This is a genomic window from Bacillus sp. UNC41MFS5 (assembly GCF_000686805.1).
The window spans coordinates 173,649-231,319 of sequence record NZ_JMLP01000005.1 but is presented as its reverse complement, the minus strand read 5'-3'; the positions used below and the strand labels follow the sequence as shown (position 1 = coordinate 231,319).

Here is a 57,671-nt window from a genome sequence, read left to right as displayed (position 1 = left end):
CCTTCTAGTACTTCACCGCCAGCGTATTTTGCCATCAGGTAGGCAGCCCGATTTCCAGCAGCACGAACACGATTAGGATCGACACCTTTTTCAAAACGAGCGCTCGCTTCACTTCTTAAACCATGGTCTTTCGATGCTTTTCTAACAGTAGCCCCGTTAAAATAAGCGGATTCAAGTAGTACAGTTGTTGTATCTGTAGTAACCTCTGAATTTGCTCCTCCCATGACACCAGCAAGGGCAACAGGTTCTGTTCCATTTGTAATGACCAGATGATCGGAAGTAAGTGTCCGTTCTGCATCATCCAGAGTGATAAATTTCTCACCGTCAGCTGCACGGCGGACAAGGATTTCTTTTGAACCTAAGCGGTCATAGTCGAACGCATGAAGCGGTTGACCATACTCAAGAAGAATGTAGTTGGTAATATCGACGACATTATTATGTGGACGAATTCCAGCAGACATTAAGCGTGTTTGCATCCAGAGCGGAGATGGTCCGATTTTTACATTTTTAATGATTTGCGCCACATATAATGGATTATCCTCTTTTGCTTCGACCGTAATTTTTACATAGTCAGATGCTTTTTCAGTTGAAGCTTGCAGGTTCGTTTCTGGAAGTTTAACGTCTCTGCCAAGAATTGCTGCTACTTCATAGGCAACACCCAGCATGCTTAAACAATCCGCACGGTTTGGCGTCAAGCTAAGTTCAAGAATCTCATCATCGCGATTTAACTCGGCCAGTGCATCGACGCCTACTTCTGCATCCGCTGGAAAAACAAAGATCCCCTCTGAATACTCTTTCGGAACTACCTTTCCTTCCATGCCTAGCTCTGTCAGCGAACAGATCATTCCGTTCGATTCTTCACCGCGAAGTTTCGCGCGTTTTATTTTAAAATCACCTGGTAATACTGCACCTACTGTTGCTACCGCAACCTTTTGCCCTTGTGCCACATTTGGCGCTCCGCAAATGATTTGAACCGGTTGTTCTCCGCCTACATCGACAAGACACTTGCTTAATTTATCCGCATTTGGGTGCTGTTCACGTTCAAGAACATGACCAACAACTACGCCTTGAATGCCGTCGTTAAGGATTTCGACTCCCTCAACCTCAATACCGCTTTTTGTAATTTTTTCTGCTAATTCAGTAGCAGTTACTCCAGTTAAATCGATATAATCTTGGAGCCATTTATATGAAACGAACATGTCGTCATCCTCCTTTATTTATTCAACTTCAACGGATTGAAGCCTTCCAATTTACTCGTGTTTTGAAAATTGTTTTAAGAAACGAACATCATTGGTATAGAAATGTCTGATATCATCGACACCGTACTTTAACATTGCAATTCGCTCAGGTCCCATACCGAAGGCGAAGCCAGTGTACTTTTTAGAATCGTATCCGGCCATCTCAAGGACATTAGGATGGACCATACCTGCTCCGAGAATTTCGATCCAGCCTGTGCGCTTACAAACGCTGCAACCTGAACCGCCGCAAATTTTACAAGAAATGTCCATTTCAACAGATGGTTCTGTGAAGGGGAAAAAGCTTGGGCGTAGACGGATTTCACGATCTTCCCCGAACATTTTTTTCGCAAACACTTCTAATGTTCCTTTCAGGTCGCTCATCCGGATGTTTTCACCGACAACAAGACCTTCGATTTGCATAAATTGGTGGGAGTGTGTCGCGTCATCATTATCACGGCGGTACACTTTACCAGGGCAAATAATTTTAATTGGGCCTTTGCCTTGGTGCTTCTCCATCGTCCGGGCTTGAACTGGAGATGTATGGGTACGGAGAAGGATGTCTTCAGTAATATAGAAAGAGTCCTGCATATCGCGGGCTGGGTGGCCCTTCGGTAAATTAAGAGCTTCAAAGTTATAATAATCCTGCTCAACTTCCGGACCTTCGGCGACCTGGTATCCCATACCAATAAATAAGTCCTCAATTTCTTCGATAATTCTAGTCAGCGGATGATGATTTCCAACCTTCACAGGGCGGCCTGGAAGAGTAACATCGATACTTTCTGAAGCTAGCTTTTCTAGGACAGCTGCTTCTTCTAACCCCTTCTGTTTGGCTTCAATTTTTTCGGCAATCGCTTCACGAACTTCGTTTGCTAAAGCCCCCATAACTGGACGCTCTTCAGCTGAAAGTTTCCCCATGCCGCGCAACACTTCCGTAATTGGCCCCTTTTTTCCTAAGTAGGCAACACGGATGTCATTTAATTCTTTTAAGCTTCCGGACTGTTCAATCTTTTGAATAGCCTCTTCCTGCAATTCCTTTAAACGTTCTTGCATGTCAATTCCTCCTTAATAATAATTGGTGTCAGGCACCAGAAAAAACAAAAAAACCCCATCCCTGGAAAGGGACGAGGTTAAAGTTTCGCGGTACCACCCTTGTAAACACGTTATGTAAAACACATTGTGTTCGCTTCATTCGGATAACGGCATATGCCGGCGCATCTTTACACGGAAAGCGGAAGTAGCTGGACAAGTAATCTACTCTCAAGCTATTGCTTTTAATCGTGGTCCCGATGCCAACTCAGGAGGTGAACTTCTCTTATCCCTGCCATAAAAGTGCTTTCAGTCGCGGCACTTTCTCCCTAAATGGTTTTAAATAAGATACTTTTCTCCGTCATCGTCATTTAATATTCCATATTGTTCATTATTATATAATAATTCTCCACGCAAGGTCAAACTAGTTTACGCCTATTTTTTCAAATAATAAAGCAGGATTCCCGTTGCAACGGCTACATTTAATGACTCACTCTTCCCATAAATCGGGATATAAAGGTTGGCTGTTGTACTCGCAAGTATATCTTTACCAACACCATTTCCTTCATTTCCAACAATCAAGGCAAACGAATCACCTGTGGAAATATCAGTATATGCAGATGCCCCTTCAAGTGCTGTACCATAAACAGGAATATTTTTTTCGTTCAGCTTGTCGATCCATTCATGAAGGTCCCCTCTAATTATCGGCAAGTGATAATGACTTCCCTGTGCGGACCTAAGTACTTTAGAATTATAAATATCCACACTTCCACGTCCAACCACAACAGCGTCAATCCCTGCTGCATCTGCGGTGCGAATCATAGTGCCGAGATTCCCTGGGTCCTGAACTGCGTCAATGAACAGATAGGTTTTTGCATCATTCACTTCCTCAGCTGCAATCCGGCACACGGCATAAATTCCTTGCGGTGCTTCTGTATCTGATAGTGAATTCGATATCTCTTCCGTAACTTGTGTAACTGGCGTGGAACCAGCATCCCATCGTGAAGGTAAATCCACTTTTTCAGAGACAATGATTTCTAAAATTTGTTCTCCTTGTTTTAGGGCTTCCTCTACTAAATGGAAGCCTTCCACTAAAAATGTTCCTGACCTATCCCGTTCTTTTTTGGTCAACAGTTTTTTCCATTGTTTAACTTTTGGATTATTTATTGATTCTATATGCTTCAAAACCCGCTCTCCTTTTACAATAACGATGATTTTTATATTATAGCCTAACAAAAATACATAATAAAACCAAAAATAGAAAACATATAAAAGTAATACAGGATAAAAAGGAGTGCATATACATGAATTTAAATTTACGTAATGCGATTGTTCACAATGTTGCTGGGAATACACAAGATCAATTAGAAGATACGATTGTTGATGCGATTCAAAACGGGGAAGAAAAAATGCTCCCGGGTCTCGGCGTATTATTTGAAATTATTTGGAAAAATTCATCCGAAGAAGAGAAGAAAGAAATGCTCACAACCCTTGAAAGTGGGTTAAAGTAGTCAAATATTCATTCAGATGCTGTCGATCGGTTAGATTGACAGCTTTTTTCTGTTCAAAATAATTTTTTTTGAGCAAATTCTGAATTAATTTGTGCAAATTCATCCCAATCTGAATATTTATCAATGAAAATTCACGGCTATCATTGAGTTTATGTCGTCTATCAGCGAATTTTGATATTCAATCAGCGAATTTCACACTTCTATCGACGAATTTTAATAATCAATCGGCGAATTTCTGCATTCTATCAGCGAATTCAAGAACACTACCAAAGCAGTTAAATGAGCAGAAGAAATCCCCGGTAAAGTTCTACCAGGGACCCCACAATAAGTTATTCAAACGTAATTTTATTAACCGTCTCACGGTCTAAACGTTTGATGACTTCCACAATCAATTTTACCGCATTTTCGTAATCATCACGATGGAGCATCGCGGCATGGGAATGGATATACCTTGTTGCAATAGTAATTGGTATCGCTGGAACCCCATTATGGGTCAAATGGATCGACCCAGCATCCGTACCGCCGCCAGGAATCGATTCGAACTGATAGGGAATGCCCAGTTCATCAGCTGTGTCGGTCACTAAATCGCGGAGGCCTTTATGAGCTACAAGTGAGGCATCATAGATGACAACTTGTGGCCCCTTACCCATTTTACTCATGGCTTCTCTTTCAGAAACTCCCGGTGTATCCCCGGCAATACCTACATCAACGGCAAAGCCGATATCCGGATTAATTTTGGCCGCTGCCGTCTTGGCACCGCGCAAACCAACCTCTTCTTGAACATTTCCGACACCATACACAACATTAGGATGGTCTACACCTTTCAGCTGCTTCAACACATCAATAGCAATGGCACAGCCAATCCGGTTATCCCAGGCTTTAGCTAATAACATCTTTTCATTGTTCATAACGGTAAATTCAAAATAAGGGACAACCATATCACCCGGACGAACGCCCCACTCCGTGACTTCCTCACGGCTTGAAGCACCTACATCAATAAACATGTCCTTAATTTCAACAGGTTTCTTGCGTGCTTCTGGTGATAAAATATGCGGAGGCTTAGAACCGATAATTCCGGTTACATCTCCCTTTCTCGACACAATCGTTACACGCTGGGCGAGCATAACCTGGCCCCACCAGCCGCCAACTGGTTGAAAACGAAGGAAACCTTTGTCATCGATTTGGGTAATCATGAAGCCAACTTCATCTAAATGACCTGCGACCATAATTTTAGGGCCGCCTTCTTTACCTACCTTTTTGGCAATTAGACTGCCGAGTCCATCCGTTGTAAGTTCATCAGCAAATGGTTCTATGTATTTTTTCATGACTTCCCGAACTTCACTCTCATTACCAGGAATTCCTTTGGCATCCGTTAATTCTTTTAACATCGTCAAAGTTTCATCAAGTTTCGCCATTGATAAGCCCCCTTAACTGTTGGTTTGACCTTCATTATACAGAAAACAGGAATAAATCGGCAATTTTTCTGCTAATAGTTATTCTGCTGTCTTTGATAATTTACTTCGTTTTTGTGGAAATATGCTCTTTCTATTTCTTCATTTATAAAACCGAGTAATGACGCTAACCCCAAGTAGGATACAAATAGATTTATGTAATCATCCAAACTTCTGCTCTTTTGAAAAATAATGATCCTATCGTACACATATAGAAACTGCTCGGTCACAGTCAAGGATGATTCCCCACCGTTCAAATTCATTCGCTCCGTGTCATATCCACATTCAATTCCAAGCGATAAAATAAAATGAACACCATCAACAAATTCTTCAAGAATTACTTCTTTGGCTGATGATGGCTTAATACTCCAAAATTTAAAACTGCGTGTTTCATTTGCTAATTCACCAATTTCTACAAGCAGTGCGAGTACCTTCCTGTCAAATAGATCTTCGTTCTGCAGGTTGTGCTTTTCTTCAATATGAGAATCCAAACCTTTTTGCATCTGAAACAGCCTTTCTAAATTCATGACTACCATCACTCCCTATAATAAATATTTAATTAAAAGAATTAGTTCAATTATGGCAAGGACCGGAAAACCAATCTTAAATGAAGTATGCTTCGTTTTATGTCGATACAATTGCATGCCTGCGGTCGCACCTACAGCACCGCCAAATAATGCTACCAGCCATAATGTTCTCTCAGAGATGCGATATTCATGCTTTTTAGCACGCTTCTTATCCTCCCACATAATCACGAGTCCCGCTATATTCATGATAAAATAGACCACTAACCATATTTTCATCCCCCGTATCCTCCTCTATAGAAAAAGCCATCCTCATAAGAGAATGGCTGATATTTCAAATTACTTGTTGATGTTTTGTTTTGCAACGTTTGCTAATTCAGCAAATGCGTTTGCATCGCTTACTGCTAATTCAGCAAGCATCTTGCGGTTTACTTCGATACCAGCAAGCTTTAAGCCATGCATTAAACGGCTGTAAGAAAGACCGTTCATACGAGCTGCTGCATTGATACGAGTAATCCAAAGTTTGCGGAAGTCGCGTTTTTTCTGGCGACGATCGCGGAAAGCATACATTAAAGATTTCATAACTTGTTGGTTAGCTACTTTATATAATGTATGTTTTGAACCGAAATAACCTTTTGCTAATTTAAGAACTTTTTTACGACGTTTGCGCGTAACTGTACCGCCTTTTACACGTGGCATTTAATTTCCCTCCAATATATAAATCGATCACTTAATTTTTACTTCATGTAAGTTAATAATTGACGAATGCGTTTGAAATCACCTTTAGAAACAAGTGATGCTTTGCGAAGCTTACGCTTTGCTTTAGTAGATTTGTTAGCAAATAAGTGGCTTGTATAAGCGTGGTCACGTTTTAATTTACCTGAACCAGTCTTTTTAAAACGCTTTGCAGCGCCACGGTGAGTTTTCATTTTTGGCATTGGGATATCCTCCTTATTACTTTTCGGTTTTAGGTGCTAAAACTAGGAACATGCTTCGACCATCCATTTTTGGATGTGATTCAATCGTTGCAACTTCCTTGCACGCCTCTGAAAAACGGTCTAACACACGTTGACCAATTTCTTTATGGGTAATCGCCCGGCCCTTGAAACGGATGGAAGCTTTTACCTTGTCGCCTTTTTCTAAGAACTTAATTGCATTGCGTAACTTTGTATTAAAGTCATGCTCATCAATTGTCGGGCTGAGACGAACTTCTTTAGTGGTGATGATTTTTTGATTCTTACGAGCTTCTTTTTCTTTCTTTTGCTGCTCGAATTTAAATTTGCCATAGTCCATAATTCTGCCGACTGGAGGCTTTGCATTTGGTGCTACAAGTACCAAATCAAGGTTCACTCTTCCGGCAATCTCTAAGGCTTCAGTTTTGGTTTTAATCCCCAACTGCTCGCCATTTTGATCAATTAGGCGAATTTCGCGAGCGCGAATGCCCTCATTTAACAACATGTCTTTGCTAATAATTAGCCACCTCCAAGGTTTATCACGAATACAACGTCTTGGTCAAGAAAATCATAACAAGCCCTTTCAAACCATAACGTAAAACGCTACACAAGAATCAACAGGTATAAAACTTTTTAGCAGTGCTATTATTGCACAAACAAAAAAGTGCGGATGAATGCACCCACACTTTACAGAACAAAAGTAATGAAACCAAAAAGTTCAAGTAAAACCTGCCAACTGCTAATTGCGTCAATCAGGTGAGAAGCGGGTGCTTCTTCTTTTCCCAAAAACAGTATTCAATTTTTCACCTTAGTTAATATAACATAAGCAAAGATACAATGTCAAACGAACTATTTTCTTTGACAACGAAATTTATTTTAGCAAGAAATAAATAATTATTCAATAGTTTTTTTCAAACAAAAAGAGAGGCGAACCTCTCTTTCTACTGTTTATCCTCTTTTCACTTCAGCGATTAATGAAGTTAAAAACTCTGAGAATGGCTTTGTTTCTGAGTTTTGCTCGCCATATTTGCGGACATTAACAGCCTGATTTTCGACTTCTTTATCCCCAACAACAAGCATATATGGTATTTTTTGCATTTGTGCTTCACGGATTTTATATCCGATTTTTTCATCACGGCCATCCAATTCGACACGAATACCTTCATTTTGAAGCTGTTCTTGAACTTGCTTCGCATAATCATAATGCACACCAGGAGAAACTGGAATGACCTGCACCTGTACTGGAGCGAGCCAAGTAGGGAAAGCACCTTTATATTCTTCAATTAAGAAGGCAACGAAACGTTCCATTGTGGATACCACACCACGGTGGATTACGACTGGACGATGCGGTTTGCCGTCCTCACCCACATATGTTAAATCAAAACGTTCTGGTAGTAAGAAGTCCAATTGAACAGTGGAAAGTGTTTCTTCCTTCCCTAAAGCTGTCTTCACTTGAACGTCAAGCTTAGGACCGTAGAAGGCGGCTTCTCCTTCTGCCTCATAGTAGTTAAGACCAAGATCATCCATGGCATCCTTTAACATACTTTGTGCTTTTTCCCACATTGCATCATCGTCAAAATACTTTTCAGTATCTTGCGGGTCACGGTAAGAAAGACGGAAGGAATAGTCATTAATATCAAAGTCTTTGTATACTGCTAAAACCAGGTTCACAACCCGTTTGAATTCATCTTTAATTTGGTCGGGACGAACAAAGATATGTGCATCATTTAAAGTCATTCCACGGACACGCTGTAGTCCTGAAAGTGCACCAGACATTTCATAACGATGCATAGTTCCTAGTTCTGCGATTCGAATCGGCAGCTCACGATAGCTGTGGATGCTGTTTTTGTACACCATCATATGATGCGGACAGTTCATTGGACGGAGAACTAATTGCTCGTTATCCATGTCCATTACTGGGAACATATCTTCTTGGTAATGATCCCAGTGACCTGAAGTCTTATATAAATCGACACTGCCCATTATTGGAGTGTAAACATGGTCATAGCCTAGGCGCTGTTCTTTATCAACAATGTATCGTTCCACTACCCGGCGAATGGTTGCACCTTTTGGAAGCCATAACGGTAACCCTTGACCTACCAATTGATTACTAGTGAAAAGGTTTAACTCTTTACCAATTTTACGATGGTCACGCTCTTTTGCTTCTTCAAGTAAGCGAAGGTGTTCTGCTAAGTCTTCTTTCTTGAAGAAGGCTGTTCCATAAACGCGCTGCAGCATTTTATTTTTGCTGTCGCCGCGCCAATAAGCACCTGCAATACTTAATAGCTTAAATTCTTTGATTTTACCTGTTGATGGGACATGGACTCCGCGGCAAAGGTCAAAGAAATCACCTTGTTCGTAAATTGTCACTGTTTCATCATCAGGAATGGCTTCAATTAGTTCCAGCTTGTATGGGTCACCGGCTTCTTTAAAAAGCTGAACAGCCTCAGCACGGCTTACTTCTTTGCGAACAATTTCAATATTTTCATTAACGATTCTGGCCATTTCCTTTTCAATCTTTGGCAGATCTTCTGGAGTTAATGATTCTTCAAGGTCCATATCATAATAAAATCCACCTTCGATAACAGGTCCAACACCTAAATTCACACCTGGATAAAGTCTTCTAACAGCCTGTGCCATCAAATGCGCAGTACTATGGCGTAAAATTTCTAACGCATCATTGGAATCTGGGACGACGATTTCTATTGAACCGTCTTCATTAATTGGACGGCGAAGATCAAACAACTGACCGTTCCATTTGCCGGCAATCGCTTTTTTCTTTAGGCCTGGGCTGATGGATGCGGCAATATCTTCCGTTGTTGTTCCTTGTGGGAACTCCTTTACTGCCCCATCTGGAAACGAAATCTTAACAACGTCTGACATGGTAATTCCTCCTTTGAATTAAGCGTTTCGGGCCATTTTTGCCCAAAATCCGCTTTTTGAAAAATAAAAAAACCCATCCCTGGAAAAGGGACGAGTTTTGATAAACACGTGGTTCCACCCAATTTTTCATTTTCAAATAATGACAGCTTAAAAATGACTTTGGTCTGTTAACGGTCGAGAGCCGTCAGTCAATTACTAACCGCATGAAGACATGAAGCGTTCACTGCTGAAGTTTAAAGGTGGTAAGTATTATTTTCGTGTTAGGAGGCTTTCAGCCATGTCCTCCCTCTCTAGAAACCGTAAAAAATACTGTTATCCTTATCATTACTTTTGCTATGACAATACTATGTATGCAATTATAATGATTATTTTTTGAAAAATCAAGGGACATCAACCTAATAAGACAAATTTTCACACAATTCCTTTTCTCAAGCCTGGTTTTCAGAAGATTGATGATTCTCTGCCCATTTATTCACATCTCTTAGTGAAGCATATGATTTAATGGTTACTCTTTCTTCAAAAATATTTTTGATGGTTCTTACTAAGGGCTCATCTGGGTCCTTTGTATACAAAAAAATGGTTATAGGCGCAAGTGATAATAATGGGGCAATTGATGCAGAGTCGACATAGACAGGATGATTAACCAGTAATTTACGGTCAATCAATCTTGTTAATTCAGCACGTTTCATTTCGACAAACTGCTCATTATAAAAGGTGATTTCCTCGTCAAACAATAAATGGAGCACCTCCATTTTTGGTTCACGATTTACCAGGAACTCACGGAGCATCTGCACAAATATTTGATATTCTTGCTCCATTTTATATTCATCAATCGCAATCTCGACATACCCTTCCAACGACTGAAGGTACGGACGCAATCTAAATTTGAGAAACGAGTCAAACGAAAAAGAGATATTATCCAGAAAAATATGCTCAATTGCAGATTTAATCTGTGTCTCTTCATTTGCATCATTCAAAAAAACAGACAGGTCTTCTCGTTGACCTTCGAGAATGGAATCAATAATCTCGATAATTTGCTGCTGTTCTTCATATTCATCGTAGAAATAATGGCTTTTTAATATTTCCCTAAACCAATCATCACGCTTTATGTTCGTAATGAATTCATAAAAAGCATGTTTAACAATTCTAGAAATTTCAACCGATATCATACTGCCAAAAAATTTTACTATATGTCGATCTTCAATTAGAAGAATAGTTTCTTTGTCTTGATTATTTGGTAAGTACTTCAGCAAGTGGTCATAAAATTTTTCAGCATCCAACTTGCTTTGGAAGATGATTTCCGCCAACCAAATCCCCCCTTTAAGCCAACTTTGTATTAATATATATGGGGGACTTGGCTAAAATAGAAGTTAGCTGGTACATGCTTTTGTTATTTACAGAAAAAAAGTAAGAACAAGAGGTGGAAGCGCCCGTTTAGCGGCGTATGGACTGGAGCGCTCCAACCGAGATAAAGGAAACACGGAGAGCGTTAGCGATTCGATGTTGACTTATCGTAGGGCGGAGAGCGAAGTACACTAGCCGCTGGGCGCTGGAGCTGGATTCAGAGAACTCATTCAATTATCATAACATTTTAATTTTATAATCTCCTTAACGAGAAAAAGGACTGCCGACTTGTTTACGACAATCCCTAAACTACTTTCTTTGATTTGTATTACCTTCTGTTTGGACCCTCGACCATCACAGGCGCACTCAAGGAACGAATTCGCTCCATGATTCGTCTTGCTTTCATCTTCTCTTCTTCGCCCCTCTGACTGTAAGTTAAATGATGCTCAAGCCCTTTAAAGTCAAAATTTGATGTGAAAAATGTAGGAAGACTCTCAAGCATTCTAAATTGTAGAATGGGGCCAAGCACCTCGTCCCTCGTCCAACTTGATACTGCTTCAGCGCCGATATCATCAAGCATGAGGATGGGTTCTTTTTTTAATGCTTCTATTTTTTCATTCAATGTGGAATCCGCAATCGACCCTTTCATCTCTCGCAACAATTCCGGCACATAGACAATCATCGAAGAAATTTGTTTCTTCGCCAATTCATTGGCAATTGCCCCTAATAAATAAGATTTTCCCACACCGAACTTTCCATAAAGATAAAGGCCTTTTGGTTTATTTCCTGCCTCATAATTCATTAAGAACGTTGCCGCCTGATCGCCGGCATCGAGTCGGCCAGTGTCCGCTTCAAATTCCTCAAAGGAGGCTTCCAAGATATCTCTAGGGACATATAAACTCTTAATCAACTTCTCATTTTTCTTCTTTTCGTCAGCCATAATTTTCCTTGGACATTGTTTATACACAACATCGATAGAATTTCGAGCTAATACCAAATCAGGGTGATACCCCTTCATAAAATTAATGCAGCCATCAAGGGAATCACATTTATTGCAATCCTTGCTCTGATTGATGTACTCATACAGTTTACTCATACTTTTATCAATCATCAAAGCATCAATAGCCTCTTGATGCTTTGATAGAAATGCTTTAACATCAGGATTTTGCAGGACTTGCATTCGCTGTTGTTCATAGCGTTTTTGAAAACTTTCATTTGAAGCCAATCTATTTAAGGTTTTATTGATTTTCTCCAACTACGGCACCCCCTATTTGCGGAACGCTTTTAATTTTTCTTCAATTGCCCGTTTCTTTGCTTCGACCTCATTGTTAGTTCCCTGTGCAGGCTCCTTGCTTGCATCCTTAGTGCCCTCATCAAACCAATCTGGAATTAACTCTGTCCGAATCGGCTTTTTACTAACTGATTTCCCCGTTTTTTTACTTTCGGCTGCCTTGTGTTCTTCATTTTTCGCGAGTTCCATTGCTTCCTTCACCGTTTTAACTTGCTTCCTTGCCCAATGACTAGCAATGGATTCCACAAAGCCCTTGGTAAATTTCATGTCCGTCTTTCTCATTGCCACTTCAATTAAAACATTGACAACACCCGGCGGCAGTTTATATTTAATCATAATTTCTTCTAATGTTTTCAAATTGGCATTCGAAGGCTCTACTCCGCCTGAGAATTCTTTAAAAACGATAAGCGGCGGCGTTGTTTCGTAAGAACGGATTAATTTCTCCTCCGGGGTTTTCGGTTCAGTGATTTGCGTTTGGTGGACAATAGGCTGGGTTCGGTTAATAAGACTCGGTAACTGGTCGTAATTAACAAACTGATACCAATCACGAGCACCTTTTCTTAAGTCTTCAATATCTATTTCATCATGTTCGTTAATAGCACCTAAGATGAAATTTTTCATTTCTAATGGGGCGATTTGATACAGAAATGCAAGATTACTAATCACAGCTTTTACTTTTGGTGTTAATGCTTTTTTCGGAACGAGTGATTCATTCAGCCCATCAGCTAACATTTCAAAATCAAACGAGTCCACACCAATTTGAATCGGAGTTGAATCCACTCGACCGATAAACTGCTGATTTTCTTCCTCATGTAATTCTTCAGAAATCCCTTGTATATATTGCATACTGCCTGGGGCCGCTGAAGCAAACACCTCCTGAAAGGCTTTTGTAACATCGACATACTCATCTTCGCTCGGCTTTTGTTGGTCACTAAAAAAGCGTTTTAACCGCGAAAAATGGTTTTTTCCGATCTTTCGGTAAAGATAAATATTTAGCATCCCATCTAAAAAGAATTGTTCTGGATTCAGAGGAGGACGAAGTTCATATAAAAAAGACCGTCCTCCTTCATCCGTTTTGACACGGGTCTTTAATAAACCTATACCTTCTAGCTTTAATCTTGCTTCGAAAATGTCCTTTAAGTTCATCTCTAAGAGATTCATTAACAGATGGTGTGTGGAGGACTCTGACCAAATCCGGTTTTCCTCTACCTCTGCCCAGAGAGTCATATATAAACTAAAGCAAGTTGAACCAATCAAGGGCTGATATAAAAACGTCAGCACTTTCCGGTCATAATCATGCAGTAGCCCATCAGCAGTTACGATATAACGGTCAATAGGAAGAATTTCCTGCCAATGCTGCGCCATAATACTACAACCTTCCCCTGTTATAAAGTCAAAAAGAGCCAAAAACCTCTTTAGCTCTTAAGATTTTTCTTTTTTTATTAATTCTTTTAATTCATCAATAAAAACATTGATATCTTTAAATTGTCGATAGACAGATGCGAATCTGACATAGGCAACTTCGTCCACGTGTGCTAGCCTGTCCATAACCATTTCACCTATGGCTTCACTTTTTATTTCAGAAATTCCCTGACTGCGCAGGTCTTTTTCAACACCGTGGGTTATATCTTCTAGTTCCTTTAAAGCCACAGGCCGCTTCTCACAAGCTTTTATCAAGCCTCGTAAGATTTTATCACGACTGAACTCTTCTCTGGTACCTTCTTTTTTGACTACAATTAACGGGATCTCTTCAATCTTCTCAAACGTAGTAAAACGATACCCACATTCTTCACATTCGCGTCTTCTCCGTGTGGCCCGGCCTTCATCAACAGGCCTGGAATCAAGGACACGTGTACCATAATTTTGACAAGAAGGGCATTTCATTGTAATCAACTCCAAATCTACACTGTATAACCCGAACTAAACGCTTACTTTCATCTTATAAAAAAGAATATCTTTATACAAGTAAGTATTAGGAGTTTTTTATTCCTACGAAGTTATGTAATTGATTAATTCGCTCGTAATAAGAATTAATCCGCTTTTTTAAAGCAGGATAGGAACCGAGTATCGAAAATTTTTCAGATGATATATTAAAGTCCACAGCTGTTTCCATTGGTTTTACAGACACAATGGTAACAATCAGAAAGCATTGAATTGGTTTATTGATTTCAACAGCAATTTCTCCATGATCTTTAGAAACGGTTGTTACTTGGCAATCAGCATCTTCATGAAATAACTTTTCAACTGAATCGAAAACTTGATTAAACTTCGCCTTATAATAATGCGTTTTTAAAGAATCATCAGCAATTCGGTCTGAAGTTTCAATTTGCTGCTTAAATCGAACAAATAAGTTACCTAACATAGCCATACTTTTCCTCCCCAATTGTCTTTTGTCTTATTGTACAACATTTTCGCTCAAAATATAGCCTCTGTTAAAGTTGCCTGTTGATTTCCGCTCCAGGCACTTCGCTTTCCGCGGGCGGTCCGGGGAGCCTCCTCGTCGCTGCTCTCCTGCGGGGTCTCCCCTGCCCCGTCCTCCAGCAGGAGTCTTCGTGCCTTCCTCTCCAATCAACAGGGTGCCAAAATCAGCAATATGCATTAACACAGACAAAATATAAAAAGAGGTGTATGTTTAGATACACCTCTTCACTAATTATTTTTATAAGGATTATAGAACTTTTGCCTGTTTCACATGGACAGGACCCATGCCACGTGGAATTTCAATATTTTCACGTGTTTCTGCATTTAATGCCTCAGCAATATAATCTGCTGCAACATTAGGATTTAAATCGCCGCAAGTGAAGACATCAATGCTGGCGTATCCATGCTCAGGGAAGCTGTGAATAGTTAGATGTGATTCGGAAATAATGACGACACCGCTCACACCTTGTGGAGCAAATTTATGAAATGCTACTTCACGGATTTCCGCTCCTGATTTAAGAGCTGCTTCAACAAAAGTCGTTTCAATAAAATTCATATCGTTTAATTTTTCAAAGTCGCATCCCCATAGCTCAGAGATCACGTGACGTCCCATTGTTTCCATATTCATTTTCCCCCTCTAACCTTTTTGTTCTTTCTTGAAATCATGTATTGACGGTATCTTATAACTACCACGGGGGAAAGTTAGTCCAGAGAGGTCCTAACCCTTTAAGTAATTAATCGCTACCTAATTTCAAGAAGTTCACGATGACTAGTATACTTTGTTTATATTTTTTTTGCAACCTATCAATATGAAAAACTTTATTAGGACGGGCTTTTTTCATTGTTTTATAAATAAATTCAACAAAGCTATTTTATGCCTATTACACCAAAATGTCACAAGATAGGACAAAAAAAAAAGGCTGTCAATCGACAGCTTTTTTTGTGCTTACCCAACCTTTAACTCGGTGGATTCTGCTATTTTCTGAGCAACTAACAGCGTGAGATCTACCACACGTGAAGAATAACCCCACTCATTATCATACCAAGCCAAAACCTTTACTTTTCTTGTCCCCATCACCATTGTTGATAAACCATCAATGATGGCAGAATGCTCATTCGTATTAAAATCAACAGATACTAACGGTTCCATCGTTAAATCCAATATGCCCTTCAATGGACCATCGGATACTTCAATAAAGGCATTATTGACTTCATCGACCGTTACATCTTGCTTAAGATCAACGACTAAATCAACAAGTGATACGTTTGGTGTAGGTACACGAAGTGACATGCCATGTAATTTCCCTTTTAGGTGCGGTAATACTAAAGAAATTGCTTTAGCTGCTCCTGTTGTCGTTGGAATGATAGACTGTCCACATGCACGAGCCCTCCGTAAATCTTTGTGAGGATTATCAATATTTTTTTGATCATTGGTATATGCATGAATCGTTGTCATTAATCCGCTTTCAATTCCAAATTTCTCGTCTAATACCTTTGCAACAGGTGCCAGGCAGTTAGTTGTACATGATGCATTGGAGATAATGTCATGATAATTAACATCAAGCATTTCCTCATTAACACCCATTACAATGGTAACATCCTCATTTTTCCCTGGTGCTGTTAAGATTACTTTCTTTGCTCCTGCCTCTAAGTGCAGTGCTGCCGCTTCACGGGCATTAAATTTTCCTGTTGCTTCTATAACAATCTCAACCCCGAGTGCTCTCCATGGTAGTTCCTCTGGATTGCGGCTACTTAATAATTTAATCCTTTTTCCATTTACAAGCAGCTCATCATCTAATGGGATAACTTCTCCATGGAATGGTCCATGATTTGTATCATATTTAAGTAAATGTGCTAATGTTTCTGCAGGATAACTTGCGTTTATAGCCACAACATCCAATTTATTTTCAAGGATCGCTTTCCTAAAAACCATCCTTCCAATTCTCCCAAATCCATTAATTGCAACTTTTGTCTTCATTTTGCAACCCCTTCCGCATTAATGTCATACTTAATACTCGTACTGATGTAATTAGTATAACATATTTAGGTGCAATTGTGCTGAATAAAATGCGGATTTTTTAAATGTTTTATAATTTAGATAACTTATTAACATAAAAAAAGAGAAGGTGGCTCCTTCTCCCTAATTATTTCATCTTATTTTTATTGATGCCAAACTGCGCTAAGATTTCAAGAAGCTGTTGTTTTGTGTCTTCGACCGAACCATTATTATTAATTACTGCGTCCGCGAGCCTAAATTTATCAGACAATGGCATTTGCGAATGGATCCTTGCCTCTGCATCCTTGACTGATAGGTTATTTCTCGCGATTAATCTTTTTAATTGCGTTTCATTGTCGACAAATACTAGTAATGTTTTATCCACCATATAGGTAAGCTTACTCTCAAATAGTAACGGTACATCGAGAACAATCACTTCTTCGCCGTTCTTTTTCGCCGTTTCGACTTGGTCTGTCATTCTTTTTCTAACTTCCGGGTGGACGATATCGTTTAATAATTGCCGTTTTTCGACTTGATGAAAAATAATCGAGCCCAGTTTAGGCCGGTCGATTTCTCCATCGGCTAATAATATATCTTCGCCAAACTCAGCAATAATCTTAAAATAAGCCGTTTCACCTTTCATTACCGCAAGGCGTGCTTCAATATCTGCATCAACTACAGTGATATTCATTTCTTTGAAAAAGTTAGAGACTGTGCTTTTTCCACTGGCAATTCCGCCTGTTAACCCGATAACTAATGACATCCCCATATCCTCTTTCTGGTTCTTATAATTTCCAAATCCCAATAATGATTAATAATATCCCTGGCAAAAAGGTGAACTTTTGAATCCATTCAAATTTATGAAAAAAAGTTCCACTTTTTATTCCTAAAAGTACAAACAAAGAGCTCATAATCGCGACAGTAAAAGCTAAATAATAAGGAGAGAAGCCAAGCATCGCTGCACCAATCCCAGCTCCAAAGGCATCCAGCGACAAGGCAAACCCCAACATTAACGCCTCAATCCCAGTAATCGTACCAGATTGATCGAAATCAGCCGACATCGGCTTCTTCAAAATATTAATAGCTAATCCAAGGGACTTGATCTCAAAATTCACGATTGTCTTTTCTTGATCTAGTACATCCTTTTCTTTTTCTGGCCGAAAAAATTGATACAAAACCCAAGCACCAAGACCAATTAGGATAATTCCCCCTAGGCTTGCCGTAATTCTTGGTGATAAAACTTTCTCAAGTCCGTGTCCAATTGACACAGCGATCATTAAGGAAATAGCAGAGCAACTTGCAATAATAATTATTGACCTAAGCGGCATGATCATTTTCCTTAGTCCATAGGTAAATCCTACGCTAAAGCTGTCAAGGCTAAGTGCAAAAGCGAGGATGAGAAGTGATAACAACTGAACCATGATGTCTAGGGCTCCTTCCACCAAAATCATTACGATAGTATATGGCAGGAGCCTATCCATGGTTAATGTTATTCTATTTTCACTTTTTTACTTTTTCTGTTCCGCTTCGATTTTTTGGCATTGGGGGCAGTAATGGGTTCCTCTGCCTCCAACAGTTGTTTTTTCTAAAGGTGTCCCGCACCGTTTACACTCTTCACCTTTTCGACCGTAAGCATATAATTCAAGCTGGAACATTCCTATTTCACCTTGAGAGTTTACATACGAACGGATTGTACTTCCTCCCTTTTTGACTGCTTCACTCAAGGTTGCAACAATTTCACGATGAAGAAGGGTGACTTCGCTTTTATCCAGCGTGTTAGCCATACGTTCTGGATGGATTCCGGCCCTAAAAAGTGCTTCATCCACATAGATATTACCAAGGCCAACAAAGACTTTTTGGTCTAATAAAACTGTTTTAATTTTCCGATTCGTTTTTACCAGCTTTTCAGCTAAATACTCGGTGGTGAATTCCTCTGAAAATGGTTCAGGGCCAAGTCCGATTAGGGGCTCCGTTAAAAATTCATCCCCTTTTTTATAGAGGTGCATGGTTCCAAACTTCCGAACGTCCCGATACCTTAACTCGGTCCCATCTGTAAAATGAAAGAGAACATGTGTATGTTTATCATAGGGCTCATCCTTGGGATATAGACCATACTTTCCTTCCATTCTTAAATGGGAAACTAAAGCGAAATTTCCTGTATAGATAATTAGAAATTTCCCTCTTCTGCCTACATCCATAATAGTCTCCCCAATTAAGGCATCGACAAATTGTTCCACTTCAAGTGGATTTTTTATGATTTTCGGCCAATAGACCGTTATATCTTTGATTGTTTTATTAACCACTAATTTTTTTAATGTTTTTCGAACGGTTTCTACTTCCGGAAGTTCTGGCAAGATAGCCGCCTCCTTTTATTTCGCATCAAACCACGTTGGTCCGAAGGCATAATCCACTTTCAAGGGCACCTTTAATTCAAGGGCATTTTCCATCACATCTGGGACTACCTTCTTCAAAATTTCCACTTCATCCTCTGGTGCTTCAAAAATTAATTCATCATGTACCTGAAGTAAAAGCCGTGTCTTTAACCCCATGTCCTTTAATGCCTCGTCCATATCTATCATTGCTTTTTTTATGATATCAGCAGCACTGCCTTGGATTGGCGTGTTCATAGCCGTTCTTTCTGCAAAGCTTCGGATATTAAAATTACGTGCAGTAATTTCAGGAATATATCTTCTTCTTTGCATAAGGGTTGAAACATACCCTTTCTGCTTGGCTGAGTGTATAATATCATCCATATATTCTTTGACACCTGGGTATGTATCTAAATAGCGTTCAATGAATTGACCGGCTTCCTTCCTGGTTATTCCTAAGGATTGGGATAGTCCATAATCACTGATTCCGTAGACAATTCCAAAGTTAACGGCTTTTGCCTGACGTCTCATATTCGAGGTTACCTCATCTTTATTGACATGGAAAACCTCCATCGCGGTCTTCGTATGAATATCCATATCTTCTTTAAATGCCTGAATCAGCTTTTCATCACCAGCAATATCTGCGAGAACGCGAAGTTCAATCTGAGAATAGTCAGCAGCAAAAATGATCCACCCCTCTTCAGATGGAACAAAGGCTTGACGAATTTTCCGACCTTCTTCCAAACGAATCGGGATATTTTGCAAATTGGGATCAATTGAACTTAACCGACCTGTGGCTGTTAAGGTTTGTTGATATCTTGTATGGACTTTTCCTGTTTTAGGATTAATCACCTTTAACAATCCTTCTATATAGGTAGATTGGAGCTTACCTAATTGCCTGTATAGAAGGATGTATTCAATAATTTCATGATCCTCCGCTAATTTTTCCAATACATCGGCCGAAGTGGAATAACCTGTTTTCGTTTTCTTTAATGTAGGCAGGTTTAATTTTTCGAATAAAATAACGCCAAGCTGTTTCGGTGAGTTGATATTAAATTTTTCCCCAGCTATTTCACATATCTTCTCTTCAATTTCAATCAGTCTTTCATTTAGCTCTTTTCCCATTGTCTGGAGGCGTTCCTGTTCCACTTTGATTCCGCATGATTCCATATCGGCTAATATAAGCGATAATGGCATTTCAAGTTCATTAAATAACTCATATTGTTCATTTTTCCTTAATTCATCTTCAAGTTTTCCTCTTAAATCAAACATGGCAAGACTTTTACGGACAAGATGTTCCGCAAGCTTCGTTGGATCAGGGACTTTTCGTTTTGCCCCTTTCCCATAAAAGGATTCATCTGTTTGAATTGTATGTACATCAAATCGTTTCGTAATCGCGGCGAGATCTTCTATGTTTTCTGAAGGATTTATGATATAGGACGCCATCAGAATATCAAAATCGACCCCTTTTAAATGAATATCGTATCTTCTTAAAGAGACTTCAGAACGCTTGGCATCATAGACCGTCTTCTTCTTACTCTCATCCTCTGCCCATTTTTTGAAGGCCTCTGATTGTAATACCTGTTCAGTAGGAAAGTAGAAATGACCGTTTTCGTTGACGAGGGAAAAACCAATAATCTCCGCATAATGATAATTATCATCTAACATTTCAACGTAAAAATAATTGTCGTCTGCGAATAACTCTTCCGTGATTTCTGCCGGAGTTTGAAACTCAATCTCTTCCAGTTCTGGCTCATCAGCCATGTCCGGACCTTCTCCCAGCTTGTCCAATAACGAATGAAAGCCTAATTCTTTAAAGAGAGCAACTAATTTATCGCGCGTAAAACCCTCATAAGCGATTGTGTCTAAATTTACTTCGATAGGTGCTTGCCTTTCAATTGTTGCCAGCTCTTTACTCATTATTGCTTGATCTTTAAATTCTTCCAGCTTCTCTTTTAGCTTATTACCATTAACCTGGTCAATGGAGGCTAATAAATTTTCAAGCGTAGTAAACTCCTTTAAAAGTTTGATAGCCGTTTTTTCACCCACACCCGGTACACCAGGAATATTATCGGAAGGGTCACCCATCAGCCCCTTCATATCAATGATTTGATCTGGTGTAAGTCCATATTTTTCAGCGACATGTTCAGGGGTATATTCCTCAATATCTGTAATACCTTTCCGTGTAATTCCAACGGTAGTCGTCGGTGAAGAAAGTTGCGTTAAATCTTTATCTCCAGAAATCACCTTTACTTCATACCCATCATGTTCAGCACTTAATGACAAGGTACCAATGATATCATCTGCCTCATAATTCTCAAGTTCGTACCTTGAGATTCCATAGGCATCTAGAAGGTCACGGATGAATGGAAATTGTTCCGATAGCTCAGGCGGAGTTTTTTGTCTGCCACCTTTATATTCACTAAAGGTCTTATGTCGAAAGGTCGTTTTTCCCGCATCAAATGCAACAAGGATATGGCTAGGCTTTTCATCCTCAAGTATTTTCATCAGCATCATCGTAAAGCCATATACGGCATTCGTGTGAATTCCTTTATCGTTATTAAGCAAGGGTAGTGCAAAGAATGCCCGGTAAGCAATACTATTCCCATCGATAAGGACAAGTTTCTTCTTTTCCATTTATATCCACCTTCCGAAATTACCTTAAATATTTATATAGTTCGATTATAAACTCGCTTCCTTCACCCAATTCACTTCTAACACTTATATTTCCATGATGGGCTTCAATTAAATGCTTAACAATCGCTAGTCCAAGGCCAGTCCCACCAGAGTTCCGGCTTCTGTCTCGGTCGACACGGTAAAATCGTTCGAAAATACGAGGGATTTCTTCTTTACTAATTCCGATCCCCGTGTCTTTAACATGAACGCGTACCTTTTCACCGTGTTCAAGGAGGATAATTTCCACATTCCCTTCAGGCGGAGTGTAGGCCGTGGCATTGGCAATCAAGTTAATAAACACTTGTTTTAAACGGTCTAAATCACCCTGGATTATCACTTGATCTTGCTTACAAAGAAGGTTAATTCGGATATTCTTTGCTTGGGCTTTTCCACTAAGAATCGTAATCACTTCTTTTAATAGCTCGTATAAATCTATGTCCTGAATATTTAATCTGAAGCCCTGTTGTTCTATTTTTGAAAGATCCAACAGTTCTTGGATAAGGGTTTGCAGACGGTCACTTTCTTTTAGAATAATGGAAAGAAACGTTTCCAATGTTTCTTTATTATTCATGGCACCATCCATCAGTGTTTCAGTAAATCCTTTAATAGAAGTGACCGGGGTTTTTAATTCATGGGAAACGTTGGCCACAAAATCCTTCCGCATTTGCTCGAGTTTTTTAATTTCAGTTATATCATGAAATACGAGCAATACGCCTTTCCAAACATTATTTGTTCCAAGAATCGGGACACCATAAACAACAAAGTATCTTCGTTCAATGAATAGTGGAACAAGTATTTGTTTGCTAACCTTCTTTTCCGTCCGAAAAACTTCAGCTACTAACTGACAAATTTCCTCATAATCAATAACTTCATAATAAACTTTATTTAAATAATCACTAGAATTGACGTGGAAAATATCAATAAATCCTTTATTGATTAGGTTGATGTACCCTCGACTATCAATTAACACCAAACCAGCGCCCATATTTTCAATTAGTGCACTGAGCCGATCCTGCTGCATTTCTTGCGCTTTAGTGAGCTCTTGCAGGTTTTCGGCAAGCATATTAATTGATGACCCAAGCATGCCCGTTTCATCTAATTTACCTACTTTAGTTCGAGCACGGTAATTTCCTTTAGCCAGTTCAATGGCAACATTAGTTGCAGCCTCAATTGGTTTTGTATACTTTGAGGTAATTCTCACACATAAAAAAATAATAATAATGATGGCAATCCCAAGACAAATGGAAAGAACCCATAAGACTTCTATTTTAAGATGTTGAGTTAGTGACTCTAGGTAATAGCTTTTAAATAATTGACCTAACAAAACTCCTACCCCAACTAATACAATAATAATTAATATGATTAGTGAAATAAGCAGTCCTTTACGGAATTTGGTCATTCTCCCTTCGGCTCCTCCAGTTTATAGCCCAAGCCCCGAATTGTTTTGATATAGGCTGGCTTTTTTGTGTCCACTTCAACTTTTTCTCTTAAATGTGAGATATGTACATCGACTATTCTAGTATCGCCAGCAAAGTCATAATTCCAAACAGCGCTTAATAATTGATCACGAGTCATGACACGCCCTTTATTTTGAGCGAGATAAAGAAGCAATTCAAATTCTTTTAAGGTTAACTCCAACAGATTGTCGTTAAAATAAGCCTCATATTTGTCAGAATTGATTTTTAAATTACCTATTTGTAGTAACCCCGTCTCTTCCCCACTTACCTGTGCAGCTTCCGTTTGAATTTGTGTCCTTCTCAGGATTGCTTTGACACGGGCAATCACCTCTCTTGGACTGAAAGGTTTCACCATGTAATCATCTGCACCCAGCTCTAGCCCCAAGATTTTATCGAATTCATCCTCTTTAGCTGTTAACATTAGAATCGGAGTCATAATCTTGTTTTGCCTTAACTGCTTACAAACTTCCATTCCATCCATTTTAGGCAGCATAAGATCTAAAACAATGATATCAGGGGATTGTGTCTCAGCAATTTGTTTCCCCTCTTCACCATCCCCTGCTGTTATTACATCAAACCCCGCTTGCTCCAAGTTATATTGTAGTAAAGTAACAATTGACTGTTCATCATCGACAACAAGCACTCTATTTTTCATAATATCCCCCACCTTCTTTAGTTACCTCCATTATAATAATAAAGTTTGTGTATTTTCTAGTTTTACAAAACTTTAACAAAAAAAGGTTGTGAACTTCAGAATTATAATAAATATTAACAAAAGAGTCATCTTTTGAGCCAAATTTAGTCATTATTTTTAATAAAATGAGATTAAATATAAGGAAGGAAGTGGAATATGGCTTATAAAAATCGATTTGAATCTGGCGAATTATTAATTCTAAGAATTTTAAACCGACGAATTGGATTAACTGGAGAGGAACAAAAGAAGTATTTAAACCTAGAAAAAGGCTTTAAAGGTGAAACACAATTTGATGAATTAACAGAGAAGCTTGAAAGCTCGTGCCTTGTATTAAACGATTTACTGCTCGAAGTTGATAATTCCACATTTCAACTTGATTCTACCCTCATTTTCCAAGATATAATTTACCCTTTTGAGGTGAAAAATTTTGAGGGCGACTTTATATACGAACCTGATCGGCTAAAAAAAATTTACGGTAAAGATTATAAAAATCCCCTAGACCAACTGAAACGCAGCAAGTTTTTGCTCGGTCAATTGCTGAATAATTTAGGATATAAGATTCCTATTGAGGGATCCGTTGTGTTTATTAACCCCGAATTCACATTATATCAGGATTGCTGACAATCTTATTTCCCTTCATAAGATTGAATCTCCTTATACTAGGCTCCCACCTTATAACTATAATCAGCTAAAAAAGGGATTTACCTGTGTAAAATGTAACTCATTTTCACTTTTCGTCAGTAGAGATAAGATTGTGTGTAATCAATGCGGGAACCAAGAGGAAATAACATTTGCTATTTTGCGAAACGTGGCGGAAATTAAACTATTATTTCCAGATAAGAGGATTACTACAAATTGTGTATTTGAATGGTGTGGGGGCAATTTGTCTAAAAAGAAAATCAATAGGATATTATCAAAAATATTCAATCGAATAGGGCACGGTAAATATTCCTTTTATATTGATAAATAAGCTAAGTAAAACTATTTATGAAGAAGGTCAAGTTACTCATGAGGACAATCTTGACTCCTTCCTAACATTATTTGTCCTCATAAACCACTCATGAGGACAATCTTGGCTCTTTCCTAACATTATTTGTCCTCATGTACCACTCATGAGGACAATCTTGACTCTTCCCAAGCATTATTTGTCCTCATGTACCACTCATGAGGACAATCTTGACTCTTTCCAAGCATTATTTGTCCTCATGTACCACTCATGAGGACAATCTTGGCTTTTTCCTAGCATTAACTGTCCTCATGAACCACTCATAAGAACAGATTTTACTTAGAGATTCAAATTAAAAACAGTACAGTAAAAAGTCCTCAAATATAATCAAAAATTATCCAAAGCCCTGCCATGAATTTCTTCTAATCGGTGTGGCGGACAAACTTTAACCTTACCTTGAATGACGGTCTCGTTCTTTTCATTGGTTCCTACAACACTAATCACAATGGTATGTTCATCTCTTGTTACTTCAACGACTTCGAATAAAAACTCAACTGCTCCATAATGATAAACAGGTTTTGGAAAGCTGATTTCTTGGCTTAAAATATGGCTTCCAGGACCGGGTAAATATTTTGAGATGGCTGAGGTAATCATACCTGTCAGCATAATGCTCGGAACGATTGGCTTTTCAAAAGGAGTCTGTGAAGCATAATCATGCTGAATATAGAGGGGATTCGCATCGTCAGTTAATCCTAAATAAAGAAGCAGATCCTTATCTTCTATTTTTTCAGTCATAGCTAGTTTTTCACCGACAGTAATTTCTTCAATTTTACGTCCTAACCTTCTTTTTTTACCTAAAAGCAAAAAACTCTACCTCCATGTAAGCGATTCCAAATTAATACAAAGAAATTCGGGGAACCATTGTAACCCCGAATTTCTCTTTTATCCTTTTTTACGCTAATACTTGCATCACATTGCGAACGGATTCAACTGATTTATCTAGAGCAGCTTTTTCGTCAGCAGTTAATTCAAGCTCGATGATTTTTTCAATGCCATTTGCACCAAGGATAGTTGGTACGCCTAGGTAGATACCATCGTAACCAAATTCACCTTCAAGATAAGCAATAGAAGGAAGAACGCGACGTTGGTCTTTAAGGATGGCTTCACACATTTCAACTAAAGAAGCAGCAGGAGCATAATAAGCGCTTCCATTACCTAAAAGGTTAACAATCTCACCGCCGCCCTTTCTTGTGCGTTCTACAATTGCTTCAAGACGGTCTTTAGAGATTAATGTTTCTAAAGGAATACCACCCGCATATGAGTAACGTACAAGCGGAACCATGTCATCACCATGACCACCTAAAACGAAACCAGTAATGTCTTTAACGGAAAGGTTTAATTCTTGCGCAACAAATGTGCGGAAACGAGCAGTATCAAGAACACCAGATTGACCAATTACACGGTTTTTAGGGAATCCTGATTCTTTAAATACTGTGTATGTCATTGCATCAACTGGGTTGGTTAAAACAAGAATTGTACAGTTAGGGGAATACTTCACGATTTCTTGAGTTACACTTCTCATAACCTTTTGGTTTGTCTGAACTAAATCATCTCGGCTCATACCAGGTTTACGAGCAATACCAGCAGTGATCACGACGATATCTGATTCACGCGTATCTTCATAGTTTGAAGTACCAGTAATATTAGCATCAAAGCCTTGTACTGGACTTGCTTCAAGCATATCTAGCGCCTTACCTTTTGTAGGGTTTTCCATTGGAGCGATATCTACTAAAACTACATCTCCAAGTTCCTTTTGAGCTAGTAAAAATGCCGTAGTTGCTCCAGTAAATCCTCCGCCGATTACAGAAACCTTTTTACGTTTTAATGACATATAACTCTCCCCTTTAAACGTTTTTGTTGTTCTTGAACCATAAAAAGCAGGCGGGGCTATTAAAGAACAGCCCACATCTGCATCAACCCTTTACTCCATGTTCTTAATAAGCTCGCTAGCAAATTCAGAAGTTTTTACTTCTGTTGCGCCTTCCATTAATCGTGCAAAATCATATGTTACAACTTTAGAAGCAATTGTTTTTTCTACTGATTTAATAACCATTGAAGCGGCTTCGTTCCAGCCTAGGTGCTCAAGCAATAACACACCTGATAAAATAACAGATGAAGGATTCACCTTATCAAGACCTGCATATTTAGGTGCAGTACCATGAGTTGCTTCAAAAATCGCATGTCCTGTTTCATAGTTGATGTTAGCGCCTGGTGCAATACCAATACCGCCTACTTGAGCTGCAAGTGCATCTGAAATGAAATCTCCATTTAAGTTCATTGTTGCAACAACATCAAACTCACGTGGACGTGTAAGAATTTGTTGTAAGAAGATATCAGCAATCGCGTCTTTTACGATAATTTTGCCTGCTGCTTCTGCATCAGCTTGTGCTTTATTAGCTGCTTCTGAACCTTGCTCCGCTTTAATACGGTCATATTGAGCCCATGTAAAGACTTTATCGCCGAATTCCTTCTCAGCAAGCTCATAGCCCCAGTTTTTAAATGCGCCTTCAGTAAATTTCATGATATTACCTTTGTGCACGAGTGTAACTGACGTACGGCCTTCTTTAATGGCGTAGTTAATTGCAGCACGTACTAGACGCGAAGTACCTTGTTCTGAAACAGGCTTAATACCGATACCAGAAGTTTCTGGGAATCTGATTTTGTTAACGCCCATTTCATTCTGTAAGAAGTCAATTACCTTTTTAACTGCTTCTGAACCTTTTTCATATTCAATACCTGCATAAATATCTTCTGTGTTTTCACGGAAAATAACCATGTCTGTATCTTGCGGACGCTTAACTGGTGAAGGAACACCCTCAAACCATCTTACTGGACGTAAGCAGACAAACAAATCTAACTCTTGGCGTAGAGCAACGTTCAACGAGCGAATTCCTCCGCCAACAGGCGTAGTTAATGGCCCTTTAATGGCAATCAAATATTCATTAATTAGATCAAGTGTTTCTGATGGCAGCCATTCGCCAGTTTGGTTGAATGCTTTTTCTCCAGCTAAAACTTCTTTCCAAATTAGTTTGCGTTCACCTTTGTACGCTTTTTCAACAGCTGCATTTAAAACTCTCTCAGAAGCAGCCCAAATATCTGGTCCGATTCCGTCACCCTCAATAAATGGGATAATTGGATTGTTTGGTACATTTAATACTCCGTTAGTAACTGTAATTTTTTCGCCTTGCATAGTTGATTTTCCCTCCTATTATGTAAAAAAGCTACGTTATGACTTATGGAAAGGTTAGAGATGTTCATCTCTAACCTTATCATACATTCTTATTAGACCAATTATTGCAACAAAAGTAAATAATTAACCTCGTTGCTCAATTGGAACATATTTTTGCAGACCAGGACCTGTATAATCTGCACGCGGGCGGATTAAGCGGTTGTTTTGATACTGTTCAAGAATATGAGCAAGCCAGCCTGATACTCTGCTTACTGCAAAGATTGGTGTCATTAAATCATGGTCAATCCCTAAGCTGTGGTAAACAGAAGCAGAATAGAAATCTACATTAGGCGGCAGATTCTTTTCCCCTGTTACAATGCTTTCAATTTTTTCAGACATATCATACCATTGTGGTTCGCCTGTTAGTTCAGTTAATTTTTTAGACATTGCTCTTAAGTGCTTGGCACGTGGATCTCCTTTTCGATAAACACGATGGCCAAAGCCCATGATTTTTTCTTTCTTCTCAAGCTTACCACGTACATAAGGTTCAACATTTTCGAGCGTACCAATTTCTTTTAACATTTTCATGACCGCTTCATTTGCTCCACCATGTAATGGTCCCTTAAGAGCCCCAATTGCAGCAGTTACACCAGAATAAACATCAGATAATGTAGCTACGCATACACGTGCTGTAAATGTAGATGCGTTTAATTCATGGTCCGCGTGTAATACAAGCGCTTTATCAATCGCTTCAACAGCGATCGGTTCTGGTACTTTCCCAGTCAACATGTATAAGAAATTGGCTGCAAAGCTTAATTCTGGTTTAGGTGCAATTGGCTCTAACCCTTTTCTTACACGGGCAAATGTTGCAACAATCGCAGGCATTTTTGCCTGAAGGCGAATCGCTTTTTGATAATTTGAATCAGCATCCATTAAATCTGCTTTATCATCATAAATGCCTAAAAGCGAAACGGCTGTACGAAGGGCCGCCATTGGATGTACTTCTTGAATTGGAAACAACTTAAAGTGTTCAATTACTTCCTGTGGTAGTGCTGAATTTTCAGCAAGTTGTTTTTTCAATTCTGTTAACTGGTCTGCCGTCGGCAATTTGCGATGCCATAATAAATAGATTACCTCTTCAAAACTAGCATTTACAGCTAAATCGTCAATGTCATAGCCAACATAAGTGAGCGTGTCATCAATAATTGAGCTGATGGAGGAAGTTGTTGCCACTACCCCTTCAAGACCGCGTGTTACTGTCATAGTAAATCTCTCCTTCTCATTCTAAATTTCCCCATACCAGTAAAAGTGAAAAAATCCCATTGTCCATCCTTTAAATTAACTGAGCGATTGCTCGGGTAAAAAGCAAACAATTAAAATGCTATCCATGTAGGCTTAAATTAGTTAATAAGCAAATCAGCATATATATGTGGTTTATGTAAAAAAAGAAACGCTTACAAGCCTATTATAAACAATTATCAGATTTTTGTGAATGGAAAGGCTTAGAAAAGTGAAAAAAATATTATTTTACAAAAAATCTACGTAAAAAAACTAACAATTTTCATTGCAGTATAGGCGATTCCAGCACCAATTAAGGGACCAACTGCTACACCTTTGAAAATAGACACAGATAGGATTGTTCCAAGTACTAATGCTGTGGTGATCTGGGGGTCATCGGCTAGTAATTTTACCCCTCCTTTTGCAAGCATAGCGACAATCATTCCAGAGATAAGGGCAATCCAAGCATAAGAGGATTTAAATGCTCCTGTTAAGTCTTTAAAACCAATTTCTCCACTTGCAATTGGTATTAATACGGCAATGGTTATAATCGTTACCCCCCAATTGATTCCTTTCGACTGTATAAATGAGAAAGCTTTGGTATCTAATCCTCCAATTTTTAAAGCGAGGAGGACAGCAATTGCGATTAGTAAAGAACTATTTTTCGCGATAATACCTATAACTAGCAGTAATAGTAAAAATAAGACTGACTCGTTAAGCATGTTTTCACCCTTCCTTTTCGAAATTATCGTAACATAATGTCCTCCTACGAGTGAAATTAATGTTAATGTCAGCCTTCCGTTATATTCCATTAAGACTGTGCATCGAAAAAAAGTGATTGTAATATTTTTGATATGATATTTATTTGTAAAAATATGCAGATTATTTCGTAAAATGTTAAACTGGAATTACGATAATTGCTGTCAAGGAGGTTTGTCTTTGAATCTAAAGTATTTATACCGGACGATACGATTTATCATTGTCATTGGAGCAATTGTTTTGGGACTTTTGTTGTGTTTTTATTTATCAAAACTGATCTATCCATTTTTAATAGGTTTAATTATTGCCTTTTTAATTAATCCGCTTGTTGACATTTTTGAAAGAAAGGCTAGGATGCCTCGTGCCTTAGCAGTTTTTATTGCACTCATTATTATTTTTGCTTTATTTGCAGGACTTATTACACTCCTAATAGCCGAAATTGTTTCGGGTGCAAATTATTTATCTACTGTGGTACCAAAACATCTTGATACGTTAATTGAGTATATAGAGAATTATTTCACAGCGCAGATTCTGCCGATATATGAACAATTATCTAGTGTCTTTAAAAAACTTGATTCTGGGCAGCAGGGTACCATTATTAGTAATATTCAGAATGTCGGTACTAGAATTGGCACAACTGTTGGAAGTTTTATTCAAAGTCTATTCGGAATTATTCCTAATATTATTGCTTGGCTGCCGAATGCAGCGACAGTTTTAATCTTTTCTTTATTGGCTACGTTTTTTATAAGTAAAGATTGGTACCGTTTCTCGACATTGGGCGGCAAACTTTTACCAGAGAAAGCAAAAACAAGTAGCAGATCGGTTTTTATCGATTTAAAAAAGGCGCTTTTTGGATTTATTAAAGCCCAATTAACATTAATCTCCATTACAACAGTGATTATTCTAATCGGCTTACTTATCCTTCGTGTTGATTATGCAATAACAATTGCCTTAGTCACTGGCATTGTCGATATTATTCCTTATTTGGGAACAGGTGCTGTTTTTGTTCCTTGGATTATTTATGCTGCGATTGGTGGAAATATGGGGCTTGCAATCGGATTAGGCGTTCTTTACATCATAGTTCTCGTCCAACGGCAGATTATGGAACCAAAGATCCTATCATCTAATATTGGCCTCGACCCATTAGCCACACTGATTGCCTTATTCGTCGGTTTTAAATTAATTGGATTATTAGGATTAATTGTTGGTCCTGTCACTCTAGTAATCATTAGTACTCTTTATCGGGCCCATGTTTTTCATGATTTATGGGGATTTATAATGGGGAAAGAAATATAATGCTTTTAATAAAAAAGTCAGCTCCCTAACCGGAAGCTGACTTTTATTTTATTATTTTTATATTCCCTTTATTAATCTTTCTTTGCCACATTTTTATGATTAAAAATTTTATCGGCTTGCGGGTTGGTGGAAAAAGGAAGAAGAAACCGGTAACATCAGTAATAAATCCAGGTGTTAAAAGCAGTGTTCCACCGATTAAAATGCATATTCCATCTAATAAAGCATCTCCTGGAAGTTGTCCATAACTCAACTGTTCTTGTACCCTTCGAATCGTCTGCAAGCCCTCTCTCTTGGCTAAATAAGCCCCAATGATTCCAGTTAAAACAATTAGGGCAATGGTAGGCCATACACCAATTGTCTTGCCTGAAAAAAGCAGTACGCCAATATCCAGAGCTGGAATTAAGATGATTAATAGAAATAAATAACGCATAGATTGTCCCCTTTCCAAAAGGCTTAGTTTCATTATATTACGAATGGGGATCATTTTGTCAGATATAAAAAAAGAAGGGTTCCCCCTTCTTCTTTATTCAAACATTTTATAATACGCTAGCGTGACCATTGTAAATAACACCTTGTTTTGAATCAACGGTTATTTCTTGACCTTCTTTAAACAAACCAAAAGCATTTTCTACCCCTACAACCACAGGGATGCCTAGGCTTAGACCAACTACAGCCGCATGACTTGTCAATCCACCTTCTTGGGTAATCACAGCAGCACATTTTTCAAGAGCTGGGATCATGTCACGATCCGTACCAATCGTTACCAAAATGGAACCTTGCTTTACCTTATCTAAAGCTTCTTTGGCATCATGTGCGATAACCACTTTCCCAAATGCAGACTTACGGCCAATTCCTTGTGCTTTTGTAATAATATCTCCAACCACATGAATTTTCATAAGGTTCGTGGTACCAGCTTCACCGACAGGCACGCCTGCTGTAATGACTACTAAATCACCACGGTTTACTATACCGCTATTTAAGCTCGCTTCAACTGCATCATCCAGCATTTCGTCTGTTGTGGTCGCAACATTGCCAAACTGCGGGTAAACACCCCAAACAAGGGATAGTCGACGGCAAACTTGCTCAATAGAAGTTACAGCAACAATCGCTGCTTTCGGGCGATATTTAGAAATCATTCTTGCCGTGTGTCCACTTTCTGTTGGGGTAATAATGGATTTCACTTCAAGATTTAAGGCAGTGTGTGCAACAGATTGTCCAATTGCATCGGTAAGATTATGCTCTGTATCTTTACTGCGGCTTGAGAGAATTTCTTTATGATCTAATGCTGATTCTGCTCTAGAAGCAATATTGTGCATAGTTTGGACAGCTTCGACTGGGTATTGGCCTGCTGCTGTTTCACCGGAAAGCATAATTGCATCGGTACCGTCGAAAATCGCATTCGCTACATCACTTGCCTCAGCGCGAGTAGGACGTGGATTTCTTTGCATGGAGTCAAGCATTTGTGTTGCTGTTATGACAGGTTTCCCCAGTGCATTACATTTCTTAATTAACATTTTTTGAACCAGTGGAACTTCTTCAGCTGGAATTTCTACGCCTAAATCACCACGTGCTACCATTAAACCGTCTGAGAATTCCAGGATTTCGTCAATGTTATCGACACCTTCTTGATTCTCAATTTTAGGAATAATATGGATATGTGTTGCTTTATTCGCTTCTAAAAGCTGACGGATTTCTAATACGTCCTTTGCACGTCGCACGAATGAGGCAGCAATGAAATCAATTCCTTGTTCAATTCCAAAAAGAATATCTTGTGTATCTTTTTCTGTGATACCCGGCAGGTTAACAGATACACCTGGTACGTTCACACCTTTTTTATTCTTCAATGTACCACTATTTAAAATTTTCGTATGAATCTCTTTATTTGATTTATCTACGTCTGTCACTTCTAGACCAATTAAGCCGTCATCTAAAAGAATTTTAGAACCGACATGAACATCATCAATTAATCCAGGATATGTAACAGAAAACTTATCAAGGGTCCCTTCAACTTCCGTCATCGATACAATAATATTTTTTCCAGCTTGAAGCTCAATTGCACCGTTTACCATATTATTCGTCCGAATCTCAGGACCTTTCGTATCAAGCAGGATCGCCACAGTTTTCCCAGTTAGTTTTGCTGCTTCACGAATATTCTTAATTCGTGCTCCGTGTTCTTCAAAATCACCATGAGAGAAATTCAAACGAGCCACGTTCATACCCGAATTAATTATTTGAGTTAATTTTTCCACGCTTTCACTTGCTGGACCGATCGTACAAACAATTTTTGTTTTTCGTAACATCCGTGTTTTCCTCCTATATTAAAAAAGCACTTAAAGTTTTTCTTAAATTTATATTTTTAAATAGATAATTCCATCGATAGTTTATATAATTCAAGGTCTAAAGTATGTTCACGACCAAGAGCCTCAATGATGTCATAGTCCACCAGTTGATTCTTCTCAATCCCTACCGCACGACCGCCTTTTCCTTCAATCAAAAGCTCAACTGCTCTGGCTCCTAATCTACTAGCAAGGACTCTGTCTGCAGCTGTTGGCGAGCCACCGCGTTGAATATGGCCTAAGACAGATACTCTAGTGTCAAAGTTGGTTGCTTCTTCTACCTTCTTCCCAAACTCAACACCACTACAAACCCCTTCTGCTACCACAATAATACTATGCTTTTTACCACGTTCATTCCCTTTCCGAAGTTTGTCGACAATATCATCCATGTCATAACCTTCTTCAGGAATCAAAATTGTTTCTGCACCACCCGCTAGTCCTGCCCATAGAGCAAGGTCACCGGCGTTTCGTCCCATTACTTCAATGACAAAAGTTCTTTCATGAGATGTAGCGGTATCGCGAATTTTATCTAATGAATCTATCACGGTATTTAATGCTGTATCAAAGCCAATTGTAAGTTCTGTTCCAGGAATATCATTATCAATCGTACCAGGAACCCCCACACACGGAAAGCCCTGTTCGGTTAGAGCCTTCGCTCCACGGTAAGAACCATCGCCGCCGATTACCACTAGTCCTTCAATTCCATGTGCTTTAAGCTGTTCAATCCCTTTTTGTTGTCCTTCTTTTGTCTTAAATTCTGGACAGCGAGCCGATTGAAGCATGGTTCCACCGCGTTGAATAATATCGCCAACCGAGCCTAACTCGAGTTTTTTAATATTTCCAGAAATTAACCCCGTATAACCTCCATAAATACCATACACTTCTAAATTATGATAAATGGCCTTCCGTACAACAGCACGAATCGCTGGATTCATCCCCGGAGAATCTCCACCACTTGTAAGAACTCCTATTCTTTTCATAGCTATCACCTCAGTTATTTGATTAGGAAATTATGTATAAATCCATATGTAGTAAAAATAAAGGAACGATGAGTTTATAAATTACTTCTTTTATTATTTACATAAAACCCGCGAATATTTATAAAATAACACGAAGAAATAACTATAACAACCTTATGGTATTAGTAAATATAAGAGACGGAATAGTCAGTTAAATGAAAACGTTTCATTCTTACATGTAAGCGGAAACATTGGTTTTTTTATGGAATTCTGGTGAACATTTTGTGAAAGGTCAAAAAAAAAAAGAGTGCCCATAAATATGAGCACATTATATTAATTAACACCAATGTAATCATTAAGTGTGGCAAATTCACCTATTGTTCTGAAACGATTGTAACGATCAGCGATAAGGTCCTCTTCAGACAGCTTAAGAAGCTGCTGCAGAGCTTTCTTCAGTACAAGATCGATTTCCTCAGCTTGTTTTATGACGTCCCTTTGAGCTCCACCCTTAACTTCTGGAATAATATCATCAATGACGCCTAGCTCCTTTAGATCAGGAGCAGTTATTTTCATCGTTTCAGCTGCATTTCTGGCTAATGATGCATCTTTCCACAAAATAGCTGCCGCACCCTCTGGAGAAATAACTGAGTATGTGGAATTCTCGAGCATATATATCCGATTACCTACCCCAAGTGCAAGTGCACCACCGCTGCCGCCTTCACCAATCACGATACAAATTACAGGAACCTTTAATCCAGCCATTTCAAATAAATTGCGTGCGATTGCTTCACTTTGTCCACGTTCTTCTGCGGCCTTCCCAGGATAGGCACCCTTAGTATCAATGAAACAAATAATCGGACGATTAAATTTATTCGCCTGATTCATTAATCGAAGTGCTTTTCGATATCCTTCTGGATGTGGCATTCCAAAGTTTCTGCGAATATTCTCTTTTGTATCTTTTCCTCGCTGGTGACCAATAACTGTAACTGGTAACCCTCTATATTTAGCAACCCCGCCTACGATTGCCTCATCATCAGCAAAGGTACGGTCTCCATGACATTCAAAGAAATTCTCAAACAAATAGGGTATATAATCTAATGTTGTCGGCCTGTTTGGAAGACGAGCAATTTGTACCCGGTCCCATGGCTTAATATTTTCATATATGCTTTGTTCAAGTTTTTCAAGTCTTTTTTCTAATTTTTCTATTTCTGAACTTAAATCAACATCAGCTGTTTTGGTGAACTCCTGTAACTCAGAGATTTTCTTCCTTAATTCGATTACGGGGCGTTCAAATTCTAATTCTCCTACCATCTGAGCACACCTCCAGGTTGATGGATTTCTAGAATATTGGTGATTTTCTCAACTAATTCCGTACGATGGATGATTGCGTCCAGTTGTCCATGTTTTAAAAGGAACTCGGATGTTTGAAAATCCTCTGGCAATTCTTCACGGATGGATTGTTCGATTACTCTTCGTCCCGCAAAAGCAATAAGCGCACCAGGTTCGGAAAGGTTGAAATCACCTAATGACGCAAAGCTCGCAGAAACCCCGCCAGTTGTAGGATGAGTCATCATTGAAATGATTAGTCCACCATTATTACTAAATTTCTTTAACGCAACACTAGTTTTTGCCATTTGCATCAAACTTAGTGCACCTTCCTGCATCCTGGCCCCGCCTGATGCGGTAAAAATAATAAAAGGGACATTTAACTCATCCGCTTTTTCAATAGCTTGTGTAATTTTTTCGCCGACAACGGAGCCCATACTCCCCATTCGAAACGAAGCATCCATGATGGCGAGAACAATCTTATAATCGTTAACTGTTCCAATACCTGTTACAACAGCTTCATTTAACTTACTTTTTTCCCGATCTTTTTCAAGCTTTTCAAGATAGTCAGGAAAATTTAATGGATTTTTAGAAATCATCTCACCATTAAATTCTACAAAGCTTCCTTCATCAATGAAGCTGTCTAACCGTTCCCTAGAGTTCATTGGAAAATGATGTCCACAATGCAAACAAACCTTTAGATTTTTTAACAATTCTTTAGTATACATAATTTTCTTACATGAAGGACATTTTGTCATTATGCCTTCAGGAACATCACTTTTTGCTGTTTCCGTCGGTATTTGAGCGTATTTCTTCTTTTTTGTCTGGTTTTTTGAAAAAAGATCTTTAAGCGCCAAAATTCTACCTCCTTTGTGCTACGGTAAAACCAATAGTTAAGTTTCTCCAATTATTACATAATAAAAGTTTTTCTATTATAGCTTTACTTCATACCTATTAGCTTCACATGGGTGGTCAGACCACTTATAGTTAAAAAACACCCGGTTTTCTTTGGGCTTGGATAACCTTCACTATAAGATAAAATGTGTTCAAAATCTGTTAGTATTTGTCGTTAAAAACTGACAAATTCCGTAAACCGTAATAAGCAGTCAATATTTTTGATTCATTCTTTTCGGCTAATGCCTCAAGTAAGATTAAATAGTCTTCACGAGAATAGATCATCTTACTTGAATCCAGAGAGTGGTAATAATCCTTTAAAATGGACCAAATTCTAGCAAAGAGGTGGTTATCTGCTATTTCAACTATTTGATAAAAAAAATCATTATCATCTAAAATTCCTTGCTGATTCACCCATTTTTTTAAGTTCTCAATACTTTGATCATCTATTTTATGGATGGCTAATCGCAGGCAATCCATCTCAATAAAGTTCTTTGTTTCAAACACATCTCGTTTCGCTTTTTCATCTTGTAAAATAAAAGTACTAAGCAACTGAACGAGATGATTCCCCCTAAAATCCCGAATAAACGTCCCTTCACCACGCCTTGTTTCAATTAGTCCCAGCAGTTCTAATGCTCTAAGTGCCTCTCTAACGGAAGAGCGCCCGAAATTCAGGCGCTCAGACAATTCTCGTTCAGAAGGAATCTTATCTCCAGTTTCTAAACCATCAATGGTAATCATTTCTCGTAATTGCTTCACAATCTCTAAATAGACCTTGGTATTGTTTACCACTTATCTATCACTCACTTTTACCAATAATAGCGAGCCTCTTTGTTTTTTCTTTTACTTCTTCTGGATCAACCTTAATACGGGCAACACCTGTTTCCATCGCTGCTTTTGCCACAGCTGCGGCTACATCTGGTGCAACTCTTGGGTCAAAAGGTCCTGGAATAACATAATCAGCATTAAGTTCATCTGGGCTGATCAGGTTGGCAATTGCTTCTGCTGCTGCGACTTTCATTTTTTCATTTATATGTGTAGCGCGAACATCGAGTGCGCCACGGAAAATTCCTGGAAAGGCTAGAACATTGTTAACTTGGTTTGGAAAATCTGAACGACCAGTTCCCACCACTTTTGCTCCAGCAGCTTTTGCCTCATCTGGCATGATCTCAGGGTCCGGATTGGCCATTGCAAAAATAATAGAATCAGAATTCATGGACGCGACCATTTCCTTAGAAAGTGCACCTGCAACTGAAACCCCAATAAATACATCCGCACCTTTGATTACATCTTCAAGACTTCCTGATAGATTATCCCGATTTGTAAACTTTGCAACTTCTGCTTTCACCGAATTCATACCTTGTGGACGCCCTTCATAAATGGCTCCTTTGGTATCACACATAATTATGTCCCTTACACCATAACTATATAACAATTTAATAATTGCAATCCCGGCAGCACCGGCACCGTTTGCGACTACTTTAATTTCGGTCATTTTTTTGCCAACTAGCTTTAGTGCATTAACAAGCCCTGCTACCGTTACAATAGCTGTACCATGCTGGTCATCATGGAATATTGGGATATTTGCTTCCTTTTTCAATCGTTCTTCAATGACGAAACAATTAGGAGCAGCAATATCTTCCAAATTAACGCCACCAAAAGTAGGTTCAAGCAATTTTACCGTTTCAACAATTTTGTCTACATCGGTTGTGTTTAAACAGATTGGAAATGCATCAACACCGGCAAAACTTTTAAATAATACTGACTTACCTTCCATTACAGGAAGGGCTGCTTCTGGTCCAATATTCCCCAGTCCAAGAACGGCTGTTCCATCGGAAACGACGGCAACCATATTCCCTTTCATGGTATATTCATAAACCAATTCTGGTTTCTCATAGATATCTTTACATGGCTCTGCAACACCTGGTGAATAAGCTAAGCTAAGATCATGTGCATTTCGGACTTGAACTTTTGATTTCGACTCTAACTTTCCCTTATTAATTCGATGCATATGTAATGCTTCTTCACGTAATGTCAAGATATCCACCCCTCAAATTTTTACAAAAATTTACAAACACACTCACTTATGTAGCCCGCTATTTTTGGTGGTCAGACCACACTTGTCTCATTATCACTATAACACATCTGCGATAGTTGTAAAGAATTATTCCTTCAGGACGACATTTTTCGAACCAAGCATCTCTCTTAATAATTGCAATAATTCAAGGGTCGGATTGATATTATTTTCATTACCTAACTTTATTGTTTTACGGCTTTTTTCATAGTGTAATATAACAGATGCAGTTCCCTGGTTTTCTTTAAGGAGTTGGTGAATCTGGAGAAGAAATTTGTCATTTTGTTTTTCCTCTACTATTTTCAAATATAATACTGATTGTTTACTTGTTTTTGTTTTTAGCCACTCTTCAATATGAAAAACTTGTTGAATGATAAATTGCTTTTTCCCATCACGTTCTTCGATTTTCCCCTCGAGCAATGTAAACTTCCCATGTCCTAATAGGTGCGAATACTTCTTGTATACATTAGGAAATGCGACGGCTTCCATTTCACCGCTTGAATCACTTATCGTTAAAAAGGCCATTGAATCACCTTTTTTGGTACGAATGGATTTCATTGAGGTGATATATACTCCAGAAGATAGCCGCTGGTTATTATGATTTATCTCAAATAAGGATTGTGCACCACTCCGCTTCAACTGCTCTTCGTAAATAGATACCGGATGGTCAGAAAGATAAAAACCAAGTGCCTCTTTTTCAAATGTCAGCTTATTCTCCTGGCTGATTGGATCCACTTGCATATATTTCGGCTTTGGCATGAACTCATCTTCAAATAAATCAAATTGGTTATTGTCAGTTGGTTTAAATATTTGTGCATGTTCCATTGCGACATCTAAACTAGCAAGCAAGATGGCACGATCTTCACCAAATTCGTCGAAGCAGCCAGAGTGTACAAGAAACTCGAGCGTTTTTCGATTGATGGCTTTTGTAGATACACGGATACAAAAATCAAATAAGTCAACGAACTTTTTCTTTTTCCTAGCCTGAAAGATTTCTTTTAAGGCAGCAGCCCCCACACTTTTTATCGCAGCCAAGCTGAAACGGATACCCCCTTGTTCAACTTGAAATGAGTAACCGCTATAGTTGATGGATGGTGGCAGGACTGTGATATCTTTTTGTTTCGTCTCCATCACGTATTGCGCTATTTTCGTATCGTTTCCGATTGCCGAGGTAAGCAGGCCTGCCATAAAATACACCGGATAATTTGCTTTTAAAAAGGCTAATTGATAGGCGATCATACTATAGGCAACTGCATGACTTCGGTTAAAGCCATAGTTAGCAAAGCGTACGATTAAATCATAGATATCATTAGCCAAGGTATGTTCATAACCTTTTTTTAGGGCCCCTTGAACAAAATGACTGCGCTCTTGATCAAGAATATCTTTTTTCTTTTTCCCAACTGCCCGTCTTAATAAATCGGCTTCACCAAGTGAGAATCCAGCCATTTTCGATGCTATTTGGATAATTTGCTCTTGGTAGACAATAACACCATATGTATTCTCAAGGATTGGCCGTAAATCAGGGTGTGGATATTCAACTTTCTGATTACCGTGTTTCCTATCAATAAAAAGCGGGATATTTTCCATTGGTCCTGGGCGGTATAAGGCATTGACAGCAACAATATCTTCAAATCGGGAAGGCTTTAAACGCATTAAAACCTTACGCATCCCTTCTGACTCAAGCTGAAATACACCCGTTGTTTCACCTTTGGCTAACAGGTTAAAGGTCAATGTGTCATCTAATGGGATCGAACCTATGTTTAATTTCTTACCTGTTTTACGTGAAATCGAGGATACTATCGAATCGATCAATGTAAGGTTTCGCAAGCCAAGAAAGTCCATTTTTAAGAGGCCGATTTCTTCCAGATGTTCCATTGAAAATTGTGTTAAAAAAACATGGTTAGACCCTCGTTGTATGGGGATTAAATCAATGAGCGGCTTCTCACTTATGACTACACCTGCTGCATGTGTGGAAGTATGACGCGGCAGTCCTTCTAGTTTTAAAGCCGTTTCAAAAAGGCGTTTATTCATAGGACTTTCATTAATAAACTTTCTAAGGGCATCTGATTCTTTATAGGCACCTTTAAGGTCGATTCCTAATCGTGACGGGATCATCCTTGATACATGTTCAAGCTCCTTGGAATTTAATCCGAATACCTTGCCAATATCTCTAAGTACTGCCTTGGCTGCAAGCGTTCCAAAGGTAACGATTTGCGCGACATGCAGTTCACCATATTTTTCAGCAACATAGTTTATCACTTCATCACGGCGATGGTCTGGAAAATCAATATCTATATCCGGCATAGAAATTCGTTCAGGATTTAAAAACCTCTCAAAAAGTAGATTATGCTTTAGTGGATCCACATCTGTAATGTATAAAACATAGGCAACTAATGAACCCGCTGCTGAGCCCCTTCCTGGTCCAGTTAATATCCCATTCTCACGTGCGTATTTCATAAAATCCCAAACAATTAAAAAATAGTTGCTAAACTTCATCCGTTTAATGACCGCTAATTCATAGGACAACCGTTCAAAATGTTCCTGTGCAGGCGAGGAAAAACGTTCACTTAATCCCTGTTGGCACAACATATCAAGGTAGTCCTCAGCAGGAATCCCTTTTTCCGTTGGAAATGCAGGCAAGTAGGTTTTATTTAACTCAATGTTAAATTGACATCTGTTAGCAATCCGGATTGTGTTTTCTAATGCATCGGGGATATCAGAAAAGCAATCGACCATTTCACTTGCAGTTTTTAAATAGAACTGATCGTTTTCTAACTTTTCTCTGTGGTCATCTTGCAATTTATCACCATTTTTAATCGCTAACAAACACTCATGGGCAAACATATCTTCTTTTTCTAAATAATAGACCTGATTTGTGGCTACCAGTGGGATAGTCATTTCTTTTGACAAACTAGTAAGCTTATTTCTAATTTTTGTTTCTTGTTCGATTTGATGATTTTGAATCGCTAGGAAAAAGCTAGCGTTGCCAAAAATGGAATCTAGTTTTCTAATTAGTTCTTTAGCCCTTTCCTCGTTGTCATTTATGAGCAACTGTTCGATTTCTCCTTCGAGACCAGGAGTAATCGCAATGAGACCATCTGAATAATGTTTCAGCCACTTTAATGGGATTCCATGATCAGTTTTGGTTTGAACGGTACTGGATATCTTTAAAAGATTTCTATAACCATGATCATTTTCAGCGAGTAAGACCAGTGGATAGGCTTCGTTGGAGGTGTACTCACTTTCCACATCCACTGTTAATCCAATAATAGGTTTCATATTATTTTTTTGGCACAATTTATAAAATTCAATGGTTCCGTACATGACGTTTCTGTCCGTTAAAGCAATGGCAGAAAACCCTTTTGACTTTGCATTTTTTATTAAATCCGGGACAGATGCCGTACTTGATAATAAACTATAGGCACTATATGCATGCAGGTGAATAAAAGACATATTGTCACACCCTTAATTCGATAATCTCTCCCTCTATTATAGAACGAGATTCATAAAAAAGAAAATATGTTCCCTTTTTTATAAACATATTTTCAATTGTTTGTCCATATACATGAGTATTGGGTATTGACTATGCGAAGAGGCGGTTGACAAGATGAAAGAGATTGGTTTTTTTCCTGCTTTTATTGAAAGCTACTTTATTGCCTTGGGAGTCGTACTCGGCGGATCACTTATAGGGGGGATTGCTTCATTCCTAACCGGTCAGCCGCCGTTGACAACTGTATATCGCTTATCATCAGCACTTAGGATCTGGGCCATTGTATCCGCCATAGGCGGGACGTTTGACGCAGTTTATACGTTTGAAAGGGGTTTATTTAATGCAGATACAAAGGATCTTTTTAAACAGTTCTTATTAATCCTCTCTGCCTTAGGCGGTGCCCAGACTGGAGCCTTAATCATTAATTGGTTAACCCAGGAGCATATCTCATCATGAGAATTCCACCATTATATCGAAAACCTGCCTGGCAGCGTTTTTTTGCAGGAATGGCCGTTGGAGGAGCGATTAGCTGGTGCATTTTTTTATATATTTATGGAGTCTGGCAGGAAGAGAACACCGAATTAATTCGGAAACAAGCACAGGAGATTGTGGACTTAAACGAGGAGAAAAAAATTTGGCAGGAAGAATATAAAGAGATCAACAAGCGGAACATTGAACAGCTGACGGTACAGAAAATCAATATTCGAATTACAAACTGGGAAAAATATAAACTTGATTCATTAAGTGTATTAGAGACAGAAGATTCGGTGAAAGATGATATTAGTATGATGCTAGCAAAGGATATTGAAACCGTCTATAAAAGTAAGGACCTTCTGAAAAAGATAATAGAGAATAAACCAGTAAAAATAAATGATAAAAGGTATAAACTCAAGGTTAAAGAAATGGCTTTTTTTACAAACCTATCCATTCAATTAGAGATTCATTTTGAATAATAAGAAATCGGCCCCTTCTACGAGGGCCGATTTTTCTATTTGCTTAAAGAATAGTTTTCACATACCTCACCAAGTGCTTTTAATACATCGTCCACTTGGTTCCACGAATAGATAGAGGCTCCGGAAGCTAGTGGATGTCCACCGCCTTTGAACATTCTTGCAACTACATTTATCACCGGGCCTTTGGAACGCAGACGAACTCTTATTTGCTCATCTTCCTCAATAAAGAATACCCATGCCTTGATCCCTTTTACATTCCCTAATATTCCGACAAGCAGTGATGCTTCTGCTGGTTTTGCATTGTATTCTTTGAGAAGTTCTTTTGTTAATTTTACGGAGGCAACACCGTTTTTCTGAAGTTCAAAATTTTGAAGTATATATCCGTTTAATTTTACGATATTGAGATCTAATTCATACATCTTGTCAAATAATTCCGGACGAGAAAAATTATAATGAATCAATTCTCCGGCATAGCCTAGCGTTTTTTCTGTTGTACTAGGAAATAAAAATCTGCCCGTATCACCGACTATTCCAGCGTAAAGTAGTCTCGCTGCTGTATCGTTCATTTTTAGCCCTTCGGCTTGTCCTTTTAAATAAAATTCATAAATCATTTCACTGCATGAGCTGGCACTTGTATCCACCCATAGTAAATCACCATATGGATCTTCATTCGGGTGGTGATCAATTTTTATTAATTTATCACCAAGTTCATAGCGCTTATCACAAATTCTTTCCGCATTTGCGGTATCACAAACAATCACTAATGCCCCCTTGTATACTTCATCTTCAATCACATCCAGCCTGCGCATGTAATGAAGAGTTGGTTCTTCTTGGCCCACAGCATAAATCTTTTTATCCGGAAAGGATTCTTGTAAAATGGCTGCCAAGCCGCCTTGTGAACCATAAGCATCTGGATCGGGACGAACGTGGCGATGAATAATTATTGTTTCATATTTTTTAATCTCTGCTAATATTTGCTCAATCATGGCGCTTCTCCTTTACCAACTCATATTCCATGGTGGTATTTTTTTGTCTTTACAGTTACAATAATAGAAGATTTTCTATGCTTGGAGGAAATAATATGTTTGTACTTGTTATATTAATTGCTGTACTATTTGCTTTCTACCTATTTTATAAAACAAAATACATCAGAAGCAACCGTTTAGTAGAAAAGAAATGGCTTGCGGCTAAATCAAATATTGCATTAGGGCTTTTTGTCTTTTTATTCGGAGTCAATCACATGCTATTTATTTCCGAAACAAAGGTTATGTTTATTGTTGCGGCAGTATTTATTGTTTATGGAGCCATATTCAGCTGGATTGGTTTCAAAAAATACAAACATTACTATCCTTTCGCAATCGAGGAAGCAAAAAATTTTGAACTACAAAAATAAAAAATCTGAAGCCGCTTCTCTATGAAGCGGCTTTGTTTATACCGATAACTGTCTAGCTCCAGCGCCAAGGCGCTTTCGCTTTTCTTTCTAACTTCTATCTAGCAGTTGACACATCATCATCGCTTTCCCGACTAATATGCCTTCATTGAAAACCTCGACATCCACTTTTCCAAATTTACGTCCTACTTCAAGTACTTTTGGATAAATTTCTAATGTACTTTCCATCTGAACTGGTTTAATAAAGTAAATGGTCATATTTTCAACGACAAGGTCACCTTTTTTATAGGAGCGTAAGACTCTGTTGGCAGCATCTGAGACAATGGTAGTAAAAACACCGTATGATATGGTCCCCAGCTGATTTGTCATCTGCGGTGTTACATCACACGAGTAAACCTCTTCTCCTTTTGCTTTGCCCTGCATTAATACCATTTGATTGGTAACGATATCATCAATGGTTTCCCCAACCTGCGGCTGCCGTTGGTTCATTTGTAAGGCTTTTAATACATCCTGCCTGCTGATGATTCCTTCTAGTCGATTAGCGTCATCTGTAACAGGGAGAACTTCAATTCCTTCCCAAACCATGGTATGAGCCGTTGAAGCCACACTTGTTTTCCCATTAACAGACATTGGATGTTTGGTCATTATCTTATCGATAGATGTATCCATATCTTGACCTAGAATATCCTTACTTGTAACCATCCCTTGTATTTTCATGTTTTGATCGACAACAGGATAGCGGCTGTGGGCAGTTTGTTGGTTAAATTCGTGCCATTTCGACACCTTATCCGTCGTTTTTAGATAAAAAGTATCGGCAAGCGGGGTCAAAATATCTTCAACCAATATTATTTCTTTTTTAATCAATTGGTCATAAATCGCCCGGTTAATCATCGTAGCAACCGTAAAGGTATCATAACTAGTTGAGATTACAGGTATTTCGAGTTTATCCGCAAGCTTCTTGATATGTTCTTCCGCATCGAATCCCCCGGTAATGAGTACAGCAGCTCCTTCTTTTAAGGCTAGTTCATGTGCCTGTGTACGGTTACCAACAATTAAGAGGTTACCTGCTTCTGTATAGCGCATCATGGCTTCTAGTTTCATTGCACCAATCACAAACTTACTTAAGGTTTTATGCAACCCTGTTCTTCCGCCTAACACCTGTCCATCAACAATGTTTACTACTTCTGCAAAAGTCAGCTTTTCAATGTTTTCTTTTTTCTTCCGTTCGATTCTTATCGTTCCAACACGTTCAATGGTACTGACATATCCTTTATTTTCTGCTTCCTTAATCGCGCGGTAGGCTGTACCTTCACTTACAGTCATCGCCTTAGCAATTTGCCTGACAGATATTTTTTCCCCGATTGGGAGTCCATCTATATATTGTAAAATTTGTTCATGCTTTGTGGCCAAGACCTTCACCCTTTTTATAGTCAAATTCCAATCATTCAGTTACGAATAATCCGGATTACGTATAAATTTTATTATAGAGTGTTGAAAGCCTTGATTCAATGCGGATTCACACATTGACTTTAATTATCAATGAAAGGACCTGGATTTCTTCTTTACTCGCCGCTCGACATTAGGTTTCTGACCTTGCCTTTTTGGACTATAAAGCAAACCTGTTAGATTTCCGGCAATAACCATTAACGCAAATGCCAGCCAGGCTAATGAAAATATCCCTTCGGCACCACCGGCATGAATCGATAAGCGCGGGACTCCATAATACAGCAAGAAGCCACAGAGTAACAAGCAAAGTAAATATCTGTTCTTTTTCATCTTAATTTCCTCCCCTAAAAAGACTGCTTGTTTCATATTTATGCATAGGGGAGGTAAAAAAGTATGTAAATCACCTAGAACATTTAAAATTCAATCGCTTCGCCTGGTTGGAGTACTCTACCGTTTTTATCCTCCAGCATCTCAATAAACTTAAATGGATCCTGTTTAATTGGCGGGAATGTATTGAAGTGGATTGGAACAACTGTTTTAGCTTTTAGCAATTTGGCTGCGTATGCTGCATCTTCAGGACCCATGGTAAAATTATCACCAATTGGCAGGAACGCTACATCAATTGGATGGCGCTCACCAATTAGTTTCATATCTGAAAATAACCCAGTATCTCCAGCATGATAAATGGTTTTTCCTTCATTCATAAATAAAATCCCTGCAGGCATTCCACAATAGATGATTTCATTATTTTCCGTTGTATAGCTTGAACCATGAAAGGCTTGCGTTAATTTAACTTTTCCGAACTCAAATTGATGGGCTCCTCCAATATGCATCCCATGGGTATTCACTCCCTGCCAACTTAGAAAAGTAGAAAGTTCATGGTTGGCCACAACGAGGGCATTATTTTTCTTTGCTAACTCAACCGTATCCCCGACATGGTCATTGTGACCATGGGATAAAATAATGACATCAGGTCTTGTTTCAGCCACTTTCAAGTCTGTTAATTGGTTACCATTAATAAATGGGTCAATTAAAATATTCTTTCCATTTGTTTGAATTTGTACTACTGAATGTCCGTGATAAGATATTTTCATCACAATCGCTCCTCTCGTTTTCCTCTATTACTTATTTCAATACAATAACTGGAATCCCTTCCATAATCTCTAGTATATTCCTGAAAAATCGAATTTAAGCAAGAGGAATTAAATGCATCGAAAGTTTACTTTTCATGTTTTAATTGATAATCTCAAATAGGATATGAATTACATAGGGGGAGTTAACATGAATCAACGATTAACGAAACTTCAATCATGGATGAAGGAAAACGATATAGAAGTTAGTTTTCTAACCTCTTCTGAGAATGTATTTTATTTAAGCGGATATTACACCAATCCACATGAACGGTTGCTCGCACTAGCAGTCTTTCAGACGGAAGAGCCTTTTCTAGTCTGCCCAGGAATGGAAGTGCCTGATGCCAAACGTTCAGGCTGGGACCATGAAATTCTTGGATACAGTGATATCGAAAACCCATGGGAAATGATTTTAAATTCTATTAATAAAAGAATAAAGAGTGTATCGAAAGCAGCCATTGAAAAAGAACATATGAATGTAGAACGCTATGAACACCTCTCAAAATTATTCCCACAAGCATCCTTTGTTTCTGCTGAAGAAAAATTACGCATGCTTCGAATGATTAAAGATGCCAAGGAATTAAAAATCATTGAAGAGGCTTGTGCCCTTGCTGATTTCGCCGTTGAATTCGGGGCTAGTGAAATTAAGGAAGGCAAAACAGAGTTGGAAATACTGAATGCTTTAGAGTACGCCTTAAAACAAAAGGGTGTTACCGAAATGTCGTTTTCGACAATGGTTCTTGCCGGAGCCAATGCCGCTTCTCCCCATGGAAACCCTGGAGAAACGAAAATTCAAAAAGGGGATCTTGTTTTATTTGATTTGGGTGTGGTTGTTGATAGGTATTGTTCTGATATCACTAGGACCGTGGCTTACGGAGACATTAATGACAAGCAAAAAGAAATCTATGACACCGTATTAAAAGCACAGCTCGCTGCTATTGAAGTAAGCAAACCAGGGGTAACAGCTGCAGAAGTAGACCTTACTGCCCGTAGAATTATTGCGGATGCAGGCTATGGAGACTATTTTCCACACAGGCTCGGTCACGGGCTCGGAATTAGCGTCCACGAGTATCCCTCATTGACAGAAACCAACCCGCTCATTATTGAGGAAGGTATGGTCTACACGATTGAGCCAGGTATCTATGTACCAAATGTGGCCGGTGTAAGGATTGAAGATGACATTTATATTACTGCAGACGGGGCAAAAGTTCTTACAAAGTTTCCTAAAGACTTGCAGATTACAAAATAATTTCATTTGTAATTTTTTTACATTGAAATTTAGACAGAATTGATATATTATACTAATACAAGCTGCGTTGTTCGTAGTCATAATAAAGTTTTAACCTTTAAGCTGTAAAAGGGAGTTTAACCATTGGAACTGGAATGACAAGCCTCTGTCTATAAGACTTGGAGGACATGCAGGAAGGGTTTCTGAGAACACCCACTTTGAGGAGTGGTGGTTTAAAACTTTCTTATATTAATACGGCAAATGCGGCTACATAGTATGTACTTCAAACCAGTTCCTTTTAGGAGCTGGTTTTTACTTTTTATGACTTTGATAAACCGGCCTGTTAATTTCCGCTCCAGGCGCTTCGCTTTCCGCGGGCGGTCCGGGGAGCCTCCTCGTCGCTGCGCTCCTGCGGGGTCTCCCCTGCCCCGTCCTCCCGCAGGAGTCTTCGCGCCTTCCGCTACAATCAACAGGGTGCCAAAATAAGCAATAAGCTTTAACAAAGCCATTTTTATAAAAAAGAAGAGGAACATCATTGTCCCTCCTCCGCTTAATCATTATTTTTCTAGCAAGGTCCTTGTATCTAAGAATTCTAGCCCATGTGCTTCTGCGACTGCTTGATAGGTTACGTAGCCGCCCAGTGTGTTGATTCCTTTTAACAATGCTTCATTGCTGAGACAAGCTTGTTTGTAACCTTTATTGGCAATTTGCACGGCATATGGGACCGTTACATTTGTTAAGGCGATGGTAGAAGTCCTTGGGACCGCACCCGGCATGTTTGCAACAGCATAGTGGACAACATCATGTTTCACATAGGTTGGATTGTCGTGCGTGGTAATCCGGTCAGTGGTTTCAAAAATCCCTCCCTGGTCAATCGCTATATCCACAACGACACTACCTGGTTTCATCGATTGAATCATTGCTTCTGTTACGAGTTTCGGGGCTTTTGCTCCAGGAATTAGAACGGCACCGATCACCAAATCCGAATCCTTCACTGCTTCAGCGATATTATAGGGATTGGACATAAGAGTCGTCACATCTGATCCAAAAATATCATCTAATTGCCGAAGACGATCTGGATTTAAGTCGATAATAGTCACTTTTGCCCCTAAACCAATCGCCATTTTAGCTGCATTCGTTCCAGCCACACCACCGCCTATTATGGTAACTGTTCCTCTTTGGACCCCTGGGACACCAGAAAGAAGAATTCCCATCCCTCCATAAACTTTCTCAAGAAATTGGGCACCAATTTGCGGGGCCATTCTGCCAGCTACCTCACTCATCGGCGTTAACAACGGTAAGCTTCTATTTGGTAACTGCACCGTTTCATAGGCGATGCCTATTACTTTTTGATCAATTAATGCTTTCGTTAATTCTGGTTCAGGTGCAAGATGTAAATATGTAAATAAAATTAATCCTTCACGAAAGTATTTATATTCGCTTGGAAGTGGTTCTTTCACCTTCATCACCATTTCCATGGACCACGCTTCTTCTGCTGTATCTACAAGTTTTGCACCGGCTGATTCATAATCTTCATTCAAAAAACCAGATCCAAGACCAGCTCCCTTTTCAATAAAAACCTCATGACCGAATTTCACTAGGTTGACCACTCCTGCTGGTGTCATCGCTACACGGTTTTCATTATTTTTTATTTCTGTAGGTACTCCGATCCGCATGTGTTTACCTCCAAATAAATTAATAAATAGTAAATTTAGCCAAGGCATCTTTATTATAACCCTTTTCCTAAGTAAGATGTAACCTCGTAACATTAACTAAGGAACATTAGATTTCGACAAGAAATAAAGCAAAAGCCTTGCCAAAAATGGCAAAGCTCTTTTCATTAATACCAAGGATAATATGGGTAAGGATATGGGTATGGGTATGGTGGATAGTAAGGATATCCGTAACCATATCCGTAACCTGGAGTTAATAAGGCACCTGCGGCTAGACCTGTTAAGAATGGAACCCCAAAGCCAAATCCACCAAAGCCAAATCCTGGGCGGCCAAAACCGAATCCAAATCCTGGGCGACCAAAACCACCAAATCCAAATCCTGGTCTGCCGAAACCGCCAAATCCAAATCCTGGACGGCCAAAACCTCCGAAACCACCATGAAATCCACCAAAATGTCCAAACCCTGGACGAATTCTTTCATCTGTAGGATCAACCACATTATAGTTCACATCTACGGTATTAGGCATTCCATACATTTCTGTACTCATGTTTCTCCTCCTCATTCTTATTAATAAACACACTAAAGGATATGCAATTTCCACTGCACATTCTTGGGTATTGGCCCTTATTTACAAAAAATCCATGATATTTGTCCACAAAAAAAAGACTATCCCATATAAGGACAGCCCCTCCGTACCATCAACATTACATTAACTCTCAGTTCCAGCAAAATCATTACTATCAGCAATTGCTGTTCCTTCGCCAATAAATCCACTATTATATGAATCCATAATTTGCTGTCTTACTTCATTGGCACCATGCTCATTAAACTCAAACAAAAACTTATTGTTTTGTTCATTTTTTCCCATCATTCAAATCTCCTTTCCATTGAAGGTTACCTCTATATTGTTCGAAAAGTTGCAACAGTTATTCCTTGTTAAATAATGTATAATTTAAGTAAGGAGATGATTAATCATGGGACTTAAATATAGAAATATTTTAGTCGCTATTGATGGTTCAAAAGAAGCTGATTGGGCTTTTAAAAAAGGGATTGAAATGGCCAAGAGAAATGATGCCACCCTATTATTAGTCCACGTTATTGACACTAGAACATTTGCATTAATTGAGGCATATGACACGGTTATTGGAGATCGAGCAGAAAAGTTGGCAAAAGATATGCTTGAAAATTACCGAATGCAAGCCGAGGATGCAGGATTAACTAAAGTGCAATATGAAATTGATTATGGTTCTCCAAAAATACGTATTCCAAGAGATTTAGCTAAAAAACACAAAGTGGATTTGATTATCTGCGGTGCAACTGGATTAAATGTTGTCGAGCGGTTTTTTATCGGCAGCGTTTCTGAACATATTACTCGTTATGCACATTGTGACGTTCTCGTAGTTCGCACAGAAAAAGATATCGCCTAAGATAGAGTCGAAAAGCACGCAGCGGATTTTAAGCTTCGTGCTTTCTTTACAAATTTTAAAAACATAGGTTTATAGTGAATGGGTGATGAATGTATAGTAAAATAAAAAGTAGTCAGTCGGATTGGAGGCAATCGTATGGAAGAATATTTTTCTCTTGATCATCGTCTTGGTATTCCAGTGCCCGAATTAACTTTGGAATGGGACCAATACAACGAGGAAACACAACAAAAGATTCTCTTTTACTGGGAACAAATCCGCGGTTCGATTCCTGACCGGATTAGTGAACTTGAAACAGAAATTAATTTGAAACAAGCACTTCTCTCCAATGAAAGTAATTTTCCACGTTCATGTCAACTGAACACGGAAATTGCGGATCTCGCTTCCATTATTAATGATTTATGGCTATGGTACCGAGCAAACGAAGTTCTTTCAACAAAAGTCCATCATTAGAAAACTCCCTTTCCATCGAAAAGGGAGTTTTTCTCTATTTAGAGGTCTTTTTGTATTTCTCTTACCACATGCCCTATTTCAGGCAGAATTAATTTATTCATTGCGAGCTTCACGGCACCTGTTGAGCCCGGGGTAGAAAATACTGCTTTATTTTTTACCACACCAGCTATAGCCCTTGAAAGAATGGCTGCAGAACCAATATCTTCTTGAAAACTTAGCATCCGGAATATTTCACCAAAACCAACAATCTCTTTATCAAGTAATTTTTCTACCGTTTCAATCGTTACGTCCCGCTTGGCAATCCCCGTTCCGCCATTTGTTAAAATGACATCAATTTCTTCCTTTGCACATCCTTTTACGATTTCATCTTGGATGGGCTCTGCTTCATCTTTTACAATGACGTAATCAACAATCTTATGACCTGCATGTTCAAGTAAGTCCATCATTAACTTTCCACTTTTATCTGTTCCCTTTGTTCGTGTATCACTAACTGTTATAACTTTGCAATTAACTATTCTAGGTGCGGCTTTTTTATGTTCTTGAGTACTCATCCCATTAACTCCTCTTTTTCTCGTAGGTAACGAAATTGATAATATTTATGAGCTACGTCCGTTACTTTTCTAGTTAACTGATAATTAGCACCAGCACCAATGGCCATACTGACTAACGGTATTCCTTGAATCGTTTTTTTTCTGAACAGCGCAATGACCAGCGCTTTCATAAGTTGTTGAACCGGTTGTTCAAGCCAGGTTATATCAGTTATTTCTTCATTTCCTTCATAAAAATAATAATCTTCTTGCGCCTCTAATTCTTCCATCAGGGAAGTCCAGCCTGCTCTTTGGAGCCTTGGGGGTAATGTAGCCGTGTGAAAGACCTTCAAGGAGGTCATCATTTCAAATGGGGTATTAACCTCCACTCCGTAAGTCATCGCAATTAATTGGACGACCCTTAAATTAATCACTGCTATCGCTGGTATGTCCGTGCTTAATAGCAGTGGACCGCCAGTCCCAGCTAATCCCCCTTGCACAAAGGAATAAAGACGATGACGGGCAATTTGCTGCTCAGCAATATATTGTAATTGTTCAATCCTTAATTTTTTTAGATCTTCAATTTTTTCTATGTCCTTATGAAAGATTCGCCCCGATGAAAGAATTCTATCCTTTGCATCCATTTGCAGCTGAGAGCCTTGGATCATGCTATGTAAATGAAACAGCCAGCTATCGACCACCGAAAAGAATTGACGTTGAACATTATCAGGCAATAATAAGAATGATTGTTGCAGAAATTTTTCATAGGTTAATTGGAAATCATTCGGCTCGAATTCAAATAAATTTCTTTCCCAATCCTGTATTTCATTCAAGACCATTGCTTCACGGTCTGTTAATGGCATGTTTGATTCCCCCTTACTGCAAGGCTTTCTCTTTCCAGTATATCATAAAGAATTACCTGAATAAAAAAACAAAGGCAAAAGCTCTGTCCTAGCTTTTGCCTTTTAAATATTTAACGATTAATGAATGTCAGCAAGACGTAAAACATCGCGGGCAATCATTACTTCTTCATTTGTTGGGATGATTAATACTTTTACTGGTGAGTGTGGGTAGTTAATAAAGGCTTCTTCGCCTCTTACTTTGTTAAGAGCCGGATCCCAATAAACACCCATAAATTCTAGACCTCTTAATACATTTTCCCTAATAGTGTCACTATTTTCACCAATCCCTGCTGTGAAAATAATAGCATCGACACCATTCATACGTGAAGCATAAGAACCGATATATTTATGGATTCGGTTTGCAAAAACATCCAAGGCAAGCTTTGCACGCTCATTGCCTTTTTTCGCTTCAATTTCAATATCACGTAAATCACTTGAGAAACCGGACATTGCCAGCATACCGCTCTTTTTATTTAGTACATCAAGTACTTCCTCAGCCGTTTTATTGGTTTTTTCCATAATATATGGAATCAATGCAGGGTCAATATTACCTGAACGAGTACCCATGGTCACCCCTGCAAGTGGTGTAAAGCCCATAGATGTGTCAATTGACATACCGCCTTCAATTGCTGCAATACTTGCACCATTTCCTAAATGACAAGAAATCAAACGTAATTGTTCAACAGGGCGACCTAAAAGCTCAGCTGCACGCTGTGATACATATTTATGAGAGGTTCCGTGAAAACCATACTTACGAATACCATACTTTTCGTAATACTCCATTGGTAAGCTGTACAGGTAAGAGCTAGCTGGCATCGTTTGGTGGAATGCCGTATCAAATACAGCCACAGCAGGAACATTAGGAAGCACGCTCATGAAAGCCTTGATTCCAGTTAGATTTGCTGGATTATGCAATGGTGCAAGTTCTGATAATTCATCAATTTTATTTATCACTCCATCCGTGATCAGCACAGAATCGGTAAATGTTTCTCCACCATGAACAACACGGTGTCCAATTCCAACAATCTCATCAAGTGAATTAATAATACCTAATGTCGTTAATTTATCTAAAAGCATTTTTACAGCGACTTCATGGTCAGGGATATCGATGATTTCTTGAACTTTTTCACCATTAACCGTTATATTAAAAATTGAATCATTTAAACCGATTCTTTCGATTAATCCTTTTGTGATGACATCTTCACTTGGCATTTCAAACAATTGAAACTTTAAGGAAGAACTCCCCGCATTAATTGCAATAATTTTTGACATATCGTTACCGCTCCTTTTATATAACAACACTGGTTTGGCATTTTTTTAAGTAGTACAAGATTATTTTGCTCAAACCACTCTTGATTATTTCCATCCTTAATTGAATCATTGTGTATAGTATATTTCAAGGCAAATTTCCTATGGTAACGATTACATTACAAATGAAAATTTATTCTGATATTTCTTATTTTACAATATTAAAACAAAGGATGAACCCAGAGATTAATCTCGGTTCATCCTTTGTTCTCTTGAAACCATTTGTCCATCTTGGATAATATTTTATCCATCTCTACTGCACTTGAAAGATTAGGTAATTCAACCAGCAATGCCTGCTTCGGCGGGTGAACTCCTTCTCCCTTTTTCTGCAAGATGATGATACTTTTCGCTGAATTTTTATTTTTAAACATACTTACTGGCAATTGCAGCAATCCTTGAACAATAACATGCTCTTTAAAAAAATCATGTAATTGTGGTGCTTGCTCACTTTCAAATAGTCCATTTGGTATTAGAAAGAATAAATAACCGCCTGGCACCGTATGGCGGACACTTTGTTCGATAAATAAATGATGGGAATAGGTATGCCCTTCACTTGCCTTGACCATATAATCTGCAGCTCTAACATCATTTGGATAAAATCCTACGGGCAAATCTGCGATTACTGCATCAACAGGATCAATAAACATCGGCTCCAGACTGTCTTGATTGAAGAGTTGAATAGGATGAGCTTGTAAATTGGCATTAACATAGGCAAGCTTAATAAGAAGGTCATCAATCTCAACGCCGACTGAGTCAATTTTTCTTTGCAGATGATTTAAAACAGTTGTCAACAAATTCCCAGTACCCACTGCTGGGTCAAGCAAACGGAATGTAGGCTGTTTCATAAATCTTTCTACTAAATAGCCAATAAGTATCCCAACAGAATCAGGTGTCATTTGATGGTTCGATTGAACACTATCATTCATCCCTTTTAAGATAGCCAGTTGATAAGCTTTCCGAATTTCATCGTTTGAAAACTTTTCTAAATGAATCTGTCCATACAGTTTCTTCAATCTTTTTTCAGTTAGTTCGCTAACCTCATCTTGTAGGATAGAGCCTTGGAATAAATTCTCTCCCGTCTCAGCGAGTGCCTCTAAATAGGTACAGTTTATTTCTTCCTGCAAAAGAAGTGCAGTTTCATTAAATAACGTAAACAATTGTTCTACTGGAGAAACTTTCATTTGATCCCCGCCCTTATTAATTTCCTAATCCATTTTAATGAGTATCGACATATTATACAAGTTTTAAGCATAGAAAAAGGCCCTGCTATGCAGAGGCCTTCTATATCATTATCTTACTTTGCCGCTTTTGCTGCTTCAAGTGCTGCTTCGTAGTTCGGGTGGTTGGTTGCTTCACTAACATATTCCACATATGTTACTGTGTCGTTTGAATCGACAACAAATACGGCACGAGCCAACAGTCTTAATTCTTGGATAGCAACTCCATATGCTTCACCAAAAGAAAGATCACGATGATCAGATAATGTTTGCACATTTTCAATTCCGCTAGCAGCACACCAACGTTTTTGTGCAAATGGCAAGTCCACACTTACCGTTAATATTTTCACGTTACCTAAGCTGTTTGCTTCTTCATTAAAACGACGTGTTTCAGCATCACAAACACCAGTATCCAAAGAAGGTACAGAGGTAATTAAACGTACTTGACCTTTGGTACTTTCTAAGCTAACTTGTGACAAATCATTTGCCAGTACAGTAAAGTTAGGTGCTTTGTCCCCTACCTTTACTTCATTGCCTAAAAGTGTAATTGGATTCCCTTTAAATGTTACATTTGCCATTTTACATCCTCCTTTTTCGTGTTCAAGTTCTAGCGGATTGTAGAAAACCGCTTCCCTTCAAATATGTACAGTGTAAATATATCTTTTCAACATCTAATTTGCAATTAATTAGACTTAATCGAAAAGCGCAAGGGACCGTTTAGCGGCGTATGGACTGGAGCCCTTTGACTAAGATAAAGGAAACACGGAGAGAGTTAGCGCATCCGTGCTTGACTTATCGAAGGGAAAAGGGCGAAGTACACTAGCCGCTGGGACCTGGAGCTAGACATTTCTCAAATTAAAACACTCACATAAAAAAAGTTAACCTTCCTAATCTTCTGGAAGATTAACCTTTGCTACTATAATTCAAGTTCTTCTTTTGGTTTATGCTCGTTTTTCGATCCTTGCGAACTAATTTGCTGTTGGCCCTGGTCCTTTTTTGAGAACATTTGCTGAATTTTATCTATCGCCGTTGGAGCCAGCTCTAATATTTTTTCATACAAATGAGTGCTTTCATCCAAATGCAGCATTTTCACACCATGAGAGTTGACAATTAAAAAGGCAATTGGGGTAATTGAGACACCGCCCCCGCTACCGCCGCCAAATGGATGGGATGAACCTTGACTCTTCCCCTGACCCTGTCCCTGATCTTGACCTTGACCTTGACCTTGACCTTTGCCTTGCCCTTGACTTTGAGACCCCTCGAGCTTAAATTCACTACCACCTGCGGCAAATCCAAAACCTACTTTCGATACAGTCAAAATAACACTTCCGTCAGGGGTTTCAACAGGATCACCAATAATCGTATTCACATCAATCATTTCTTTAAGGCTTTCCATTGCAGTTGTCATCAAACCTTGAATTGGATGGTCAGACATGGCTGTTTCCTCCTTTTTCAAATGGATTTTGTTTTATCATTTGCAAAATTTGTTTTCTTTTTAAAGTGCGGAAGTCCGCCCCTCCAGAATCTAAACAGTTTTAATCCTGCTAGAATAGCATACCCGATACGAAACTGAATAATACATGTAAGTCTTGTCTGAA

The 57,671-nt window shown here is 38.7% G+C and carries 60 protein-coding genes, 1 other RNA gene and 2 other annotated features (2 of these 63 cut by a window edge); of the genes, 10 read left to right on the top strand and 51 right to left on the bottom strand.

Annotated elements, in window-relative coordinates:
• The 3 genes from pheT to BR30_RS0101200 form a co-directional block, all read right to left on the bottom strand.
• Positions 1 to 1,199, bottom strand: partial view of a phenylalanine--tRNA ligase subunit beta gene (gene pheT / locus BR30_RS0101210; RefSeq protein ID WP_026563370.1) — the start only. Its footprint begins 1,216 nt before the window's first position; the window shows 1,199 of its 2,415 coding nt (coding positions 1–1,199); the start codon lies at positions 1,197 to 1,199; its stop codon lies beyond the left edge, outside the window.
• 51 nt (positions 1,200 to 1,250) lie between these two features.
• Entirely contained in the window at positions 1,251 to 2,288 is a 1,038-nt protein-coding gene (gene pheS, locus BR30_RS0101205) for a phenylalanine--tRNA ligase subunit alpha (protein ID WP_026563369.1), read from the bottom strand.
• 64 nt (positions 2,289 to 2,352) lie between these two features.
• Positions 2,353 to 2,638, bottom strand: a binding site (T-box leader).
• Between the two features lie 61 nt (positions 2,639 to 2,699).
• A complete protein-coding gene (locus tag BR30_RS0101200) occupies positions 2,700 to 3,449 on the bottom strand; it encodes a TrmH family RNA methyltransferase (RefSeq protein ID WP_026563368.1) in 750 nt (249 codons plus the stop codon).
• A 119-nt stretch (positions 3,450 to 3,568) separates the two neighbouring features.
• On the opposite strand from BR30_RS0101200, the gene sspI reads away from it, so the two are divergent.
• Positions 3,569 to 3,775 (top strand): small acid-soluble spore protein SspI, encoded by a 207-nt coding sequence (gene sspI / locus BR30_RS0101195; RefSeq protein ID WP_026563367.1) that lies wholly within the window; start codon positions 3,569 to 3,571, stop codon positions 3,773 to 3,775.
• A gap of 329 nt (positions 3,776 to 4,104) precedes the next feature.
• Here the strand turns inward: sspI and BR30_RS0101190 are convergent, their stop codons facing one another.
• The 21 genes from BR30_RS0101190 to BR30_RS0101090 all read right to left on the bottom strand — a co-directional run bounded on the left by BR30_RS0101190 (position 4,105) and on the right by BR30_RS0101090 (position 23,795).
• Positions 4,105 to 5,190: a M42 family metallopeptidase gene (locus BR30_RS0101190; protein WP_026563366.1), complete on the bottom strand. Its 1,086-nt coding sequence runs from the start codon at positions 5,188 to 5,190 to the stop codon at positions 4,105 to 4,107.
• Positions 5,191 to 5,261: 71 nt separating this feature from the next.
• Entirely contained in the window at positions 5,262 to 5,753 is a 492-nt protein-coding gene (locus tag BR30_RS0101185) for a dUTP diphosphatase (protein ID WP_026563365.1), read from the bottom strand.
• Between the two features lie 15 nt (positions 5,754 to 5,768).
• On the bottom strand, positions 5,769 to 6,029 hold the full coding sequence (locus BR30_RS0101180; protein ID WP_026563364.1) for a DUF1294 domain-containing protein: 261 nt from the start codon (positions 6,027 to 6,029) through the stop codon (positions 5,769 to 5,771).
• Between the two features lie 60 nt (positions 6,030 to 6,089).
• Positions 6,090 to 6,449 (bottom strand): 50S ribosomal protein L20, encoded by a 360-nt coding sequence (gene rplT / locus BR30_RS0101175; protein WP_026563363.1) that lies wholly within the window; start codon positions 6,447 to 6,449, stop codon positions 6,090 to 6,092.
• A gap of 38 nt (positions 6,450 to 6,487) precedes the next feature.
• Positions 6,488 to 6,688: a 50S ribosomal protein L35 gene (rpmI, locus tag BR30_RS0101170; RefSeq protein WP_026563362.1), complete on the bottom strand. Its 201-nt coding sequence runs from the start codon at positions 6,686 to 6,688 to the stop codon at positions 6,488 to 6,490.
• Positions 6,689 to 6,704: 16 nt separating this feature from the next.
• Positions 6,705 to 7,223, bottom strand: a complete 519-nt coding sequence (infC, locus tag BR30_RS0101165; RefSeq protein WP_197032279.1) for a translation initiation factor IF-3 — start codon at positions 7,221 to 7,223, stop codon at positions 6,705 to 6,707.
• Positions 7,224 to 7,355: 132 nt separating this feature from the next.
• Positions 7,356 to 7,488 (bottom strand) — a sequence feature (ribosomal protein L20 leader region).
• 163 nt (positions 7,489 to 7,651) lie between these two features.
• A complete protein-coding gene (gene thrS, locus BR30_RS0101160; RefSeq protein WP_026563360.1) occupies positions 7,652 to 9,586 on the bottom strand; it encodes a threonine--tRNA ligase in 1,935 nt (644 codons plus the stop codon).
• A gap of 428 nt (positions 9,587 to 10,014) precedes the next feature.
• Positions 10,015 to 10,893, bottom strand: coding sequence for a putative sporulation protein YtxC (gene ytxC, locus BR30_RS0101155; RefSeq protein ID WP_026563359.1), 879 nt, complete (start codon positions 10,891 to 10,893; stop codon positions 10,015 to 10,017).
• A 365-nt stretch (positions 10,894 to 11,258) separates the two neighbouring features.
• Entirely contained in the window at positions 11,259 to 12,185 is a 927-nt protein-coding gene (dnaI, locus tag BR30_RS0101150) for a primosomal protein DnaI (protein ID WP_026563358.1), read from the bottom strand.
• Positions 12,186 to 12,197: 12 nt separating this feature from the next.
• Positions 12,198 to 13,586 (bottom strand): replication initiation and membrane attachment family protein, encoded by a 1,389-nt coding sequence (locus BR30_RS0101145; protein WP_026563357.1) that lies wholly within the window; start codon positions 13,584 to 13,586, stop codon positions 12,198 to 12,200.
• A gap of 57 nt (positions 13,587 to 13,643) precedes the next feature.
• Positions 13,644 to 14,105, bottom strand: coding sequence for a transcriptional regulator NrdR (gene nrdR / locus BR30_RS0101140; RefSeq protein WP_026563356.1), 462 nt, complete (start codon positions 14,103 to 14,105; stop codon positions 13,644 to 13,646).
• An 88-nt stretch (positions 14,106 to 14,193) separates the two neighbouring features.
• Positions 14,194 to 14,589 carry a hypothetical protein gene (locus BR30_RS0101135; RefSeq protein ID WP_026563355.1) on the bottom strand — a complete coding sequence of 132 codons (396 nt, stop codon included), beginning with the start codon at positions 14,587 to 14,589 and terminating at the stop codon, positions 14,194 to 14,196.
• 27 nt (positions 14,590 to 14,616) lie between these two features.
• Complete coding sequence (locus BR30_RS37610; protein WP_035444924.1) at positions 14,617 to 14,832, bottom strand: hypothetical protein; 216 nt, start codon at positions 14,830 to 14,832, stop codon at positions 14,617 to 14,619.
• A 57-nt stretch (positions 14,833 to 14,889) separates the two neighbouring features.
• Positions 14,890 to 15,264 (bottom strand): adenosylmethionine decarboxylase, encoded by a 375-nt coding sequence (speD, locus tag BR30_RS0101125; protein WP_026563354.1) that lies wholly within the window; start codon positions 15,262 to 15,264, stop codon positions 14,890 to 14,892.
• Positions 15,265 to 15,588: 324 nt separating this feature from the next.
• Positions 15,589 to 16,620 carry a glyceraldehyde-3-phosphate dehydrogenase gene (locus BR30_RS0101120; RefSeq protein WP_026563353.1) on the bottom strand — a complete coding sequence of 344 codons (1,032 nt, stop codon included), beginning with the start codon at positions 16,618 to 16,620 and terminating at the stop codon, positions 15,589 to 15,591.
• Positions 16,621 to 16,786: 166 nt separating this feature from the next.
• Positions 16,787 to 17,401 carry a dephospho-CoA kinase gene (gene coaE, locus BR30_RS0101115; RefSeq protein ID WP_026563352.1) on the bottom strand — a complete coding sequence of 205 codons (615 nt, stop codon included), beginning with the start codon at positions 17,399 to 17,401 and terminating at the stop codon, positions 16,787 to 16,789.
• Positions 17,402 to 17,423: 22 nt separating this feature from the next.
• The gene (gene ytaF / locus BR30_RS0101110) at positions 17,424 to 18,059 is read right to left on the bottom strand and encodes a sporulation membrane protein YtaF (protein WP_026563351.1); all 636 of its coding nucleotides are present in this window, start codon (positions 18,057 to 18,059) and stop codon (positions 17,424 to 17,426) included.
• A gap of 87 nt (positions 18,060 to 18,146) precedes the next feature.
• A complete protein-coding gene (gene mutM / locus BR30_RS0101105) occupies positions 18,147 to 18,992 on the bottom strand; it encodes a DNA-formamidopyrimidine glycosylase (RefSeq protein ID WP_026563350.1) in 846 nt (281 codons plus the stop codon).
• A 15-nt stretch (positions 18,993 to 19,007) separates the two neighbouring features.
• Complete coding sequence (polA, locus tag BR30_RS0101100; protein ID WP_026563349.1) at positions 19,008 to 21,644, bottom strand: DNA polymerase I; 2,637 nt, start codon at positions 21,642 to 21,644, stop codon at positions 19,008 to 19,010.
• A 19-nt stretch (positions 21,645 to 21,663) separates the two neighbouring features.
• Positions 21,664 to 23,082 (bottom strand): two-component system histidine kinase PnpS, encoded by a 1,419-nt coding sequence (pnpS, locus tag BR30_RS0101095; RefSeq protein ID WP_026563348.1) that lies wholly within the window; start codon positions 23,080 to 23,082, stop codon positions 21,664 to 21,666.
• A complete protein-coding gene (locus BR30_RS0101090; protein ID WP_026563347.1) occupies positions 23,079 to 23,795 on the bottom strand; it encodes a response regulator transcription factor in 717 nt (238 codons plus the stop codon). The genes pnpS and BR30_RS0101090 overlap by 4 nt, the downstream gene beginning before the upstream one ends.
• Before the next feature lie 195 nt (positions 23,796 to 23,990).
• Between BR30_RS0101090 and BR30_RS37605 the strand changes: the two genes are divergently transcribed.
• Positions 23,991 to 24,455: a nuclease-related domain-containing protein gene (locus BR30_RS37605; protein ID WP_051633420.1), complete on the top strand. Its 465-nt coding sequence runs from the start codon at positions 23,991 to 23,993 to the stop codon at positions 24,453 to 24,455.
• A 712-nt stretch (positions 24,456 to 25,167) separates the two neighbouring features.
• On the opposite strand, the gene BR30_RS0101080 is transcribed toward BR30_RS37605, so the two are convergent.
• From BR30_RS0101080 to BR30_RS0101060, 5 genes are all read right to left on the bottom strand, one after another.
• Positions 25,168 to 25,644 (bottom strand): MaoC/PaaZ C-terminal domain-containing protein, encoded by a 477-nt coding sequence (locus tag BR30_RS0101080; RefSeq protein WP_026563346.1) that lies wholly within the window; start codon positions 25,642 to 25,644, stop codon positions 25,168 to 25,170.
• Between the two features lie 88 nt (positions 25,645 to 25,732).
• Positions 25,733 to 26,671: a malate dehydrogenase gene (gene mdh / locus BR30_RS0101075; protein WP_026563345.1), complete on the bottom strand. Its 939-nt coding sequence runs from the start codon at positions 26,669 to 26,671 to the stop codon at positions 25,733 to 25,735.
• Between the two features lie 90 nt (positions 26,672 to 26,761).
• Complete coding sequence (gene icd / locus BR30_RS0101070; protein WP_026563344.1) at positions 26,762 to 28,030, bottom strand: NADP-dependent isocitrate dehydrogenase; 1,269 nt, start codon at positions 28,028 to 28,030, stop codon at positions 26,762 to 26,764.
• A gap of 123 nt (positions 28,031 to 28,153) precedes the next feature.
• Complete coding sequence (gene citZ / locus BR30_RS0101065; protein ID WP_026563343.1) at positions 28,154 to 29,272, bottom strand: citrate synthase; 1,119 nt, start codon at positions 29,270 to 29,272, stop codon at positions 28,154 to 28,156.
• Positions 29,273 to 29,547: 275 nt separating this feature from the next.
• Positions 29,548 to 30,009 (bottom strand): DUF441 domain-containing protein, encoded by a 462-nt coding sequence (locus BR30_RS0101060; protein WP_026563342.1) that lies wholly within the window; start codon positions 30,007 to 30,009, stop codon positions 29,548 to 29,550.
• Between the two features lie 217 nt (positions 30,010 to 30,226).
• On the opposite strand from BR30_RS0101060, the gene ytvI reads away from it, so the two are divergent.
• Positions 30,227 to 31,342, top strand: coding sequence for a sporulation integral membrane protein YtvI (gene ytvI, locus BR30_RS0101055; RefSeq protein WP_026563341.1), 1,116 nt, complete (start codon positions 30,227 to 30,229; stop codon positions 31,340 to 31,342).
• A 43-nt stretch (positions 31,343 to 31,385) separates the two neighbouring features.
• Here the strand turns inward: ytvI and BR30_RS0101050 are convergent, their stop codons facing one another.
• The 8 genes from BR30_RS0101050 to dnaE all read right to left on the bottom strand — a co-directional run bounded on the left by BR30_RS0101050 (position 31,386) and on the right by dnaE (position 42,384).
• Positions 31,386 to 31,772, bottom strand: a complete 387-nt coding sequence (locus tag BR30_RS0101050; RefSeq protein ID WP_026563340.1) for an FxsA family protein — start codon at positions 31,770 to 31,772, stop codon at positions 31,386 to 31,388.
• Between the two features lie 106 nt (positions 31,773 to 31,878).
• Positions 31,879 to 33,642 carry a pyruvate kinase gene (gene pyk, locus BR30_RS0101045; RefSeq protein ID WP_026563339.1) on the bottom strand — a complete coding sequence of 588 codons (1,764 nt, stop codon included), beginning with the start codon at positions 33,640 to 33,642 and terminating at the stop codon, positions 31,879 to 31,881.
• Between the two features lie 56 nt (positions 33,643 to 33,698).
• Positions 33,699 to 34,658 (bottom strand): 6-phosphofructokinase, encoded by a 960-nt coding sequence (gene pfkA, locus BR30_RS0101040; protein WP_026563338.1) that lies wholly within the window; start codon positions 34,656 to 34,658, stop codon positions 33,699 to 33,701.
• Between the two features lie 312 nt (positions 34,659 to 34,970).
• Positions 34,971 to 35,948 carry an acetyl-CoA carboxylase carboxyl transferase subunit alpha gene (gene accA / locus BR30_RS0101035; protein WP_026563337.1) on the bottom strand — a complete coding sequence of 326 codons (978 nt, stop codon included), beginning with the start codon at positions 35,946 to 35,948 and terminating at the stop codon, positions 34,971 to 34,973.
• Positions 35,942 to 36,820, bottom strand: a complete 879-nt coding sequence (gene accD / locus BR30_RS0101030) for an acetyl-CoA carboxylase, carboxyltransferase subunit beta (RefSeq protein WP_026563336.1) — start codon at positions 36,818 to 36,820, stop codon at positions 35,942 to 35,944. The genes accA and accD overlap by 7 nt, the downstream gene beginning before the upstream one ends.
• A gap of 199 nt (positions 36,821 to 37,019) precedes the next feature.
• A complete protein-coding gene (locus BR30_RS0101025) occupies positions 37,020 to 37,649 on the bottom strand; it encodes a FadR/GntR family transcriptional regulator (protein ID WP_026563335.1) in 630 nt (209 codons plus the stop codon).
• 7 nt (positions 37,650 to 37,656) lie between these two features.
• Positions 37,657 to 38,895, bottom strand: coding sequence for an NADP-dependent malic enzyme (locus tag BR30_RS0101020; RefSeq protein WP_026563334.1), 1,239 nt, complete (start codon positions 38,893 to 38,895; stop codon positions 37,657 to 37,659).
• Between the two features lie 126 nt (positions 38,896 to 39,021).
• Positions 39,022 to 42,384, bottom strand: a complete 3,363-nt coding sequence (gene dnaE, locus BR30_RS0101015; RefSeq protein ID WP_026563333.1) for a DNA polymerase III subunit alpha — start codon at positions 42,382 to 42,384, stop codon at positions 39,022 to 39,024.
• Positions 42,385 to 42,538: 154 nt separating this feature from the next.
• On the opposite strand from dnaE, the gene BR30_RS0101010 reads away from it, so the two are divergent.
• Together BR30_RS0101010 and ytrI are read left to right on the top strand one after the other, a co-directional pair.
• Positions 42,539 to 42,877 (top strand): sporulation membrane protein YtrH, encoded by a 339-nt coding sequence (locus BR30_RS0101010; RefSeq protein ID WP_026563332.1) that lies wholly within the window; start codon positions 42,539 to 42,541, stop codon positions 42,875 to 42,877.
• A complete protein-coding gene (gene ytrI, locus BR30_RS0101005; protein ID WP_026563331.1) occupies positions 42,874 to 43,374 on the top strand; it encodes a sporulation membrane protein YtrI in 501 nt (166 codons plus the stop codon). Before BR30_RS0101010 ends, ytrI begins: the two co-directional genes overlap by 4 nt.
• 35 nt (positions 43,375 to 43,409) lie before the next feature.
• Here the strand turns inward: ytrI and BR30_RS0101000 are convergent, their stop codons facing one another.
• Positions 43,410 to 44,360 (bottom strand): DHH family phosphoesterase, encoded by a 951-nt coding sequence (locus tag BR30_RS0101000; protein ID WP_026563330.1) that lies wholly within the window; start codon positions 44,358 to 44,360, stop codon positions 43,410 to 43,412.
• Between the two features lie 95 nt (positions 44,361 to 44,455).
• Here BR30_RS0101000 and BR30_RS0100995 point away from each other — a divergent pair, with 95 nt between their 5' ends.
• Positions 44,456 to 44,767, top strand: coding sequence for a YtpI family protein (locus BR30_RS0100995; protein WP_026563329.1), 312 nt, complete (start codon positions 44,456 to 44,458; stop codon positions 44,765 to 44,767).
• A gap of 87 nt (positions 44,768 to 44,854) precedes the next feature.
• Here BR30_RS0100995 and BR30_RS0100990 read toward each other — a convergent pair whose 3' ends face one another.
• The 3 genes from BR30_RS0100990 to BR30_RS0100980 all read right to left on the bottom strand — a co-directional run bounded on the left by BR30_RS0100990 (position 44,855) and on the right by BR30_RS0100980 (position 47,304).
• Entirely contained in the window at positions 44,855 to 46,174 is a 1,320-nt protein-coding gene (locus BR30_RS0100990; protein WP_026563328.1) for a CBS domain-containing protein, read from the bottom strand.
• Between the two features lie 126 nt (positions 46,175 to 46,300).
• Positions 46,301 to 46,540 (bottom strand): hypothetical protein, encoded by a 240-nt coding sequence (locus tag BR30_RS0100985; protein ID WP_026563327.1) that lies wholly within the window; start codon positions 46,538 to 46,540, stop codon positions 46,301 to 46,303.
• Positions 46,541 to 46,623: 83 nt separating this feature from the next.
• On the bottom strand, positions 46,624 to 47,304 hold the full coding sequence (locus BR30_RS0100980) for a metal-dependent hydrolase (protein WP_026563326.1): 681 nt from the start codon (positions 47,302 to 47,304) through the stop codon (positions 46,624 to 46,626).
• A gap of 187 nt (positions 47,305 to 47,491) precedes the next feature.
• Here BR30_RS0100980 and BR30_RS0100975 point away from each other — a divergent pair, with 187 nt between their 5' ends.
• Both BR30_RS0100975 and ssrS read left to right on the top strand, forming a co-directional pair.
• The gene (locus BR30_RS0100975; protein ID WP_026563325.1) at positions 47,492 to 48,589 is read left to right on the top strand and encodes a M24 family metallopeptidase; all 1,098 of its coding nucleotides are present in this window, start codon (positions 47,492 to 47,494) and stop codon (positions 48,587 to 48,589) included.
• A 56-nt stretch (positions 48,590 to 48,645) separates the two neighbouring features.
• A non-coding RNA gene (gene ssrS / locus BR30_RS35540) (6S RNA) lies at positions 48,646 to 48,842 on the top strand.
• 283 nt (positions 48,843 to 49,125) lie between these two features.
• Here ssrS and ald read toward each other — a convergent pair.
• From ald to BR30_RS36435, 3 genes are all read right to left on the bottom strand, one after another.
• Positions 49,126 to 50,244 (bottom strand): alanine dehydrogenase, encoded by a 1,119-nt coding sequence (gene ald, locus BR30_RS0100965; protein WP_026563323.1) that lies wholly within the window; start codon positions 50,242 to 50,244, stop codon positions 49,126 to 49,128.
• Positions 50,245 to 50,408: 164 nt separating this feature from the next.
• The gene (locus tag BR30_RS0100960; RefSeq protein ID WP_231507602.1) at positions 50,409 to 50,789 is read right to left on the bottom strand and encodes a hypothetical protein; all 381 of its coding nucleotides are present in this window, start codon (positions 50,787 to 50,789) and stop codon (positions 50,409 to 50,411) included.
• A gap of 162 nt (positions 50,790 to 50,951) precedes the next feature.
• Positions 50,952 to 51,110 (bottom strand): hypothetical protein, encoded by a 159-nt coding sequence (locus BR30_RS36435; RefSeq protein WP_155928400.1) that lies wholly within the window; start codon positions 51,108 to 51,110, stop codon positions 50,952 to 50,954.
• A 106-nt stretch (positions 51,111 to 51,216) separates the two neighbouring features.
• Here BR30_RS36435 and BR30_RS0100950 point away from each other — a divergent pair, with 106 nt between their 5' ends.
• Both BR30_RS0100950 and BR30_RS0100945 read left to right on the top strand, forming a co-directional pair.
• The gene (locus tag BR30_RS0100950; RefSeq protein ID WP_026563321.1) at positions 51,217 to 51,669 is read left to right on the top strand and encodes a universal stress protein; all 453 of its coding nucleotides are present in this window, start codon (positions 51,217 to 51,219) and stop codon (positions 51,667 to 51,669) included.
• A 135-nt stretch (positions 51,670 to 51,804) separates the two neighbouring features.
• Positions 51,805 to 52,119 carry a hypothetical protein gene (locus tag BR30_RS0100945; RefSeq protein WP_026563320.1) on the top strand — a complete coding sequence of 105 codons (315 nt, stop codon included), beginning with the start codon at positions 51,805 to 51,807 and terminating at the stop codon, positions 52,117 to 52,119.
• A 38-nt stretch (positions 52,120 to 52,157) separates the two neighbouring features.
• Here the strand turns inward: BR30_RS0100945 and BR30_RS0100940 are convergent, their stop codons facing one another.
• From BR30_RS0100940 to BR30_RS0100910, 7 genes are all read right to left on the bottom strand, one after another.
• Entirely contained in the window at positions 52,158 to 52,670 is a 513-nt protein-coding gene (locus BR30_RS0100940) for a MogA/MoaB family molybdenum cofactor biosynthesis protein (RefSeq protein WP_026563319.1), read from the bottom strand.
• Positions 52,667 to 53,509 (bottom strand): EcsC family protein, encoded by an 843-nt coding sequence (locus BR30_RS0100935; protein WP_026563318.1) that lies wholly within the window; start codon positions 53,507 to 53,509, stop codon positions 52,667 to 52,669. Before BR30_RS0100935 ends, BR30_RS0100940 begins: the two co-directional genes overlap by 4 nt.
• Before the next feature lie 117 nt (positions 53,510 to 53,626).
• A complete protein-coding gene (locus BR30_RS0100930; protein ID WP_026563317.1) occupies positions 53,627 to 54,820 on the bottom strand; it encodes an acetate kinase in 1,194 nt (397 codons plus the stop codon).
• 233 nt (positions 54,821 to 55,053) lie between these two features.
• The gene (locus BR30_RS0100925; protein WP_026563316.1) at positions 55,054 to 56,037 is read right to left on the bottom strand and encodes a class I SAM-dependent methyltransferase; all 984 of its coding nucleotides are present in this window, start codon (positions 56,035 to 56,037) and stop codon (positions 55,054 to 55,056) included.
• A gap of 113 nt (positions 56,038 to 56,150) precedes the next feature.
• On the bottom strand, positions 56,151 to 56,651 hold the full coding sequence (gene tpx, locus BR30_RS0100920; RefSeq protein WP_026563315.1) for a thiol peroxidase: 501 nt from the start codon (positions 56,649 to 56,651) through the stop codon (positions 56,151 to 56,153).
• A 338-nt stretch (positions 56,652 to 56,989) separates the two neighbouring features.
• On the bottom strand, positions 56,990 to 57,508 hold the full coding sequence (gene ytfJ, locus BR30_RS0100915) for a GerW family sporulation protein (protein ID WP_026563314.1): 519 nt from the start codon (positions 57,506 to 57,508) through the stop codon (positions 56,990 to 56,992).
• A gap of 17 nt (positions 57,509 to 57,525) precedes the next feature.
• Positions 57,526 to 57,671 carry the final stretch of a DUF2953 domain-containing protein gene (locus tag BR30_RS0100910; protein WP_026563313.1) on the bottom strand. The gene runs 547 nt beyond the window's last position, so only the last 146 of its 693 coding nucleotides appear in the window; the start codon falls outside the window, past its right edge; its stop codon occupies positions 57,526 to 57,528.

What these genes read in the sequence shown, in the direction of transcription:
- pheS (WP_026563369.1), bottom strand. Translation starts at nt 2,288, where the DNA reads ATGCAAGAACGTTTAAAGGAATTGCAGGAAGAGGCTATTCAAAAGATT.
- sspI (WP_026563367.1), top strand. Translation starts at nt 3,569, where the DNA reads ATGAATTTAAATTTACGTAATGCGATTGTTCACAATGTTGCTGGGAAT.
- BR30_RS0101190 (WP_026563366.1), bottom strand. Translation starts at nt 5,190, where the DNA reads ATGGCGAAACTTGATGAAACTTTGACGATGTTAAAAGAATTAACGGAT.
- BR30_RS0101185 (WP_026563365.1), bottom strand. Translation starts at nt 5,753, where the DNA reads ATGAATTTAGAAAGGCTGTTTCAGATGCAAAAAGGTTTGGATTCTCAT.
- BR30_RS0101180 (WP_026563364.1), bottom strand. Translation starts at nt 6,029, where the DNA reads ATGAAAATATGGTTAGTGGTCTATTTTATCATGAATATAGCGGGACTC.
- rplT (WP_026563363.1), bottom strand. Translation starts at nt 6,449, where the DNA reads ATGCCACGTGTAAAAGGCGGTACAGTTACGCGCAAACGTCGTAAAAAA.
- rpmI (WP_026563362.1), bottom strand. Translation starts at nt 6,688, where the DNA reads ATGCCAAAAATGAAAACTCACCGTGGCGCTGCAAAGCGTTTTAAAAAG.
- thrS (WP_026563360.1), bottom strand. Translation starts at nt 9,586, where the DNA reads ATGTCAGACGTTGTTAAGATTTCGTTTCCAGATGGGGCAGTAAAGGAG.
- BR30_RS0101145 (WP_026563357.1), bottom strand. Translation starts at nt 13,586, where the DNA reads ATGGCGCAGCATTGGCAGGAAATTCTTCCTATTGACCGTTATATCGTA.
- nrdR (WP_026563356.1), bottom strand. Translation starts at nt 14,105, where the DNA reads ATGAAATGCCCTTCTTGTCAAAATTATGGTACACGTGTCCTTGATTCC.
- BR30_RS0101135 (WP_026563355.1), bottom strand. Translation starts at nt 14,589, where the DNA reads ATGGCTATGTTAGGTAACTTATTTGTTCGATTTAAGCAGCAAATTGAA.
- speD (WP_026563354.1), bottom strand. Translation starts at nt 15,264, where the DNA reads ATGGAAACAATGGGACGTCACGTGATCTCTGAGCTATGGGGATGCGAC.
- BR30_RS0101120 (WP_026563353.1), bottom strand. Translation starts at nt 16,620, where the DNA reads ATGAAGACAAAAGTTGCAATTAATGGATTTGGGAGAATTGGAAGGATG.
- coaE (WP_026563352.1), bottom strand. Translation starts at nt 17,401, where the DNA reads ATGTCATTAGTTATCGGGTTAACAGGCGGAATTGCCAGTGGAAAAAGC.
- ytaF (WP_026563351.1), bottom strand. Translation starts at nt 18,059, where the DNA reads ATGGTTCAGTTGTTATCACTTCTCATCCTCGCTTTTGCACTTAGCCTT.
- polA (WP_026563349.1), bottom strand. Translation starts at nt 21,644, where the DNA reads ATGGAAAAGAAGAAACTTGTCCTTATCGATGGGAATAGTATTGCTTAC.
- pnpS (WP_026563348.1), bottom strand. Translation starts at nt 23,082, where the DNA reads ATGACCAAATTCCGTAAAGGACTGCTTATTTCACTAATCATATTAATT.
- BR30_RS0101090 (WP_026563347.1), bottom strand. Translation starts at nt 23,795, where the DNA reads ATGAAAAATAGAGTGCTTGTTGTCGATGATGAACAGTCAATTGTTACT.
- BR30_RS37605 (WP_051633420.1), top strand. Translation starts at nt 23,991, where the DNA reads ATGGCTTATAAAAATCGATTTGAATCTGGCGAATTATTAATTCTAAGA.
- mdh (WP_026563345.1), bottom strand. Translation starts at nt 26,671, where the DNA reads ATGTCATTAAAACGTAAAAAGGTTTCTGTAATCGGCGGAGGATTTACT.
- icd (WP_026563344.1), bottom strand. Translation starts at nt 28,030, where the DNA reads ATGCAAGGCGAAAAAATTACAGTTACTAACGGAGTATTAAATGTACCA.
- citZ (WP_026563343.1), bottom strand. Translation starts at nt 29,272, where the DNA reads ATGACAGTAACACGCGGTCTTGAAGGGGTAGTGGCAACAACTTCCTCC.
- BR30_RS0101060 (WP_026563342.1), bottom strand. Translation starts at nt 30,009, where the DNA reads ATGCTTAACGAGTCAGTCTTATTTTTACTATTACTGCTAGTTATAGGT.
- BR30_RS0101050 (WP_026563340.1), bottom strand. Translation starts at nt 31,772, where the DNA reads ATGCGTTATTTATTTCTATTAATCATCTTAATTCCAGCTCTGGATATT.
- pyk (WP_026563339.1), bottom strand. Translation starts at nt 33,642, where the DNA reads ATGTTACGAAAAACAAAAATTGTTTGTACGATCGGTCCAGCAAGTGAA.
- pfkA (WP_026563338.1), bottom strand. Translation starts at nt 34,658, where the DNA reads ATGAAAAGAATAGGAGTTCTTACAAGTGGTGGAGATTCTCCGGGGATG.
- accA (WP_026563337.1), bottom strand. Translation starts at nt 35,948, where the DNA reads ATGGTAGGAGAATTAGAATTTGAACGCCCCGTAATCGAATTAAGGAAG.
- dnaE (WP_026563333.1), bottom strand. Translation starts at nt 42,384, where the DNA reads ATGTCTTTTATTCACCTGCATGCATATAGTGCCTATAGTTTATTATCA.
- BR30_RS0101010 (WP_026563332.1), top strand. Translation starts at nt 42,539, where the DNA reads ATGAAAGAGATTGGTTTTTTTCCTGCTTTTATTGAAAGCTACTTTATT.
- ytrI (WP_026563331.1), top strand. Translation starts at nt 42,874, where the DNA reads ATGAGAATTCCACCATTATATCGAAAACCTGCCTGGCAGCGTTTTTTT.
- BR30_RS0101000 (WP_026563330.1), bottom strand. Translation starts at nt 44,360, where the DNA reads ATGATTGAGCAAATATTAGCAGAGATTAAAAAATATGAAACAATAATT.
- BR30_RS0100995 (WP_026563329.1), top strand. Translation starts at nt 44,456, where the DNA reads ATGTTTGTACTTGTTATATTAATTGCTGTACTATTTGCTTTCTACCTA.
- BR30_RS0100985 (WP_026563327.1), bottom strand. Translation starts at nt 46,540, where the DNA reads ATGAAAAAGAACAGATATTTACTTTGCTTGTTACTCTGTGGCTTCTTG.
- BR30_RS0100980 (WP_026563326.1), bottom strand. Translation starts at nt 47,304, where the DNA reads ATGAAAATATCTTATCACGGACATTCAGTAGTACAAATTCAAACAAAT.
- BR30_RS0100975 (WP_026563325.1), top strand. Translation starts at nt 47,492, where the DNA reads ATGAATCAACGATTAACGAAACTTCAATCATGGATGAAGGAAAACGAT.
- ald (WP_026563323.1), bottom strand. Translation starts at nt 50,244, where the DNA reads ATGCGGATCGGAGTACCTACAGAAATAAAAAATAATGAAAACCGTGTA.
- BR30_RS0100960 (WP_231507602.1), bottom strand. Translation starts at nt 50,789, where the DNA reads ATGAGTACAGAAATGTATGGAATGCCTAATACCGTAGATGTGAACTAT.
- BR30_RS36435 (WP_155928400.1), bottom strand. Translation starts at nt 51,110, where the DNA reads ATGGGAAAAAATGAACAAAACAATAAGTTTTTGTTTGAGTTTAATGAG.
- BR30_RS0100950 (WP_026563321.1), top strand. Translation starts at nt 51,217, where the DNA reads ATGGGACTTAAATATAGAAATATTTTAGTCGCTATTGATGGTTCAAAA.
- BR30_RS0100945 (WP_026563320.1), top strand. Translation starts at nt 51,805, where the DNA reads ATGGAAGAATATTTTTCTCTTGATCATCGTCTTGGTATTCCAGTGCCC.
- BR30_RS0100940 (WP_026563319.1), bottom strand. Translation starts at nt 52,670, where the DNA reads ATGAGTACTCAAGAACATAAAAAAGCCGCACCTAGAATAGTTAATTGC.
- BR30_RS0100935 (WP_026563318.1), bottom strand. Translation starts at nt 53,509, where the DNA reads ATGCCATTAACAGACCGTGAAGCAATGGTCTTGAATGAAATACAGGAT.
- BR30_RS0100930 (WP_026563317.1), bottom strand. Translation starts at nt 54,820, where the DNA reads ATGTCAAAAATTATTGCAATTAATGCGGGGAGTTCTTCCTTAAAGTTT.
- BR30_RS0100925 (WP_026563316.1), bottom strand. Translation starts at nt 56,037, where the DNA reads ATGAAAGTTTCTCCAGTAGAACAATTGTTTACGTTATTTAATGAAACT.
- tpx (WP_026563315.1), bottom strand. Translation starts at nt 56,651, where the DNA reads ATGGCAAATGTAACATTTAAAGGGAATCCAATTACACTTTTAGGCAAT.
- ytfJ (WP_026563314.1), bottom strand. Translation starts at nt 57,508, where the DNA reads ATGTCTGACCATCCAATTCAAGGTTTGATGACAACTGCAATGGAAAGC.